Genomic DNA, 44,176 nt, shown 5'->3' with positions numbered 1-44,176 from the left:
AGGTGCATGAAAAAAGCCAACAGCTGACGCTGTTGGCTTAGTAGAAATACTGTCAACGTATTTTAGGACGAGACATTAGGAAGCGTGTTGCACCATGTGTGGCACTGTTTTGGTTCATCCTCGCTTAACTCCTTCTTAAGTCAGTTCCTTCTTGTATACGCCTAGCGGTCGTTCTCTTTACCATCAAAATAAAAATAATATTACGCTCGATATTCGTTTTTAGACACTCGAGCTCCCCCCCCCCCCAAATAATTATGCGTCATCCATGATTTTTCATTTTTGTATATTTTGAATCTACCATCGTTTGAACTGGATATGCTTCTTCTATATTGATTAATTTAAGTAGAATTCTAATGAAATTATCCACTCTCAATAGATAAAAAACACTGGTTTATTGTGTGATAAATGAGGGTGATTCAGATCTGATTTGGCTTTTATTATTTTTGAGAATTTTATATTTATATGTGTTTGGTTGTATTTGTTAATAAGTGTGCAAAGTCTCACTTTTTTGTAAGTCTTTGATTTTAATGGGTGTGATGTTCTTTGGTCTTGGTTTTTTGAGTTTTTACCTCAAACACCAATAATTTCCTTAATGGATTGGCCATATTCCATCCTATGTCATATATATAATTAACTTAATCAATCAAAATAAGATCGCCATCACTTATTTGGATTATTGTACTACAAATAAAGTTTGAGATTTCCTATAGTCCTCGTAACAAAATACAACGGACAAAGGATACACGATGGAACTCAACACGATTATTGTCGGCATTTATTTCCTATTCTTGATTGCGATAGGTTGGATGTTTAGAACATTTACAAGTACCACCAGTGACTACTTCCGCGGGGGCGGTAACATGTTGTGGTGGATGGTTGGTGCAACCGCCTTTATGACCCAGTTTAGTGCATGGACATTCACCGGTGCGGCAGGTAAAGCGTATAACGATGGTTTTGCAGTCGCGGTCATCTTCGTAGCTAACGCATTTGGTTACTTCATGAACTTCGCATACTTTGCTCCAAAGTTCCGTCAACTACGTGTAGTAACGGTAATCGAAGCAATTCGTATGCGTTTCGGTGCGACTAACGAACAAGTCTTCACTTGGTCTTCAATGCCAAACAGTGTTGTTTCTGCCGGTGTATGGTTAAACGCACTAGCAATCATCGCATCTGGTATCTTCGGTTTCGACATGACAGCAACTATCTGGATTACCGGTTTGGTTGTATTGGCAATGTCTGTAACGGGTGGCTCATGGGCGGTAATCGCATCTGACTTTATGCAGATGGTTATCATCATGGCAGTAACCGTGACATGTGCTGTTGTTGCTGTTGTTCAAGGTGGCGGTGTTGGTGAAATCGTGAATAACTTCCCAGTAGCGGAAGGCGGGTCTTTCCTTTCTGGTAACAACATTAACTACTTAAGCATCTTCAGCATTTGGGCATTCTTCATCTTCGTGAAGCAGTTCTCTATTACTAACAACATGCTTAACTCTTACCGTTACCTAGCGGCTAAAGACTCAAAGAACGCGAAGAAAGCGGCGCTACTAGCGTGTGTGCTAATGCTTTGTGGTGTATTTATCTGGTTCATGCCTTCTTGGTACATTGCAGGTCAAGGTGTCGACCTAGCGGCAGCTTACCCAGATGCAGGTAAGAAAGCGGGTGACTTTGCCTACCTATACTTCGTACAAGAGTACATGCCAGCAGGTATGGTTGGCCTTCTAGTTGCGGCGATGTTTGCAGCGACAATGTCTTCAATGGATTCTGGCCTAAACCGTAACTCAGGTATCTTTGTTAAGAACTTCTATGAACCAATCGTTCGTAAGGGTGCGGCTAGCGAAAAAGAACTAGTAACGGTTTCTAAGATTACTTCTGCCGTGTTTGGTATTGCTATCATCCTTATTGCACAGTTCATCAACTCGCTTAAAGGTTTGAGCCTGTTCGATACAATGATGTATGTAGGCGCACTGATCGGCTTCCCAATGACAATTCCTGCATTCCTTGGCTTCTTTATTAAGAAGACACCGGACTGGGCTGGTTGGGGTACGCTAGTAGTTGGTGGTTTTGTTTCTTACTACGTAGGTTTCGTTGTTAACGCTGAAATGGTGTCTTCAATCTTCGGTCTGGAAGAGCTAACAAGCCGTGAATGGTCTGATGTTAAGGTAGCTATCGGTCTGATTGCTCACATTACGCTGACAGGTGGTTTCTTCATCCTATCAACTCTGTTCTACAAGCCATTAACTGAGAAGCGTCAAGCAGACGTTGATAAGTTCTTCGGCAATCTGTCTACTCCATTAGTTGCGGAGTCAGCAGAACAGAAAGTACTGGATAACAAACAGCGTGAAATGCTTGGTAAACTGATTGCGGTAGCGGGTGTCGGTATCATGCTAATGGCTCTACTTACTAACCCAATGTGGGGACGTCTAGTCTTTATCCTTTGTGGTGTGATTGTTGGTGGTGTTGGTGTGCTATTGGTTAAAGCGGTCGATGACGGCGGTAAGCAAGCGAAAGCAGTAACCGAAAGCTAATATAGAGAAAACGTTTATAATAGAATGCGACGACTCGAAAGGGCGTCGCATTTTTTGTTCTGCGAAACGGAAAAACTGTCAGGTGGAAGATATCTGACCTAAATCACGAAAACTGTACAAAATGGTTCAATCGAACCGAAATAGATTCAATTGTCCTACAATAAGACGTATATTATTGCTAATTCCTTTCAATCAACTTGAAAAATAAGTGAGTTAGAATGAGCGACCAAAAATCTCTTGATGCAATCAGGAAGATGAAGCTGGAGAATGATACTTCAGCAGGTAATCTTGTAGACCTACTCCCTATCGAAGTTCAAACACGTGACTTCGACCTATCATTCCTAGACAACTTGAGCGAAGCACGTCCACGTCTTCTTGTTCAAGCAGATCAGTTAGAAGAATTCAAAGCGAAAGTGAAAGCTGATGAAGCTCACTGCATGTTTGATGATTTCTACAATAACTCGACAGTTAAGTTCCTTGAGACTGCTCCTTTCGAAGAGCCTCAAGCGTACCCAGCTGAGACGGTAGGTAAGGCTTCTCTATGGCGTCCTTACTGGCGTCAAATGTACGTTGATTGCCAAATGGCACTGAACGCGACACGTAACCTAGCAATTGCTGGTGTTGTGAAAGAAGACGAAGCGCTAATTGCTAAAGCAAAAGCTTGGACTCTAAAACTGTCTACGTACGATCCAGAAGGCGTGACTTCTCGTGGCTATAACGATGAAGCAGCTTTCCGTGTTATCGCGGCTATGGCTTGGGGTTACGACTGGCTACACGGCTACTTCACAGATGAAGAACGTCAGCAAGTTCAAGATGCTTTGATTGAGCGTCTAGACGAAATCATGCACCACCTGAAAGTGACGGTTGATCTATTGAACAACCCACTGAACAGCCACGGTGTTCGTTCTATCTCTTCTGCTATCATCCCAACGTGTATCGCGCTTTACCACGATCACCCGAAAGCAGGCGAGTACATCGCATACGCACTAGAATACTACGCAGTACACTACCCACCATGGGGCGGTGTAGACGGCGGTTGGGCTGAAGGTCCTGACTACTGGAATACACAAACTGCATTCCTAGGCGAAGCATTCGATCTATTGAAAGCATACTGTGGCGTAGACATGTTCAACAAAACATTCTACGAAAACACAGGTGATTTCCCGCTTTACTGCATGCCTGTTCACTCTAAGCGCGCGAGCTTCTGTGACCAGTCTTCAATCGGTGATTTCCCGGGCCTGAAACTGGCTTACAACATCAAGCATTACGCAGGTGTTAACCAGAAGCCTGAGTATGTTTGGTACTACAACCAACTGAAAGGCCGTGATACTGAAGCACACACCAAGTTCTACAACTTCGGTTGGTGGGACTTCGGCTACGACGATCTTCGTTTTAACTTCCTTTGGGATGCACCTGAAGAGAAGGCACCATCGAATGATCCACTGTTGAAAGTATTCCCAATCACAGGTTGGGCTGCATTCCACAACAAGATGACTGAGCGTGATAACCATATTCACATGGTATTCAAATGTTCTCCGTTTGGCTCAATCAGCCACTCTCACGGTGACCAAAACGCATTCACCTTGCATGCATTCGGTGAAACGCTAGCGTCAATCACTGGTTACTACGGTGGTTTCGGTGTTGATATGCACACGAAATGGCGTCGTCAAACGTTCTCTAAGAACCTTCCACTATTTGGCGGTAAAGGTCAGTACGGCGAGAACAAGAACACAGGCTACGAAAACCACCAAGATCGCTTCTGTATCGAAGCGGGCGGCAACATCTCTGACTTCGACACTGAATCTGATGTGAAGATGGTTGAAGGCGATGCAACAGCGTCTTACAAGTACTTCGTTCCTGAAATTGAATCTTACAAGCGTAAGGTCTGGTTTGTTCAAGGTAAAGTATTCGTAATGCAAGACAAGGCAACGCTTTCTGAAGAGAAAGACATGACTTGGCTAATGCACACAACTTTCGCAAACGAAGTGGCAGACAAGTCTTTCACTATCCGTGGCGAAGTTGCGCACCTAGACGTAAACTTCATCAACGAATCTGCTGATAACATCACGTCAGTTAAGAACGTTGAAGGTTTTGGCGAAGTTGACCCATACGAGTTCAAAGATCTTGAAATCCACCGTCACGTTGAAGTGGAATTCAAGCCATCGAAAGAGCACAACATCCTGACGCTTCTTGTTCCTAATAAGAACGAAGGCGAGCAAGTTGAAGTGTCTCACAAGCTTGAAGGCAACACGCTAATGCTAAATGTTGACGGTGAAACGGTTTCAATCGAACTGTAATTCGCTGAAGTAACAGAAGCTAGATATTAAAAACTCCGAGTGAAAGCTCGGAGTTTTTTTGTTTTGTTAGCTAGCAAGTTGGATACTCAGTTAAATTGTATTAGTTGGCAAAGTTGGGAACCCCATCAGGTTGAAACGAAACTAATTGGCCGAGAAATCAATTGCTTCTCGATGCCAAGTCAGTAGTTCGAGGGCTAAACCTGGAAGTTGATACACACAAAGACTGGGTATGTATTTAGCCACTATGCTTAATGAAATGTGCATGAGTCATATACGAGACTCGCATGTATCGCTTTGTTAGAAGAATAGGGCGCCAATCCCTTTTACCTAAAAACTGATATGACTTACTTCTGCGTGAACAGTCTAATCACTGGCTGAGTAGGGGAATAGTGAACTATACATAGGTAATGGCGTAGCTTGTGCTTACTAATCGTATGACATTTAACGTATGTTATTTCATCAATAGACGGTTTTTAAAGTGGCAAATAGTTCCTGTAAGTACAAAGCGTGACCCATATTTTCTCGTAAAGTGAACCCCCGTCACAACTTACGTCTAACCATTAAATCAATGCCCTAAAACTATTGCGTAACGAGAAAGACGTAGTTATTATAATGAGCATATAATCATACAATACTATATTTGGAGTTTGAACATGACTAAACCTGTAATCGGTTTCATTGGCCTAGGTCTTATGGGCGGCAACATGGTTGAAAACCTGCAAAAGCGCGGCTACCACGTAAACGTAATGGATCTAAGCGCTGAAGCTGTTGCTCGCGTTACAGATCGCGGCAACGCAACTGCATTCACTTCTGCTAAAGAACTAGCTGCTGCAAGTGATATCGTTCAGTTTTGTCTTACAACTTCTGCTGTTGTTGAAAAAATCGTTTACGGCGAAGATGGCGTTCTAGCAGGCATCAAAGAAGGCGCAGTACTAGTAGACTTCGGTACTTCTATCCCTGCTTCTACTAAGCAAATCGGCGCAGCTCTTGCTGAAAAAGGCGCGGGCATGATCGACGCACCTCTAGGTCGTACTCCTGCACACGCTAAAGATGGTCTTCTGAACATCATGGCTGCTGGCGACATGGAAACTTTCAACAAAGTTAAACCTGTTCTTGAAGAGCAAGGCGAAAACGTATTCCACCTAGGTGCTCTAGGTTCTGGTCACGTGACTAAGCTTGTAAACAACTTCATGGGTATGACAACTGTTGCGACTATGTCTCAAGCTTTCGCTGTTGCTCAACGCGCTGGTGTTGATGGCCAACAACTGTTTGACATCATGTCTGCAGGTCCATCTAACTCTCCGTTCATGCAATTCTGTAAGTTCTACGCAGTAGACGGCGAAGAGAAGCTAGGCTTCTCTGTTGCTAACGCAAACAAAGACCTTGGTTACTTCCTTGCTCTTTGTGAAGAGCTAGGTACTGAGTCTCTAATCGCTCAAGGTACTGCAACAAGCCTACAAGCTGCTGTTGATGCAGGCATGGGTAACAACGATGTACCAGTAATCTTCGACTACTTCGCTAAACTAGAGAAGTAATCGACGTACGACCTCGCTAGGGTATTGCCTGTCATTTTAGGCGGCGATACCTCAGCGAGGTTCGTTTTTATCTGCCATACCCAAACCTTTGTTCCCTCGTTAAAATCTTCTACTTCTACTTCTACTTCTACTTCTACTTCTACTTCAATTTCCTCAGCTACATCTACTCAAAACTCTGTTTGACTATTTTACTGCCTCAATTCCTATTTTTTCTATATCTATTTGTAAATTCAAAGCCTTCTAGCACCCACTCGTTCACTTACTTTTCTACGTAAACTTAAAACCAGTGCACTTACAGGGTTGTTGGTGATGACTTAACACCGCTCGTGTATCGGGCCTGAAAAGAAAGTAAAAAAAAAGCCCACACAGCTGGTGACTGTATGGGCATGTTCGGACGAGCCGTCTGGAAAAACAAATGATCAATAGCAAGTGAAAAAACGAATAACGAGCTCCCCCGACAGTTTCTACGTTAAACGCGTTCAATGACCTTAAAGCGGCTGCTTCAATTATCACTTTGAATTGAACAAAAGCATCCAAAAAGAACTTAAGTTATGATTCAAATACACCATAACTTAAGGCTTATTGTATTACAAATAAATTTTAAGATTGAATGCCTTTAGTGAATGGTTAGTTGGTAGAAGTGTGAGTTAAGACTCATTTTTTTACTCGACTGGACGAGGTGAAGAAGAAGAGTTTCCGAAAAGGTGTTATCGGAGAAATGATGAGCTAATTATCCAAAAATCGATCTATTTGAATGCGTTATGCGTCAATGTTTAACTTCGAACAAAATCCAAATTCATAAATGATACCTATGTCACAGGGCTGTTTTAGCCAGTTTTAATATATCAAGATCGCTCACAGAATGCCTGGTCATTTAAACATACAATATTAATTAAATTGATGGTTGTGACGATGGATCGGCATGAACAAGTTTCGCTTTCCGTATCTTCGAAAATGTAAAAAATGACCATTTCATTCGGATGAAAATAATAGACATAGGTTGATATGGATGATGAGTTTTATGAATTCAAAATTGTCTCTAGGGTTTAAAGGAAAATTGATTTTAATGGTAGCGATTGTCAGTTCCAGTGCTTTGGCATTTACGAACTGGTTTACGCTTAACTTGGCCACTGAACAGGTAAACCAAACGATTTATAACGAGATTGATCACTCGCTTACGATAGAAATTAATCAAATAGAAAATACCGTTCAGCGCACCATCGATACCGTTAACTCTGTTGCACAAGAGTTCATGAAATCCCCATACCAAGTGCCGAATGAAGCACTGATGCATTATGCTGCAAAGCTCGGTGGCATTGACAAGATTGTGGTGGGTTTTGACGACGGCCGTTCTTATACTTCTCGCCCTTCAGAGTCTTTTCCTAACGGCGTTGGGATAAAAGAAAAGTACAATCCAACCACTCGACCTTGGTATCAACAAGCTAAATTGAAATCAGGCTTATCTTTTAGTGATCTGTTTTTCACTAAGAGTACTCAAGTGCCTATGATCGGTGTGACTTACTCATACCAAGATCGTGTCATCATGGCCGATATACGTTTTGACGATTTGGAAACTCAGCTTGAACAGCTGGACAGCATCTACGAAGCCAAAGGCATTATCATCGACGAGAAGGGGATGGTGGTCGCTTCAACAATCGAAAACGTACTTCCGCAAAGCAATATATCTTCTGCAGACACTCAGATGAAACTCAATAGTGCCATTGAACAGCCTGATCAATTCATTGAGGGTGTGATTGATGGCAACCAGAGAATTTTGATGGCCAAGAAAGTGGATATTGGCAGCCAGAAAGAGTGGTACATGATCTCCAGTATTGACCCTGAACTCGCGCTCAATCAGTTGAATGGCGTGATGTCGAGTGCGCGCATTCTTATTGTGGCTTGTGTGCTTGGCTCGGTGATATTGATGATTTTACTGCTGAATCGCTTCTACCGCCCAATCGTGTCACTGCGCAAAATCGTTCACGATCTATCTCAAGGTAACGGAGACCTGACTCAAAGGCTTGCTGAGAAGGGGAATGATGACTTAGGGCATATCGCCAAAGACATCAACTTGTTCATTATCGGCTTACAAGAGATGGTTAAGGACGTCAAATTTAAGAACTCGGATCTCGATAGTAAGGTACTGAGTATTCGTGAAGGTTGTAAAGAAACCAGCGATGTACTGAAAGTTCACACTGATGAAACGGTTCAAGTGGTCTCTGCGATTAACGGCTTGTCTGAAGCATCAAACGAAGTCGAGAAGAGTTCTCAGTCGGCGGCAGAAGCTGCAAGAGAGGCCGCTGTGTTCAGTGATGAGACGAAACAGATTAACACCGTGACGGAAACCTATATCAGTGATCTTGAGAAGCAAGTCTGCACCACTTCTGATGACATTCGCTCAATGGCCAATGAAACGCAGAGCATCCAGTCTATCGTGTCTGTGATTGGCGGAATTGCGGAACAAACTAATTTGTTGGCATTGAATGCGTCAATTGAAGCGGCGAGAGCGGGTGAGCATGGTCGAGGTTTCGCGGTGGTTGCTGATGAAGTCCGTGCGTTAGCCAACCGAACTCAAATCAGTACTTCTGAAATTGATGAAGCGCTGTCTGGCTTGCAGTCTAAATCAGATGGTTTGGTTAAATCGATTGAGTTGACCAAAAGCAACTGTGAAATGACGCGCGCTCAAGTGGTTCAAGCGGTAAATATGTTGGCGAAGCTAACAGAACAGATGGAAACGGTGAGTCGTTTTAACAATGACATTTCGGGTTCGTCTGTTGAGCAAAACGCTTTAATTCAAAGCATCGCTAAGAACATGCATAAGATTGAAAGCTTTGTTGAGGAGCTTAATAAGTTAAGCCAAGATCAGTTGACTGAATCAGCAGAAATCAAAACACTTAACGGTAGCGTTAGTGAGTTGATGAGCAGCTTTAAAGTTTAAATTGTTTTCTAATACGTTATAAAATCAATGCCTTAATTTTGGTTTTAGGTTTGAAAGCCACTCAATAACTATCGAGTTTAGAGTGGCCTTTCTGCGTTGTTCTTGAGTCTAACTCTACGTAATATCCGTTCATTTCACTTCATTTGCCGCACCTCACATTCTGATAAATAGATAATTGACATAAAATAGTACAAATATACATTATCACTCTACTCTTATGGATAAGTGAGATAAATGTGAATAAGCCAATCTTCATCGTAGTACTCGCTTCGCTTACGTATGGCTGCGGTGGAAGCAGTTCCAGTGACTCAAGTGACAGTAGTGACCCTTCTGATAGCAATAACCCAGGAACGTCTTATGGTGTTGTTGCTCCCTATGATATTGCCAAATATCAAAACATTCTTTCCAGCTCAGATCTTCAGGTCTCTGATCCTAATGGAGAAGAGGGCAATAAAACCTCTGAAGTCAAAGATGGTAACTTCGATGGTTATGTCAGTGATTATTTTTATGCTGATGAAGAGACGGAAAATCTTATCTTCAAAATGGCAAACTACAAGATGCGATCTGAAGTTCGTGAGGGAGAAAACTTCGATATCAATGAAGCTGGCGTAAGACGCAGTCTACATGCGGAAATAAGCCTACCTGATATTGAGCATGCCATGGCGAGTTCTCCCGCTGATCATGATGAAGTGACCGTACTACAGATCCACAACAAAGGCACAGACGAGAGTGGTACGGGTTATATCCCTCATCCGCTATTGCGTGTGGTTTGGGAGCAAGAACGAGATGGCCTCACAGGTCACTACTGGGCAGTCATGAAAAATAATGCCATTGACTGTAGCAGTGCCGCTGACTCTTCAGATTGTTATGCCACTTCATATAATCGCTACGATTTGGGAGAGGCGGATCTCGATAGCTTCACCAAGTTTGATCTTTCTGTTTATGAAAACACCCTTTCGATCAAAGTGAACGATGAAGTTAAAGTCGACGAAGACATTACCTACTGGCAGCACCTACTGAGTTACTTTAAAGCGGGTATCTATAATCAATTTGAAAATGGTGAAGCCACGGCTCACTTTCAGGCACTGCGATACACCACCACACAGGCCAACGGCTCAAACGATTGGGATATTAGCGATTGGAAGTTGACTATTCCTGCGAGCAAAGACACTTGGTATGGAAGTGGCGGTGACAGTGCTGCTGAACTAGAACCTGAGCGATGCGAATCGAGCAAAGACCTTCTTGCCAATGACAGTGATGTCTACGACAGCGATATTGGTCTATCTTATTTCAATACCGATGAAGGAAGAATGCACTTTAGAGCTGATATGGGTTATGGCACTAGTACACAAAACTCTAACTATATTCGTTCTGAGTTAAGGGAATTGTATCAAAGCAGTACTCAACCGGACTGCAGCACCGGCGATGAAGATACAAGTTGGTATTTGAACGACACACGAACCAATAAAACTAACCATCAGCTCACCGCCACCTTGCGAGTTGAAGATTACCCGAACATCAACAATCAAGATCCAAAAGTGGTACTTGGACAAATCCATGGTTGGAAGATCAATCAAGCATTGGTGAAACTGTTATGGGAAGGCGAGAGTAAGCCAGTAAGAGTGATACTGAACTCTGATTTTGAGCGCAACAACCAAGACTGTAATCATTGTGACCCGTTCAGTGTCGAGTTAGGTACTTATTCGGCAAGCGAAGAGTGGCGATATACGATTCGTGCCAATCAAAACGGTATCTACTTGGCGACTCATGATTTAGATGGAACCAACACCGTTTCTCATTTAATCCCTTGGGGACAAGATTACACAGATAAAGATGGGGACACGGTTTCGTTAACATCAGATTGGACATCGACAGACATCGCTTTCTATTTCAAAGCGGGCATCTATCCACAGTTTAAGCCTGATAGCGACTATGCGGGTGAAGTGTTTGATGTGAGCTTTAGTTCTCTTAGAGCTGAACATTATTGAATTAGCTAACGTTTGAGTAACAACAATGACTGCTTTAAAGACCATATTGATTCCTAACAATGTGGTCTTTTTTTTAACTGCTGCGACACTTTTGAATGATGTGTTCTGAACGACAAATGCTCTGCTCGAGTGATGCAAATTCTCACCATTACCGCTCGGTTTTTTCGCCCTTGATAGCCCATTTCGCATTCTAAATTTTTATATATTGTCTTTTATCAATAGGAAGTGTGATCCAGTTAAAGTATGGAAAAAGCGGAAAGTGTTCCCAGTCTCATTTATTCAACGAAGTATTTTATTTGTATTATAAGATTACGTAATATTTTTATGTTGTCGCAAATACTGAGAGAGGAATTGCCTTATAGCTCGTGTTTGCCAATTTTGTTTTCACTTACAAACGCTGCCTTTGTAATATAATAATGGATTAAATATGAAACAAATCACTCTAAAAACCTTACTCGCTTCTTCTATTCTACTTGCGGTTGGTTGTGCGAGCACGAGCACGCCTACTGCTGATTTTCCAAATAATAAAGAAACTGGTGAAGCGCTTCTAACGCCAGTTGCTGTTACCGCTAGTAGCCATGATGGCAACGGCCCTGATCGTCTCGTTGACCAAGACCTAACAACACGTTGGTCATCTGCGGGTGACGGTGAGTGGGCAACGCTAGACTATGGTTCAGTGCAAGAATTTGATGCCGTTCAAGCATCTTTCAGCAAAGGTAACGAGCGCCAATCTAAATTTGATACTCAAGTGAGTGTCGATGGCGAAAACTGGACAACCGTGCTTGAAAACCAACTGAGCTCAGGTAAAGCGATTGGACTAGAGCGTTTCCAATTCGAGCCAGCAGTGCAAGCGCGCTACGTAAGATACGTTGGTCACGGTAACACCAAAAACGGTTGGAACAGTGTAACGGGATTAGCTGCGGTTAACTGTAGCATTAATGCTTGTCCCGCTAGCCATATCATTACTTCAGATGTAGTAGCTGCAGAAGCGGCAATGATCGCTGAAATGAAAGCAGTGGAAAAAGCACGTAAAGATGCGCGCAAAGATCTTCGTTCTGGTAACTTTGGTGTAGCAGCGGTTTACCCTTGTGAGACCTCAGTTGAATGTGACACGCGCAGTGCATTACCAGTTCCGACAGGCCTGCCAGCGACACCAGTTGCAGGTAACGCGCCAAGCGAAAACTTTGACATGACGCATTGGTACTTATCTCAACCGTTCGACCATGACAAAAATGGTAAGCCTGATGACGTTTCTGAATGGAACCTTGCTAACGGTTACCAACACCCAGAGATCTTTTACACAGCTGACGATGGCGGTCTAGTCTTCAAGTCTTACGTGAAAGGTGTTCGTACCTCTAAAAACACTAAGTACGCACGTACAGAGCTTCGTGAAATGATGCGTCGTGGTGACCAATCTATTAGCACTAAAGGTGTTAACAAGAACAACTGGGTATTCTCAAGCGCACCTGAATCTGACTTAGAAGCAGCTGCTGGTATTGATGGCGTTTTAGAAGCAACGTTGAAAATCGATCACGCAACAACGACAGGTAATGCGAACGAAGTAGGCCGCTTTATCATTGGTCAGATTCACGATCAAAACGATGAACCAATTCGTTTGTACTACCGTAAACTGCCAAACCAAGCAACGGGTGCGGTTTACTTCGCACACGAAAGCCAAGATGCAACTAAAGAGGACTTCTACCCTCTAGTGGGCGACATGACTGCTGAAGTGGGTGACGATGGTATCGCACTTGGCGAAGTGTTCAGCTACCGTATTGACGTTAAAGGCAACACGATGACTGTAACGCTAATGCGTGAAGGCAAAGACGACGTTGTACAAGTGGTTGATATGAGCAACAGCGGTTACGACGTAGGCGGCAAGTACATGTACTTCAAAGCAGGTGTTTACAACCAAAACATCAGCGGCGACCTAGACGATTACTCACAAGCGACTTTCTACCAACTAGACGTATCGCACGATCAATACAAAAAGTAATCTGGTCGAATAACACTTAATATTAAAGCTATCGCAATAGCCTCCAGCTTCAGGGTTTGGAGGCTTTTTTGTGCTTGTTATTTGGATCTCTCAATCAGTTAACGGGACGAAAGATATAAGGAAAGGACAGATGGGTGAGTTTATTTGTGTTTCTAATATCTGGTTTGCAAATCTTAACCAAATGTAAGACGCAATAATGTATTAGGAGTTATTGTTGTCTCCAGTTACTTTCGTTACAGAGGCTACATAAATGTTTCTTAATTTATGAATAGTGTTGGCATCAAAAGTTACTACCTTAGCGATGTTCATCACTAAGAAAATATCTACTATTCTTAGCTTTGTGGACTTTGAGGAACCAAATGACAAATAGACTCTCAGTGACTTTAACTCTTGATTATAAGTGAATGGGGATTTGGGTTATCAAATGCTACTACGCTTTAACTGACTGTTAATGATTATTCAGCTTTGTGTGTGGTCAACTGAGAGTGTGTAGAATATACATCAGTTGACGCCTTGGGCTTGCTGCCTCTAGATAGTGGTATATTTTTATTGAAGAAAAAAAAGACCGGCAAGCCGGTCTTTTAAATTTTATTTCATAATGTTAGCTTAATTTGGGTTGAATAAACTAGAAGTAACATTATCGAAATAAGCCTTATTAGCGTTTCCGCTGTTATCCCCAGTATATAGATTCAATTGCGATGGTATTACCGTATTGTCTAAACCTGTACTAGATTGAGCTATATCTTCTGCGATAAGTAGGCCATTAATGTAAACGTTTACTAATGCGTCGTTGCCATCAACACCAGTAGCGCCTTCCCATTTAACCATTATGGTATGCCATGTATCGTTGGCATAACTTCCTAATGAAAAATCAGATGAACCGTTCTCATAATAGATCTTTCCGTTGGACTCACGGATCTCAAAAAAACGGTTCGCGTTATCTTTTCCATTACCAATTGAGATATAGGTTGATTTTGTGTTTGCATCAAATATATATGCGTCAACAGTTATAGAACCAGATTCTGCACCTGCAGTAAACTCTCTAATAGCAAATGGTTTGGAACCTGTATTTAAATCTTCTAGATATAAAGACTGCGAGTTAGCATCAGTTGGGTTTAAACTAACGATAGCCGAAGTGGTACCTTTCTCGTCATCTTTTATATTTGCAGTAGTCCATTGGCTTGATTCATCGCTAATAGTATTACTAACAGTATAACTTTCAAAATCATCAGTGACTTCGCCTGGATTTGGCTCAGGATCCGGGTCAGGTTCTGGCTCTGGCTCGGTACTACCTCCGTCAACAACAACAGTCGCTTCCGCAGTATTGTTGTTATACGGATTGCCTGACAAAAGTTGCCCATTCGGATAGTTATTAAAGTTATCTTCAAATACTAACTCGTCAGTAGTCGTGTCATTTGAATAAACTTTAAAGTTATCAGCGTTCAATTCGTAATGTGTTGTATTGGAAGTATCACCAAGCTTTAATGATACGATAGTCACGGCAGTTTTGTCGAAAGCTTCAAAGCCGTTGCCGCTATTGTCGTATACGGTGTCATTGACCTTGAATGTGTAGTAGCCGCTGGCCCAACTGACTTCAACCGCGAGATCCTCGCCTAACGTGTAAGTGCCTACAGGTTCCTCAGCAATTTGAGGCTTACCACTACTATCGGTAACTGTAGAACGGTAGAAAATTTCTCCAGCGTTAAAAATAACCTCGCCGTGTAGGTTCGTATTAGATGTACCTGAAGCGTAGAGGCTAATATAAGCGTTGTTACCTGAGCCGTTTTCTGGTTGTACCGTGTCTTCATCGACTTGATAGATCAAATCAACGGTCACTTTTCCTGATTCAATACTGTCTACGGTTGCACCAGTGCTGCTGTCGGACAGCTTTAAACGCAACTCACCGACATCATCTTTTACACCGCCATTGTTTGTATCTAAAATCTGAACATATCCGTTGATACCACTCGCTTCATTGGCCTGACTGATCGCATCTTGTACGCTGTCGGTAGAGGCTTGATCAGAACCTGAGTAATTGATACCGGTAGATTCATCAGAAATACTCAGTACACCTGAGTCATCAAATGAAAAAACACCATCTAATATTTCAAGAGTCGATGATCCTGTTTCATAATAAGTAAAAGAAACAGTGCCAGCTTCTTCATCATAATTATTGGTAGAAGCACTTGCATCTTTAATGGTGTATGTACCTAAGTCGTCGTCGTCGTCATAGTACTTATGATTACCGTCTTCTTGGAAAACATACACATTTGGAAGATCTGCGTTTGATGACGCGGATATTGAAGCGGAGTTACCATCACTGATTTGCCAGTAACCCGTAGTTAATGCTGAAGGTTGGCTACCTGGATCAGTAGAACCATCGGTCGGAATAGGTAAACCATCACTGTTACAACCGAATAATAAACCTGTTGAAAGAGCGACAGCTGTGGCGACTTTAGAAATCTGCATAAAATATTCTCTTTATGATATTAAATCCATATGTAAATCACATAAGAAATAGATAATGAATAGTCGTTAAATATTTATTAGGATGAAGCTAATTCTGATTAGAACATCCTATTATTTAAAATAAAGTAATTAAAATATGCCCAAATAAATTACAAGAGGAGAGGGCTATTTTATATTCTGACTATTTTATTATTAGAATGAGTAAGCAATACCAACACGGTATTTAGCTTCACGATCTTTTGAAGATGAACTGATATCAGAAGACCAGATTTCAGCAAAAGGTTTCCAAGAACCGAACTTGTAGTTTACTTTTAAGCCAGCATCCCATTCCCAGTCATCACTATTATAAAGAAGTACGTTATCCAAAGATTTTACATAGTTTGCTTCGTAAGAAAGGCCAAGCTTAGGTAGAGATTCAATTTTGTAAGAACCCGTCAGTGTAACTTTAGACTTTTGAGCTGATTCTAAACGTTCGCCAGTTTCAGAATCTTTGTCACCAAATTGTGTGTGGTTACGGAAGTCAGCATATTCATGACGGTAACGAATAGCAGTTGTTAAACCCATGTCTGCTTTATAGCCAACGCGAAACTGAGGTTTAAACGTAACCTTTTTCATCTTCCAGTCGCCATCGTTAGCATTAGGCTCATCCCAATCCCAAGCAATAGGCATACCCATTTGTAGATACCAATTATTGTCTATTTTGTATGTCGCAGTGTTATCGATCTCCATACCATAGATGTACCAATTGCCATCGTAAAAACTCTGGCTGTTTGCTGATTTAACAGAACCTGAATCTTCATCATAGTAAGAGTCATCACCGTGGAACTTAAGTTCTAGACCAGTAGAGTGCTTCCACTTGTCTGACAGCTTAAAGCTTTCACCTAGCTTAACTCGGTGTTGATGGCGAGCGTCTACGTGAGCCGTATCACCATTAGTCTTTGTATAATCCGTCGCAGCACGATACTCGTAACGATAATCAAGAGATGCACCAGCAGCTGTGCCCGCTAAAAGAGTACATGCAACAGCTGTAGCAATTTTTGTAACAGAATTCATACCTTTGTCTCACTATTATTTTTTTATTTTGGATACATCCAATGTACCCCTGACTCACAAACCAATACCTTACATGGTATTAAATTAATGTATGACAAATATGGTATTTATTCCTAGGGTAGATTTCTGTGAGATCTATCAAAAGTTCCGACTAATGGCCTATTTATATAGCTAAATGTTATGAATATCTCAATTTAAGGCTTACCAATCAAATCAATCATGACTCAGTTCTCATATTAACAAACCTTGTAAGCTCAGTTGGTTGTATGTGTTAAAATAATACAAATATAAGAATATTCCCACGCTTTCATATCGATGTTCTAGTTGTTGTGGTTTAAACATAACGGGGCATGTTGAGGGATTATAGATATAAACCACCGTCAAATGTTTAGTAAACGTTAAAAGATGGCGAAATGTAAATTCTATTTATTGGTTGGTTTATTTAAGTCGAAGAGAAAATATTTAGTACTAATTCGTGTTCAAAAGTAGTTTCTGTGCTGAGAGTGTACTCAGTATCTGTTAACAATAAAGGATGAGTCATGTTTAAGAAAAACATATTAGCAGTGGCGTTATTAGCGACTGTGCCAATGGTTACTTTCGCAAATAACGGTGTTTCTTACCCCGTACCTGCCGATAAATTCGATATGCATAATTGGAAAATAACCATACCTTCAGATATTAATGAAGATGGTCGTGTTGATGAAATAGAAGGGGTAGCTATGATGAGCTACTCACACAGTGATTTCTTCCATCTTGACAAAGACGGCAACCTTGTATTTGAAGTGCAGAACCAAGCGATTACGACGAAAAATTCGAAAAACGCGCGTTCTGAGTTACGCCAGATGCCACGTGGTGCTGACTTCTCTATCGATACGGCTGACAAAGGTAATCAATGGGCATTGTCTAGCCATCCATCAGCAAGCGAGTACAGTGCTGTTGGCGGCACACTAGAAGCGACACTAAAAGTGAATCACGTTGCGATTAACGCTAAGTACCCAGAGAAGTACCCAGCTCACTCGGTGGTTGTTGGTCAGATTCACGCTAAAAAACATAATGAGCTAATCAAAGCTGGAACTGGTTACGGGCATGGTAATGAACCACTAAAGATCTTCTATAAGAAGTTTCCTGGCCAAGAAATGGGTTCAGTATTCTGGAACTATGAGCGTAATCTAGAGAAGAAAGATCCTAACCGTGCCGACATCGCTTACCCTGTTTGGGGTAACACCTGGGAAAACCCAGCGGAACCGGGCGAAGCGGGCATTGCTCTTGGTGAAGAGTTTAGTTACAAAGTGGAAGTGAAAGGCACCATGATGTACCTAACGTTTGAAACAGAACGTCACGATACGGTTAAGTATGAAATCGATCTGAGCAAAGGTATTGATGAGCTTGACTCACCAACGGGTTATGCTGAAGATGATTTCTATTACAAAGCGGGCGCATACGGCCAATGTAGCGTGAGCGATTCTCACCCTGTATGGGGGCCAGGTTGTGGCGGTACTGGCGATTTCGCTGTCGATAAAAAGAATGGCGACTACAACAGTGTGACTTTCTCAGCGCTTAAGTTGAACGGTAAATAGTACATAGCCAGTAGGCTAGCTCGACACTGTCCTTAAGGAATGTTTTCGAAGACCACTTAACCAAATGTTGAGTGGTCTTTTTGTTTTCTATGAGATTTAAGATGAGCTGGGTATCAGCGAGAGTGTATTGAAGCATACCAATGAAAGGTGCAGTCGAAACAATACAACCTTGTCAAAAGACAAGGTTGTAACCAGAAAGCGTAGAAAGATTTTAGGACGGCAACTCGATATCGAGTTTAGTCATACATCAACTCTTTAGCTTTGTCGGCATCAAACTCTTTTAGAGACTTTCGAGCTAAGTGACGGAATGGGAAAGCTTTAACGACTTCTTCGAATGGTTGGATAGCAAAGGCCCAAAAGATAGAGCCATCTAAACCAAAGATGATCAATGCACACAATGGAATTGAAATTACCCATTGACCAGTAAAGTTGATTTTGAAGACTGCGGTCGTTTTTCCTAGTGCTCTTAATACATTCCCATGAACCGTGTTGTAGCCACGAACAATTGGCAAGAAGATGTAGAGTGGGGCGATAACGGCCAATGCTTGATAGGTAGACTCATCCAAGTTCGGGTAAATGTCACCAATGACCAGACTTAATCCTGCGAACAAGAGTGCACAAACGAAAGAAATGACGACTGCAATATCGATACTGGTATCGACGTTTTTGACTAGGTCATCCATCTTTTTGGAGCCAATCGCTTGGCTGATAGTAATCGCGGAAGAGTGAGCCCAAGCGGTAATAAATTGAGAGACAGCCCTGATCCAAGGCATCACCAAAGTAATCGCTACGTAAGCGTTGATGTTAAGTTGCGAATACAACAATTGATATATCGTTGCACCAATCAAAAGCATGGTCACGTTCGCTGCTACGGGGAATATTTCGATAAAGTGACGGCGAACGTTGGTAAAGAATTCAGATCGCTGAGCGTCTAATTTGAGTGAAATCGCTGAGCTTAAATGCACGCACAAAACCAAATACAGCAAGCGGATCGTTATTGCAATAATGCTGCCTAATGCGGCACCTTGTACACCAATGCCTTCAAAATTAGAGAAGCCATGAATCAGCACATACGAGAGTACAGCATTGATAGGCAGTTCAATTAAGTAACCTTTGAATGGGACTTTAGTTCTGCCTAGCGCATTAAATAAAGCAATGATCACCTGCGTTAACGCGGTAAAAATAACGATGTATTTCGAGATGTCTAGATAGCGGCTGATTTCTAAGTGAAGGGAAGCGTCGTCTGTTAATGCTTGAATCAAGGGTTGTTCGAAAAAAGTAAGTAGAAGCCAAAACAGGGTTGCTACGCCAAGGTTGATAAATAACCCTGCCCAAAATGCTTTAGATAATGACGCGGCGATGCCAGAGCCCACTGCGCGGCTTAATACTAACTGAGTACCGTTTGCCAGCGCCATTTGAATTCCCAGTACAAAGGCAACGATAGTCGTCGCAATCCCCATTGCAGCTAAAGGGATTTCACCAAGAGGAGAAACCAGCAACGTGTCGATCATCAACATCGACTGCATCAAGATACCGTTTAAGGCGAGGGGCCAGGCGAGAGAGAAATTTTTCCTTACGTACGATTGCGAAGACACAAACAACACCTTATGTGTATAACCGTAAGCTTTCTCTGAGGTGACGGAGTAGAGCGTTTAAAGAAGAAAACACTACGGTATTTGATGGTTAAAAAATGGGTGTTAAAACAAGACTGACTTGTGTCTTTGAAACACAAGTCAGTTTGGTTAATCTCGGTTATGCGATGGCTAATTCAACCCGAGAGAGTTTTTGATTCTCATCGTCTAGCAGGACTTGAGAAGCAATTCGAGCTTGCTTGGCATCGCCTGACATTATCGCGTCGTAAATCGCTTTGTGTTCTTCTAAACAGAAGCGACCGCCTTCAGCGGAGTGGTCGATAAACTGCTTGAAGATAGTCGACAGAATGTTCGCGAACGGAATGTAAAACTGATTACCTGTCGATAAGAAAATCGTTTGGTGAAACAGGTGATCGTTGGTCGTCCACTCTTCATAATCGAAGCTATTTGCCGCGATGGTCATCTTCTGGAAAAGAATCGAAAGCTCTTTGCGTTGCTCAACGGTTGCATTAGTTGCAGCGAGTGCACACGCTTCCGGGTCAATCGCTTTTCTTAAGCCTAAGAATTGAGACAAGAACGGCTTGGTATCTTCTAAATCTTGAATCCAGTACAGCAATTGCGGGTCTAAGAAGTGCCACTGTGTTCTCGGTTTGATACGAGTGCCCACTTTTGGCTTCGACTCGATTAAACCTTTTGCCGAAAGTAGCTTGGTTGATTCTCGAAGGGCAGTTCTGCTTACTCCAAAGATATCGCACAGCTCCATTTCGCTGGGTAACTTTTGATTTTCTTCTAACTCGCCTGACAAGATCTTGCGAGCAATTTGTCTCGCCACTTGAACATGAATTCGGCGGCTTGAATCTTCCACCAATGTAAATATTGACATTTAAACCACCTGAAATTGAAACTTTGAAAACACTAAAAACCAGACGAATCTGGCGTTTAGTGTCAGTGTATACGTCGAATTTAGTGTGAGGTTTTCCCTCATCTACTCTGGTCTGTTGACCTTATATAGTGTGGCGAACTTAAATCGCTGAGTGAGCTTATAAAAACCAGCTAACTAAGGCGTTATTTGTCCGCCATTAACATCTAGGATTTGACCTGTGATGTAACCGCTGCAAGCGTGCGATGCAAAGAAAGCAAATGAAGGGGCAACTTCATCAATATTGCCAAAGCGTCCCATTGGAATGTTGTTAGCAATGGTCGCTTTCAAATCGTCGCTTTTACCATCGTGAAATGCGGTGTCGATAGTGCCCGGAGAAACAATGTTGAAACGGATATTGTCTTGCGCGAACTCTTTCACCCAATTACGGTGAATGTCGTGTAACCAAGCTTTAGATGCGGCATAGATGCCTGCACCAACACCACCGCCTTCGCGAGCGGCAATAGAGCCCGTGCTAATCACACACGATGTTTGCCCGGACTCAGCAGCAGAGGCGCGTAAGTGCGGGATAGAGAACTTAGTTGTCATCAGCGCAGAGCGAACATTAAGATTCATTACGCGCTCATAAAACTCATCATCGATATTTTCTAGATTGGCGCGACCACCAAGGCCACCGGCGTTGTTAATCAACACGTCCATGCCACCAAAATGATCAGTAAACTCTTTGACTAACCTTTCGCACTCTAATGTGTCCATTAGGTTTGCAGGGAAAAAAGCAACATCGCCACCCAATGCGGTAAGTTCAGATAGAACGTCATCGACTTTTGGGCTGAAAGCACGACTGTTGATGCCGATTTTTGCGCCGTATTTTGCAAAGACACGTGCGGTAGCTAAACCCATACCGGCAGTAGAGCCAGTAATTAGAATGCGTTTGCCTTTTAAATCGTTAAACATCAGAGCCGCCTATATTGTAGATTATTTACACCAATAAATCATACAATAACACTTGCTATATTCAAGGGTGTTCATCTAAAAACGGGTTATTACCGACATAAATAGTGAGAGTAAGGGTGGTTTTGTGAGTTCACGCATACATTGAAATTGTAAATGAGAACTATTTGTATGAATTAATGGGTTGAATTGGTTTTATAAACCTAAAGATGAGCAGGTTTGTGAAATATTGCTCCAGCCTTTATTGGTAGTGACCTCACGTTATTCTGATGCTGTGTTGGTGAAGATATAAATCAGTGCTATAGTCCGGGTTAAATAATACATATCTAATAAGTAAGTAGACACATGGCTGGCTCTTTCAATTCTATTTCAGGCTCTAAGCGAAGCCTTCATGTGCAAGTTGCACGTGAAATCGCTCGTGGTATTTTGTCGGGCAATTTGCCTCAAGGTTCTATTATCCCTGGTGAAATGGCTCTGTGTGAGCAATTTGGTATCAGTAGAACAGCATTAAGAGAAGCGGTTAAGCTTCTGACTTCAAAAGGTCTATTAGAATCTCGTCCTAAGATTGGTACTCGCGTTGTTAACCGTGCATTCTGGAACTTCTTAGATCCACAATTGATCGAATGGATGGACGGTTTGGCCGATACAGACCAATTCTGTCATCAGTTTTTGGGTTTACGCCGCGCAATTGAACCAGAAGCGTGTGCTTTAGCTGCTCAGTTCGCGAGTGCAGAACAACGTATTGAGCTGTCTAGTATTTTCCAACAAATGGTAGAAATCTCTAGCGAAGAAACGCTTGATCAAGAACGTTGGCTAGATATTGATATGAAATTCCATAGCCTGATCTTCAATGCGACAGGTAACGACTTCTATCTTCCATTTGGTAACATCTTAACGACCATGTTTGTTAACTTTATTTCTCACTCTTCTGAAGAGGGAAGTACTTGTATTAACGAACACCGCCAGATTTATGAAGCAATCATGGCAGGTAATAGTGACAAAGCTCGTCACGCGTCAGCAAGTCACCTGTTAGAAACAAATCACAGATTACCAGCCGCTAGCTAATTGTTTTCACTGTTATTTTAGCTTTGACCGTTTTGCATTATCGACGAGAGGTCATTCTCGTAAAACTAGGGTAGTCAAAGTTAAAATTACGGTTGTACAGAAGCTAACTTCAGCAGTGACCTCTAAAAAGCACGTTTCATACGTGCTTTTTTTTGCATCCAAATTTGATGAAAACCTGACTGGTGTCCAATATTTAATCTATTATTTGCTGTTTCGTTAAAAGCACTAGTAACCAGTATTTTAAGTTATATAATAATACTAATTAAATTATTGTGAGTGTGATTATGCCCCAGTCTCTACTGCCAAATATTCTTCAATTCATAGGTCAAATCGACCCATTCGATAAGATCCCTAAACAAGCACTTCGCGAACTTGCCTCTAACGTTCAAATTACTTATCTCGGCAAGGGAGATGTGGTTGATTTGTGTGAGTCGGGGAAGGAAAAATCGCTCTATATCATTCGAACGGGCTCTATGGAGCAACGAAAATCTGATGGTGTGCTTCGTGCTCGCCTAGGCAGTGAAGATTTGTTCGGCTTTACGTTCTTAGATTCTGAAGTCAACGATGAAAAAGGCTACAGAGCTGTCGCAATAGAAAACACCTTACTTTATGTGATTCCACACTCGGCACTTCAAACGCTTTTCAAAGCCTTTCCAAGTTGCGCAGAACACTTTGCTTCACAGGCGCAGGTTCGCTTGAAGTCGGCACTGGATGTGGTTTGGTCAAATAAAGAGAAAGGCCTATTTATTCGTAAAGTCGAAGAAGTAGCAAGCGGGCAGGTTGCGATTGTTAAGTCTGAGCAAACCATCCAGTCGGTTGCGGTTGAAATGCTTCATCAACGCTCACCTTGTGCCGTGATCTATGAAGGTGAAACCATTGTTGGTCTGATCACCGACCGAGACATGACGAAGCGAGTGATCGCCCACGGCGTGAGTACTGATAGTTTGATCTCTGAGGTAATGACGCACTCTCCACTTACAGTAAAACCGGATGATTTAGTGCTGCATGCGGCGTCAATCATGATGCAATTCAATATCCGTAACTTGCCCGTTGTGAAAGAGAATAAGGTTGTAGGTCTTCTTACTACATCTCATTTGGTTCAAAACCACCGTGTTCAAGCGATATTCTTGATCGAGAAAATCAAATACGCAGGCAGCGTGAAAACCATGTCTTCGTTCACCTCAGAGCGCCAAGCTATTTTTGAAGCGCTGGTGGAAGGTAAAGTAGCGCCTGAAACCGTCGGCAAGGTAATGACCATGATTATGGATGCCTACACCCGCCGATTGATTCAGATAGCGATTGATAAGTTAGGCCCACCACCGTGTGATTTCTCTTGGATCGTAGCCGGATCGCATGCGCGTAATGAAGTGCACATGCTATCGGACCAAGACAGCGCGATTGTTCTGGCTGATGATGCAACCGACAGTGACCGTATTTACTTCAAACACTTAGCGATGATGGTGACCAACGGCTTAGCAAGCTGCCACTACCCATTATGTCCAGGTAAATTCATGGCCGCGACGCCAAAATGGTGTCAGCCACTCAGCGTTTGGAAGCATTACTACAAGAAGTGGGTGGCTAACCCAGAGTATGAACGCTTGCTTAACATCAGTGTGTTCCTAGAAATTCGTACTATCTACGGCAACAGTGAGTTCGAAGGTATTCTTCGCGATGAGCTGCATAGCAATATTCGCGGTAACCGTGAGTTTTTAAGCACGCTAGTGAAAGACGCGGTCAATACCAACCCGCCACTTGGCATCTTCAATAGCTTAGTGCTAGAGAAGTCAGGTGAGAATAAGAAAACGCTGAACGTGAAGAAGTACGCGATCAACTTGATTATCGACTTAGCGCGTATTTATGGCCTTGCTGTGGAGTGCGACTTGTCGGCGACTGATGAACGTTTCGCTGCTGCTAATGAAAAAGGCATGCTGAGCGACGATGCATTCAAGAACATTCTGGGTGCTTACCAGTTCATTCTCTCTTTCCGTTTTGGTCATCAACTTGAAGCGCTGAAGAACGGGGATGTGCCTGACAACAACATCAACCCAGATAGCTTTGGTAGCTTTGAGCGTAAACACTTGAAAGATGCCTTTAGGATCATTGCTGACCTTCAAGAAGCGGCGAAAATTCGTTTCGGAGCACGTTAATGAAGCTATGTTCAACAAATAAATGTTTAAAACGAATGCTAAACTATTTTCACCCGCTTGAGCGAATTAAACGTAAACGTAAGCAATATTTGGGAACGGTTAAGTTGCCAGAGGCGTTACATGATCTCGTAGAGCAGCCTTGTCCTGAAATGACGGACTTGGCCAAAGACAGCGAATACATCATTTTAGATCTCGAAACCACGGGCTTAGACAGCGAGCAAGACCTTATCTTATCTATGGGGTGGGTCGATGTGGTTAAAGGGAGAATCGACTTAGCGTCAGCCAAGCATATTTATCTGAATAATGATTCTCAGATCAACGCTGAAACCGCTGTTATCAACCATATTACGCCGCAAATGTTGGAAGAGGGCGCGTCTATTCATGATGCGATGCTGACATTTTTCGAAGCAGCAAAAGGCAAGATCATTGTCGCGCACGCTTGTGTGGTCGAAGAGAAGTTCATTAGCCAATACCTTCTTCGCTGCTACGGTTTACGAGCGATTCCTCTGCTCTGGCTTGATACCTTGTGTATTGAGAAAAGCATGGAGAAAGCGATCAGCAATCATGAAGAAGTCGATTTAACTCTGGCAGGGACGCGAGCAAGGTATGGGCTTCCTGAGTACAACAGCCACAATGCATTAGCCGATGCCGTTTCGACAGCGGAATTGTTTTTGGCTCAGCAGAAGCGAGTTGTGCCTAACGATAATGTGACCGTTGCCTTTCTCTATCGGATTAGTCACTAGGAAAAAGAGCTGCAAGTGCGCGGCTCTTATTTTGCTGATTTTAAAGGAAAAAAAGCCAGCGATTAAGCTGGCTTTTGTTTAGGTCTTAGAAAATTAGGACAGTAATTATTTTAGATCATTCATATAGCTATCGATTAGAAGCTGTAAGTTAGACCAACACGGCTACGCAGTTCACGAGTCGCTTTAGTTGATGAAGTGCTCACATCACCAAACTCTACATATGGTGCCCATTGACCCATAATATGGCGAATGCTTGCGTTTAACTCGTAGTTAGTATCATCGTTGTCGTAGATATCGTAGCCATCAGCTTTGTAGTAGTTACCTTCAAAACCAAAGCGCCAGTTGTCCATTGAGTAGTTAACGTTTGCCGTTAGACGGTGACGACGTTGGTTTTCAATGTTTTTCTCAACACCGACAATTTCACCATCACCGTCGATCTCGTACTCAGTTGTGCTAGTGTTCTGTCTCATATCGTAACGGTAACGAGCACTTAGGCTTAGGCCATCAACGCTATCCACTTTGTATGTTGCACGAACTTGAGGCTTGTATGTAACGCCAGATTCACGACCTTCAATTGGCATACCGTAAGTCATTGTCCAGTTATCGTTTAGTACATGACGGTAATTTAGACCAAGCTCCCAACCATTGTTCTTCAAATCTTCCATGAATTTACCGTCTTCTCCCTTGAATTTCGCCTCGATATCTACAAGGAAGTTGCCAATGCTATCGCCAAGTTTTACACGAGTAGCGTGTTGATCTGTATGACTCTTGTATTCGTGTCTCATATCGAAAGACGCAGCAGATACAGAGCCAGCAGCGAGTACAGATGCCACAGCAATCACGATTTTAGTTTTATTCATGGTATTAGTTCCATATTTATAGGTTGAGTATTGGCCATAATTACAAGCCAAATAGAGTAGTTCTTGTCTTCAATGCATTTTGTTATTGAAATTATTTCTTGGTTATTTCAAATTTGTTTTGCATTTAAATAATACAAATATGCTAACGATTTGAAGGCGCATAATCTGTGAATTTGATCGTGTTGTTGGGACAAAACCACTATTTACAAAGGGTTACAAAGTTAGAGTTTGCTAGTAAGTTTATGATTTTTAGTGTTTTATTTGGATGTTGATAATGGTTTTGAAGAGTTTTGTTCGTCAATAAATGTGCGCTACAGCAAAAAATTGAACCTTTAGATATCATTTTTATTTGTAATACATTATTATTTACTAACTTTCTGTAGCAACACATAACTTTGCTGTGTTGATTGGATGCACTGACGGTGTGAAGCCGAATAAGTAAGAATGGTTTTGAAGCTAAATGGATTAAATCCAATCGCTTTAAGAACATGAGGCATTTACTTGAGGTGATTCAAAGCTCAATCAAAGAAGGTTTGAAATGTAGTAGGCAAGGCAGTGACATAGCCTGCTATATGAGTACGAACTTGATAGGAATGAACAGGGTTCGAATAGTTACCCGTTGTTCTCATCAGCGACAAAGAAGAAATCGTTGAAGTGCTTGCGAAAGCATTTTGATTATTGCTCCCAACTATTCTAATTATAACTTCTGCTTTCGTTTAGAAAGGTAGGAGATGGTAGTCGAAGATCTGCCCTTGCGCTCATGTTGATACAGGCAACATGAGCGTTTTTTTATCTGAAATTTGAGCAGAGAGTCGTTTGAGGCTTAATAAGCGTGTAAACCACGGCTTAATAGCTAGGCTTTTAGGTTGATGACAGCACGTTCAAGTGAGTCTGTTTGCTCTACGACTGAAGTTGCAGAAGCTGCGTTTTTTGAAGCACTTTTCACATTGGTCATTGTCAGCTGTTTGATGGCATCTACATTTTCGATGATCTCTGATGTGACCTCACTTTGCTCCTTCATGGCATTGGATACCTCTAAACTGTTATTTAGAATGGTTTCCATATCTGCGATAACCGATGTGATTCTAGAATGTGCCTTCTCACAAGAGTCGACACTGGTATTCCCTTTCTCACAACAATTTTGAATCGTGTTAACCACCATTTGGGTTTGGTCTTGAACCCCTTGAATAATGGTTGAGATCTCTTCGGTTGAAAGTTGTGTTCTGCCTGCCAAGGTTCTTACCTCATCCGCAACAACCGCAAAACCACGACCTTGTTCTCCAGCGCGCGCTGCTTCAATGGCGGCATTCAAAGCGAGTAGGTTGGTTTGTTCAGCAATGTCTTTAATCACCTCTAGCACGGTATTGATCTTCTCGGAATGAACAGAAAGACGATTCACTTCTTCACTCGCGCTCACGAGATCGGTTGAAAGAGTATTGATTGTGTCTCTGGTGAAGGCTACATCGTTCAGGCCATCATTCGCGGTGGCGAAACTGGTTTGCGCATTTGATGACGCGTTTTCACTGTTGTTGGCCACATTTTGGATATTGCTGCCCATCTGGTTTATCGCGGTCGCAATATTTTCTGTTTGTTGTTGCTGCTTATTCAACGCGCCTTCCACTTCGATACCGTCGTGTTGCAACTGGTTAGAAATGTTGCCCAGTTCCTGAATCGACCCCTGCACTTGACCAACAAGTTGGCGAATGTCTTCTAATACGGTGTTAAACGACTTGGCAATCTCAGCAATTTCATCTGAGCCGCTGTCTTCCGCTGTGACGGTAAAGTCACGTTGTTGGGAGACGAGCAACATAGTTGCGTTTAATGAGGCTATCTTCTTTGCAACACGCGATGAGATCCCAAAAGATAAGGCCATCAGTAATACCGTGACGGCAAGTACTGAGCTCACAATAAACGTGGTAATGGTTTGTTGAATCGATTCGACCTGTTGTTCTAAACGGACTTCAACGCCGGTGAATATAGAGATGATATCTTCAAACAGCATTTTCATTTCTGATTTCAGTTCACTGACCTTTTCCGGGTTGCGGTCTATCGCGTCTACCATTAAGGAAAAGTCTTTGTTGTATTGCTTCACTTCTCGATTGAGCTTATCTAGCTCAGGCACCGCTATGTCTGACTCTTCAAGTAAAACAGAGAAGCTATTCATCAACTGTTGGAAGTGTGAATACTCTTTGGCGAATTCAGGCTTGAGGGTTTTGTCGTGACTGATCAAAAACTCTAGTTCTGTTCGATTCAGTTGAAGCATAGAAACTTCAAGCGACTTCACCTTGATCAAGGTTTTCTCTAATTTGATCAGCTTTAGATTGGCGATTTCAGTAAATGAAACGACAACCAATAAAGAGACAATGGATAAACAAGCAAGGCTAAAAAGGGAGGTTTTAATTTTCATAGGCGGGCACCAAAGCAAAACAATATGACTCAACAACGTATTTGGAATCGTGTTTCTCTTATTTGCGTGTAGATAGCTTACGAGGTCGGTAATTGAGATCTGACTCGCAACGGAAACGTTTGCTTACAGTATTTTATGGAAAGGTTATGCGCAAGTTAAATATTTATTATTTTCAATGACTATTGGTGATTGTTTTATCACTAGATAGAGTGCTGTAAATAACAGTGAAGGGAGATAGGCAAAGTTGGAAGGAAGTGACGAGGGAAGAGGTCGTGAAAAGAGCAAGTGAAAAAGCCACGAACATTCACGCTTAATCACATGAATGTTCGTTTCTCTTCTCTTGTCTCTTAGTTGCAGACGTGCAGCTGCAAACTTTAACAGCAGGCGTTTAGCTATATCAAAGAGCTCAGTGAGAGCCGTTCTTGAGGCTTAGCTTTCTGTAGGCATCCACACCTGTTTAGAGGTGACTTTGTGGTCTTTAAAGGTCAGTTCTTCAACCTTGTCACCGTTAGTATTCCAGCGAGTAAGTTTTCCGTTCGCGACTTCACCTTCATCAAACTTCGCTTGGCTGGCCTTGTTACCGTTCGGGTAGTAGTCCGTTACCAATCCATCTTTTTGTCCGTCGCTGTATTCAGCTGTCAGGCTTTGTTCCCCGTTGGGATACCAGCGAGAGGCGGTGCCTGATAGTTCATTGTCTTTATAATTGAGTTCTGCTTTTTTCTGTCCGTTTGGATACCAGGTTTCAGCTTTGCCTTGCAGTTCACCTTTTACGTAATTCACTTTAGAAGCGACTTGGCCATTCGGATACCAGTTCGTTTCTAGCCCAAGTTCTAAGCCATCGGCAAACTGAGCTTGGGTCGCGACTTGGCCGTTATCGAACTTCTCTTCAAATTGACCAGTGAAGGGTTTTGAATGGTTTACTTGGTAAGCCACGCCTTTACGCATCTGTAAGTAGTCAACAGCATCTTCACGTGGTGTTGCTGCATAGCTCATAGAAGATACCGTACTAAGAGCAATTAAGATTGGAACGTATTTCTTCATAATGACACCTTTTTATTGGACGGGGAAAGTGTAACGGGTGTGTTAAAAGCATTTCACTTCCGTGTATCCCTGTCAGTATCTAATAGTGGTTTTCAAGTTTTCATTATTGGCTGCCTAATATAGGGAACTTTTAAAAGCAAATTCTCAATCTTATTTGTACTACAAATGCGTTGGTTTGATTCATTTTTATAAATTATATCTAACGATATTTTTGCTGATCTTCTTTAAGCTTTGATCGTCACGAATAATAGTTTTTAACGATGAATCTTCGATTTTTAGAGACTTTGTTCATGTTTTTCGGGGTTTTGGTCGAAATTTAGTGCGGATAACTGCACTGACTTGAGGAATTGCGCTCCTAGGTGGTGCAACTTTGAACTCGATCACTTGTATGATTAATTGACTGTCAGACTGTAAGATCACTGTCACGCATTTAGATTATTGTAGTACAAATATGCTTGCCATCTATCTATAGTGACCTCAACAAAAAAACATAAATAAAAGGTCTAACGATGGAACTCAATACCCTGATAGTTGGCATCTACTTCCTATTCTTAATTGCGATAGGGTGGATGTTCCGAACGTTTACAAGTACGACAAGTGATTACTTCCGTGGGGGAGGTAATATGCTGTGGTGGATGGTAGGTGCAACCGCATTTATGACCCAGTTCAGTGCTTGGACATTTACTGGTGCAGCTGGTAAAGCCTTCACCGATGGTTTTGCCGTAGCGATTATCTTCATCGCGAACGCATTCGGTTACCTAATGAACTACCTTTACTTCGCTCCGAAGTTCCGCCAACTGCGCGTTGTGACGGTAATTGAAGCGATTCGTATGCGTTTTGGTAAGGTGAATGAGCAAGTATTTACTTGGTCTGGCATGCCAAACAGCGTTATCTCTGCAGGTATCTGGTTGAATGGCCTTGCGATCATCGCATCGGGTATCTTCGGCTTTGATATGACAACGACGATTGTCCTAACGGGTCTGGTTGTACTGGTGATGTCAGTAACGGGCGGCTCTTGGGCGGTAATCGCATCTGACTTTATGCAGATGGTTATCATCATGGCGGTAACGGTGACGTGTGCAGTGGTTGCTATTTACCACGGTGGCGGCGTTACGCAGATCGTTAACGACTTCCCAACAGATTCATTCATTACGGGTGATAACCTGAACTACATGAGCATCTTCAGCATCTGGGCTGTGTTCATCTTCTTAAAGCAGTTCAGCATTACCAACAACATGCTTAACTCTTACCGTTACCTTGCTGCGAAAGACTCAAACAACGCACGTAAAGCGGCACTGCTTGCCTGTGTACTAATGACGCTTGGTCCAATCATCTGGTTCATGCCTTCTTGGTTCATGGCTGGTCAAGGTGTTGATTTAGCAGCAGCTTACCCAGAAGCTGGCAGCAAAGCCGCTGACTTCGCTTACCTTTACTTTGTTCAAGAATACATGCCTGCAGGTATGGTTGGTCTTCTGATTGCCGCTATGTTTGCTGCGACTATGTCTTCAATGGATTCAGGTCTAAACCGTAACTCAGGTATCTTCGTTAAGAACTTCTACGAGCCGATTCTTCGCCCTAAAGCGACAGAGAAAGAGCTAATGGTTGTTTCTAAGCTAACGTCTACTTTCTTCGGCATCGCGATCATCTTGGTTGCTCTGTTCATCAACTCTCTTAAAGGTCTGAGCCTTTTCGACACCATGATGTACGTGGGCGCATTGATCGGCTTCCCAATGACAATTCCAGCATTCTGTGGCTTCTTCATCCGTAAAACACCGGATTGGGCAGGTTGGGGTACGCTAGTTGTAGGTGGTGTAGTTTCTTACTTCGTTGGTTTCGTTATCACAGCGGACATGATTCAAAACTGGTTCGGTCTAAATGAACTAACAGGTCGTGAGTGGGCTGACCTGAAAGTGGCTATCGGCCTTATCGGTCACATCGTATTTACTGCTGGCTTCTTTGTTCTTTCAACACTGTTCTACAAGCCTCTTGCTGAGCACCGTGAGAAAGACGTAGACAAGTTCTTCAACAACCTAGCGACACCATTGGTTGCTGAAAGTAACGAGCAGAAGAAACTGGATAACAAGCAACGTCGTATGTTGGGTTCACTTATCGCAGTTGCGGGGGTGGGCGTAATGACAATGTTCGTACTGCCTAACCCAATGTGGGGACGCATGGTATTCGTTCTGTGTGGCTTGATTGTGTTCTCTGTTGGTCTGTTACTTGTTAAAGCAGTCGATGACAAAGTCGAGCAACAAGACGAAGTAACTCCAGCCGAAGGCTAATCTAATTCGCATCCTAAATAACATCACGGCCACCTTAACGGGTGGTCGTCATTTTTATAATCCAAACTTTAATGTGAGATGTACGATGAACAAAAAACTATTATCGGTAAGCATTATTAGCGCGTTCACGCTTGCTTTTGCAACTGGGTGTACAACACAAGAGAAAACAGCACCCGTAGTCAGTGTCGCTGAACAAGCTACGCCAGCTATTAGCGAAATCGACCGTAGTTACCTATTGAGCAGTGACCGCTTAACTGAGGTCGATGGCGACACTTTAGCCGTTGCTTCAGAAGAACAAGTGGCTGCGCTTAAAGCACAATTTGAAAACCTAAAAGATGGCGATGAATTGGTTATCCCTGCCGGTAAATACGCGAACTTAGGTCAAGTAACGATTACGGCGAATGACATCTCTATCAAGGCAGAGCGAGCAGGTTCTGCGTGGATCACGGGCTTGATTCAGTTTGAACTGAAAGGCGATGACATCACGCTTGATGGCTTGGTATTTACTGAAGGCGGCCCTAACGAACGCTTTGGTGCAGTTCGTATGATGGGTAATGGCAATACGCTTCAAAACTCAACATTCTACTACTTCAACCACGATTACACGTACGAGCCAGACGAGCGTCGTTCTGAGTATCCAAAGTACCTTTGGGTTTCTCTATGGGGTAAAGACGGCAAAGTCATCAACAACCGTTTCGAAGGTAAGCAAAAACGCGGCACTTTGATTGGTGTACAAAAAGATGACACAGCTGACAACCACCTGATCGCAAATAACATCTTCATGGATCAAAAGCCTAACCAGTTCAACGAATTCGACATCAAAGAAGCGATTCGTTACAACGGCAACAGCTGGGAAGCGATCCGTATTGGTGATTCTAAATCTTCACAGTGGGATTCAAGTTCTAAGTTCGTGAACAACCTAATGATCGATATGGATGGTGAGCGTGAGCTTATCTCGATTAAGTCGGGCGACAACACGATCTCAGGCAATACGATTTTCCAAAGCACGGCGCTTATTTCACTGCGTCACGGAAAAGGCAACACGGTTGAGAACAACATGATTCTAGGTAATGGAAAGCGCCTAACGGGCGGCGTCCGTATCTACGATGAAGATCATGTGATTCGTAACAACTACATTGCAAACACTCGAGGCCGCGATGGCTTGATTGAAGGCAATGCTGACCTACGTGGCGGTATTGTTATTAACACGGGCATCATCGACGTAGCGAATGGTGAGCAGCTAGATCAATCGGTGAAGGGCAAAGAGCTGAACAAGCAATGGACGCCGAAAAACATCACCATCGAGAACAACTCTCTAGTCGACACTGAGTGGGGCATTGTTTACGGCAACCAAAGCCACCGTGTAAGTTTGTTTGACAACGCAGAAGTGGAAGGCATTTATGCGGGCGTTGATGTGGCGTTCAAACACAACGTGGTCGATAACTCGCTGTCACCTGAGTTTGTAAGTGTACGTGCAACGCAAGATTTCCCATTAGTTGGCGCAACCTACACAGACGAAACTTACGTAGGTCAAGTAACGGATTCTGAACTGATCGAAGGCTACTCGGTAGAATTACCAAAAGTCGTTGTAGAAAATGGCATTAACGCTTACCAAGGTGAAGGCGCAGACGTGTCTAAACTTGCGGTCGTGACGGCTGAAACAGCGGGTCCGGACTACGTGCTTGAGAATACGACTAAGTAAGTTATTGGTTATTGCTTAATGGCTTAATGGTTTGAGCTATCAAGTCAATTCACGATACTGTCCTGACTATTAACACTTAAAAAGCCTCAACAGATAATGTCTGTTGAGGCTTTCTCGATCTTAGATCGTGACCATCTCAATCTTACGTCGTGACTATTTTAATCTTACGTCGAGACTACTGTGATTTATACTTATGCAGCAGATCCCAAGGGATATGACATAAGTGGTGATCTTCAGGGAAGTGACTTAAGTGGTGCTGGTGGATGTCGTCGCTGGCAACATAATTGGTCAATGGCAACACCTCAACAGCGATACGGTCGGCATCATCTCTTGAAGAAATATAGTGCTTAGCTTCGGTTAAGTGTTCTGCGTTAGTGCTGTAAACGCCTGTGCGGTATTTCTCTCCGATATCAACACCTTGTTTATTGACGCTATAAGGGTCAATAATCTCAAACAAATGTTCCATCAGAATCGTGACTGATGTGATACTTGGATCAAATTCAATTTGTACGCACTCTGCGTAGCCATCGTAATCGTTTTGTGTGCCGTTGCTTTGAGTCGTCTTGTTCTCTGTTGGCTGGGCGCTTCCATTTGCACGGCCTGCTTCTGTGCTGATAACACCAGGAACGTACTTAATAAATTCTTGTACACCCCACAAGCAACCGCCAGCTAAATAAATTTGTTCCATACTTCTCTTTGAGCTCTCTGTGTTTGTTGATGTTCGTTAGGTACCCGAATCAATACGATGATACCCGCACGTATAAAAAAGCGTCTATAAAAAATGAGCGCGCAAATAAAAACAAGCGTTTAGGCATTGTAAACCTGTGCGACTGAACAAACATAAGTTTAATATGATTTGTGATTATATAAGTCAGTATTGCTTTGTCATCAACTCGAATCTCAACATCAAGTGAGCGTTACTCTAAACATGTTTGATCAAATAAAAGACTTCATTAATCCGAGCAAGAACCCAGACTTGACTCAGGCTCATGAATATCAGCGCAAGCATCTTCCTACATTGTGGCTGTTGGGCAAAACGGGGGCGGGCAAGTCATCGTTTATTCAAGCGGTGACTGGTGACTCTTCTGTAGAAGTGGGTAATGGTTTTGCGCCTTGTACCATGACGGCGATGTCGTATGAGTTTCCACAAGACAAACCGGTGATGCGCTTTCTCGATACCAGAGGACTAAGCGAAGCGAATTACGATGCGAAAGAGGATCTGGAAGAGATTGGTCAGGCAGGTAATGCGTTAGTCGTTGTGATGAAAGCCGACGAGCCTGAACAATCCGCCGTGCTTACTGCTCTAAAACAGATTAAGAAACAGAAGAAGATTAAACACTTGCTGCTGGTTCATACGGCGGTGTTGTCTTACAGTGAACCAGATCGAACAAGGCAAATTCAATTCAACACTAACCAAGTAGAGAAGACTTGGGGTAAAGAGTTTGAATCGGTAGCAGTCGATTTTGAAGTCGATGACTCGAGCAATAACAGTGGTTCAATTTACAACTATGACATCTTGTTAGAAAAGCTGACCAGTATTCTTCCGGTGATCGGAATGATGGTGCAAGACAAAGAGCATTCCACGCAAGAAGAAGCTAACTTTGATCAAGTAGAAAACGAAGTGCTTTGGTATGCAGGAAGTGCCGCGGCGAGCGATTTGATTCCGGGTGTTGGTTTGGTATCGGTACCTGCGATTCAAGCCAAAATGCTTCATAGCTTGGCGAATCAATATGGGGTCGAATGGAACAAGAGAGTCTTCAGTGAGTTGATAGGCACTCTGGGAAGCAGCTTTGCTTTGCAATACGGAATGAAGCTGGGCACTCGACAGTTGATAAAGCTGATTCCAGTTTATGGTCAAACGGTAGGCGCGGTGGCTGCAGCGGCAATGAGTTTCGGCACCTCTTATGGTTTAGGTCGCGCGGCTTGTTTTTACTTCTATCATAAGAACAAAGGCGAAGAAGTGTCTGAACAAGAGATGCAGAAGATCTACAAAGAATCCCTGAAAAAAGGAAAGGCGGCGTCGGGCTATGAAGAAAATTAGAAACCTATTTCGATTACTGGCGGTGCTATCGAGTGGCCGCTGGGGCATTGCCCTGATTTCGGCGATCTTCCCAAGCATTATCATGATGGGTTTTGGTGTCTTCTTGGCGGTCAAATACGGTTACCTACTCGAAATGTCGATTGCCATTGCCGTGAGTACCTTGGTGTTCACCATTCCTCTGTTTATTTCTAGTCGTTCTTCACGCGATTCTTCACGCCGATCTTCAAGTACGGAGCCCTTCTCAAACAAAGAAAGCGATGACCTTGGTGAGGATGCTTCTGAGTCTGAATCACAGCATAAAAAAGCTGATATCAACGATGCATTGGTTAAGGCTTCGGCTGATTGGTCTCAAAAAGAACTGTTGATCTGGAATGATTCAAAACATCATGTACGCCAACAATTAATGGTCGACATAGAGTGGGGTAACCTAGACCAAACCGGTTTAGAGGTACTTGAATTCGTTGCGAAAAAGTTTGATAAGAAATCACTCGATTTCTCGATTCCTGAAGGATTAAAGCTGTTCGAAGAGGTAAGCCGACGATACAAATTGGTCGTGCGAGAGCATATACCCGGCATTGAATATCTCAAGGTTTCTTACATCAAAGCGGGCTACGAAGCTTATGACAAATATGGCGAGCTAGGGCAGAAGATCGTTAAGGCCGCTATTTGGGGGAATCACCTTAAAAACCTCTATTTGAACCCACTAAAAGTGATTTCCGATTTGGGTCGAGAACAAGCGACCGCATCGATGACAAGAGGTGTGGTTGATGACATGCAATACGCCGCTAAACAAGCCTTGTTAGATGAAGTCGCTGCGGTGGCGATTGACCTCTATAGCGGACGTTTCAGTATTGAAGATGAAGCTCTGCAAGCGTCTGATGTTTCTGAACTCGACGAACAACGCTTTGCTCCAGAGTTAGAACCCGTGCGAATCGTGCTGGTGGGGCAAACCAGTTCTGGTAAATCTTCACTTATTAATGCACTCAAGCAAGAGTTGGTTGCAGAAGTGGATGTGCTGCCATCAACCGACACTTCAACGGTGTACAACGCGTTTGTCGACGACAATGATGTTCGCGTGGTTGATCTTCAAGGGCTTGATGGCAATCCTAAAACCGAAGCCTTAATACTCAAAGAGATGACCCAAGCCGATGTGGTGCTATGGGTGCTTAAAGCCAATCAGTCTGCGCGTGATTTGGATAAGCAGTTGAAAGATAGATTTGATGCTTTCTATGACGATCCGAAGAACATCTCACGTAAGAAGCCGATAGTTGTCTCGGTTGTTAATCAGGTAGACCGACTAAAGCCTGTAGACGACTGGCAGCCGCCGTATGACTTAGAGAATCCAACATCGACCAAAGCAAAGATCATTGCTCAAGCGCTTGAATATAATCAAACACTGCTGCTGCCGGACATTGCTTTGCCGCTGGCGATTGCGCCTGAAAAGGTACAGTTTGGTTTAGATACTTTAAGGCAGACGTTGATTGAGCGTATCGCAGACGCAAATAACGTGCAGAGAAACCGCCAACGCTTCGAAGCCATGAAAAGAGGCACGTCGGTTAAAGGCCAACTGAATAAAGCAGTCAAAGTGGGTAAGAAGGTGGCACCCAGCGCATTGAAAGCGGCGACACCAAAACTGGCTGAAATGGCCATCAAGCAAGCCGTGAAGAAGAAGTAAGTCATTCACTGCGAATACGGTTCTGGTGAGGTTTGAGACTCATCAGAACTTATCTTTTCTAGATCGGCGAGTTTTAGAGCTTAGCTTTTTAGCTCTCTAGAAGATGGCTTTTTTAGAAAACAGCTATCTTCGCCCCTTATTAGAGATGTATTGAGTGTAAAAGAGATTCGATATTATTAAGGTTCTCTCTGAACTAGTTTAATAGTATATAAACAGCTGTGATTCACAGTTTATATAACACGCTATCGTATTTAATTACCATTCTAAATATTGATCACATTTATACTTTTCTAAGCTTTATTTATAAAACAATTGCACTATATTTAAATTTCGGATCATCTTGATTTCAACGTAGGGATATATTGTGAACATGTATCTGAAATGGCAATCAACAACTTGGCTAACCTTGTTAGCTTGGTATACCTTAGATCACCAGCTCTCGTTCCACCTTTCTTCAGAGTAGTACCCTCTAGGCGTCACGCGCCAGCAAAGCAGTGAGCTTTGTATACCTATCAGCAGTTTTGATAACCTTGAACGTATGAATGTCGCACTTATTATTCCGTGTAGGGCATTCGTTTTTTGTCGTTCTCGCTAATTATCTTAGCCTCTGTTTAGGTTTGATTAATAAATCATTATTTAACTTGTTTGTTTTCACTGTTAATTTTCTGTGTGTCTTTATACGGAACTATTAATTTAATGGTGAGGATTCGTGACATCTAAAGAAAATAGATTTCGACCTGATCGGAATGTATTGAAAGGTATTATTATGGAAAACTTCAAACATCTACCAGAACCGTTTCGTATTCGCGTTGTCGAGCCAGTAAAAAGAACAACTCGCGCCTATCGTGAACAAGCCATTGTTGAAGCGGGCATGAACCCATTTTTGCTCGACAGTGATGATGTGTTTATCGACTTACTGACAGACAGCGGAACAGGATCTATTACTCAGCGTATGCAAGCCGCGATGTTAATGGGTGATGAAGCTTACAGTGGTAGCCGCAGTTACTACGCATTGTCGAATGCGGTTAAGGATATTTTCGGTTACGAGTTGACGATTCCAACCCACCAAGGACGCGGCGCAGAGCAGATCTACATTCCGGTTCTTATTAAGAAGCGTGAAATGGAGAAAGGGCTCGACCGAAGCAAAATGGTCGCGCTGTCGAACTACTTCTTCGATACAACACAAGGTCACACCCAAGTGAATTGCTGTGTGGCGAAGAACGTTTATACCAAAGAAGCGTTCGATACCTCGGTGAACGCGGATTTCAAAGGCAACTTCGATGTGGTGAAGCTGGAAGAAGCGATCTTAGAAGCGGGCGCAGCCAATGTTCCTTATATTGTGAGCACCATTACTTGTAACTCTGCTGGTGGACAGCCAGTGTCTATCGCCAATCTAAAAGCCGTTTATGAAATCGCTCAGAAGTACGATATTCCTGTGATCATGGACTCGGCACGCTACGCTGAAAATGCCTACTTCATTCAACAACGAGAAGTGGGTTATCAAGATTGGACAATCGAACAGATCACGCGTGAGTCTTACAAATACGCGGATGGCTTAGCCATGTCTGCCAAGAAAGATGCCATGGTACAAATGGGCGGCTTGTTGTGCTTTAAAGACGACGCTTTCATGGATGTGTACACAGAGTGTCGAACCTTGTGTGTCGTGCAAGAGGGCTTCCCAACCTATGGTGGCTTAGAAGGTGGCGCGATGGAACGCCTTGCGGTTGGCCTTTATGACGGCATGCGTCAAGACTGGTTGGAATATCGTATTGGTCAGGTTCAGTACTTAGTCGATGGCTTAGAAGCGATAGGTATTGTGTGCCAACAAGCGGGTGGTCATGCTGCGTTTGTCGATGCGGGTAAACTGCTTCCACACATTCCATCAGGTCAGTTCCCAGCACATGCTTTGGCCTGCGAGTTGTACAAAGTCGCGGGAATCAGAGCGGTTGAGATTGGGTCTTTGCTGCAAGGTCGCGATCCTGCCACGGGCGAGCAACATCCATGCCCTGCAGAGTTGTTGCGCCTTACTATTCCTCGCGCGACCTACACACAAACACACATGGACTTCATCATCGAAGCATTCGAAAAAGTGAAAGAGAATGCCGGGCAAGTGAAAGGGCTCGATTTTACCTATGAACCGCCGGTGTTAAGACACTTTACTGCACGCTTGAAAGAGGTTGAAACCGTTGAAAAACAGACAGAAAAAAAGAATGAACAAACGCTCGAAGAAGCATTTTAAAATAAAAACATAAGCGAATAGTCACTAGAAATATAATCAAAGGCTCCCTCGGGAGCCTTTTCTTTTTTTGGATGGCAGGAGAGTTAGGCAGTTAAGCCTTCAACCCGTTAAAAGCTGAACTACGCTTGTTTGTTTTTCAGGGTAGATTTCAACATTTGGAATAACCACTGATTCAAAGGTGCGTCTTTTTGCGAGCGGCGGCAGCTCATCACATAGCTCACATCTATGGTCAGCTTTTCTGGCAAGTCCATACTGCGACAGCCTTCTGGTACGCTGCCACTGAGAGTGATACCAAAATAGTCGGATTTGAATATAACATCATGAATCATCGCAGGGTGGTCGACTTCGACTCGTGGGTTTACGTGAAAACCGATATTTCTAAGACGCTCAAGTACCGGATATTTATTGTCATTCCATCCTGGTGTTTTAAATAGAGCGATTGGATAATTGACGAGTGACTCAAAGTCTTTCGCAGGGTGATCGTCTCTCACGAAGAAAACCACTTTCCCTTCCCCGAACGCCTTTTGAGAAATCGACTGTGGCAAGGTTTCATCAAAGTAGTGAACTGCAATGGATTCCTCACCATCGATGAGCTTGTTCCTAGCATTGCTTCCCCACCTAAGAAATGAATAGCGAGCATGGGGTGCCGCTTTAGTCAGAGCAAATAAGAGTTTCGAACCAAAGCGTTCCCAGAACAGGGTATTTGCGTAGATTTTGATATTGCCTTGGTAAGTCTCTGGCGAAAATACTTGATGCTTTATGGCTTCGATACTGCTGAGGATCTGCTCAAAATTTTCGATGTTGGCTTCAACAAAAGTCGTGGGTTCAAACCCGTTTTTGGTTTGAATGAACAGTGGATCGTCGAGCTGCAATTTTAACTTCGATAGGTTCTTGCTGATCGCCCCAGAGGTTTTTCCTAGCGACTCCGCCACCAGTCCAACATTGCGAAGTTCATACATACGCTTGATGACGAGGATATTTTGAATATCTAGATTGATGTCCACATTTTCTCCAAATGATTCCTTTTATAGGCAGCAATCTCTGTGCGGTTGGCGTACAGAAATTATGTGACTCTAATATCATAGTGGTAGTGCAAAACGGATAAGACAGCACAGCGTCAGAACTTCGCTAATCCCTTGATTTTCCATTTGGTAAATCTTGCTTTTCCTCGAATGGTTCGTGTTCGATTGCTAAAGTTACTTCAACAAAAACACAGATACCAAACGAACAAAGAATTAGAAATACAACGAGGTGATGTATGAACAAGTTAATCGCACTTGGATTGATGGCTTTATCTATGAACACGGCTTTCGCGGCTGACGGTACTTATGCGAGTACTCTCGATATGACGAGAAGCGAAGGTAATCAAGTAAAGGCTGAGCGTGTTGAATCTGAGCCAGTACTTGAAGGAAGAAATGACGCCACTAACGGCGGAATAAAATTCCACAAGAGCGTTGATCAAGACCAGACGATCCAGCTTACAGGTCGTCGTGATTAACGTATAAACGTGCTTATCATTGTCATGAGAAATGCTGCGCCCTTGGGTGCAGCATTTTTGTTTGGGGATTTGGGTTATTTTATAAACTCTGGTGCTCTAGCCTTGGCATGTTGTGTAACGTGTGGCATTTTGTTCTCCTCTAACTTAAGAGCGCGACTCGGTGCTGGTTAAGCATGACAAACGAGCAAGCGAACGATTCGAAAAGGGATAGGAATGACTCGAAAAGAAACGGGAATGATTCGTCATATTTTACTGATTAAGTTTAAAGAAAACGCAGAGGCTTCAGAGGTTCAAAAACTAAAGATGTTGTTTGAAGCGATGCCAAACAAGGTTGAAGGGGTAACTGCAGTCGAGTGGGGGCTAAATGACAGTCCTGAAAACAAGAACCAAGGTTATACCCATTCGGTGTTAATGACGTTCGCCGATGAAGAAGGCCGTCAGAATTACCTTCCACACCCAGAGCATGACGCGCTGAAAGATGTGTTTCGTCCGCTTTTAGAAGACATCATTGTGTTTGATTACTCCCTGTAATTAGGTTCTGAGTAGATCTCTTGTGCTTTACTTAGCTTCAATAATGAAGAGTTAGGGCCTAGCGATTAAGCCCTAACTCAATAAGAAACGACTTACTCTGTAGGCGAAATCGTGACTGGTGCAAACGATGCGACAGCATTTCCGCCTGCGCCCGGACGATCTACATAAGGCGTGTTCTGCATTAAGGTGTAGTACACATCCACGAAGTCATCATCATTCACTAATACCCCATCAGGAATCACATCGATAATCTTGCCAGTGATCTGAGGGATGATCGCGTAACCCTGAACTTCTGGATCAGGAATCATCTTCAGTATCTCTTCTGCGGCTTGCACCAAGAGTTTTGCCAGCGCTTTATAGTCTGTTCCATCATCGTGCTCCATTAAGATCATATCTGCAGCGCCCCAGCGATAGCGAGGCCAGAAGATAACGGTCTGATTTGGGTAGTAAGTCTGTTTGTCGTAATCCAGATAAGGCATCTCAACGAGGTCTATTTGTGGCTCTAAACGACTTGAATCGACACCCGTCACGATAGCGTAGATTTCCGCTTTGCCAGAGATCCAAGGTTCTTGGTCAACAGCCAAACGGATTTTGGTTAATTGCGTGGTATTCAACGGCTCAGGTTCCGACAAGGTCATCGAGCGATTAGCTTTTGTAGCAAAGGTCTGTTTTAGAGCCTTGTTGCTGCTTTTGCTAGCATCGGCATTGATCTGCGTTGTGGTGCCTAGCTTCTGCATCTCAGCCTGCATTGCCATTAAGCCGGCTTTGAGCTCTTCCGCACCATTGCTATCAACCACAAACACTGGCACGTCTGGCATTTGGTACACGTCTAATTGATGAACTTGTCCGTACACGTCATACGCTTCAATGTACTGCCAATTCGAGTCATCGCCCGATGGTTCAAATGCAAATAGCGGTTTTTCGCCGTTCTTCCAAGCTTCAATCATCGCTTCATCAGCCATGCGAATTTCTAACACGGAGTCGCTGAAGTTATTGATCCCTTTCATCTTGCGATAACCAAGATCCGCTTTCTGCATCTTACTTGAAAATGAAGAGTAGGGCTGAGAAGAGCTCAGTTTGTCTATTGGTGCGGATAAACTCTTTTGTGAAATTTGAGCCTTCAAAGAAAGCTCAAGATCGGCATAACGCTCGCTGATTTGTAACGCCAAAGATTGCTTTTGCGCTGCGCTACTTTCTGCAATACCTAATGAATCAGTTGTCTCAATATTTTGCGCAAAAGACTGGAAGCCAACCACTGTCGTTGCAAGCACCATACTGATAGAAATAGATGGTCTCATAAATAATCCTTATTTTAATTTTTATCATTAATAGAGCATTTGCCCTATAAGGATTAACCTATCAGCAACGTGAATGTGTTCAAAAGTTAGGCAGTCATTTTTACCTCGTTGTGCAGCACAGGATCTCAATTTAAACAATTTATAAAATATTAAAATAGTGCTGGCTTGATATATCTGAATTTATAAACCAATCAATAACTTAATGATGAAATTATTAACTGCTGAGTGGTATTTGGCCTATTTGGGGATTTATTAGAGACTGCGAAGAGTGACTTCTGATGGCGCTTTTAGAGGGGGAGATCTATAGGAACACCCTATATCTACTATAGCCACTGCGTTATTTCGGACTTGATGGTTTCCGGTATAATTCGCTTCCCTTGATAAAAAGTAACGAATCAATGCAACGCCTAAACGGTCCACAACGCTCACCAGATTGCTCTGAACATCAAACGCACTTTACACATCAACGTACTCTGTCCAACAACGTAGATTGCAATCGTACAACGTTAAGAAATGTTCCTTTACGTTGAATCGCTTCTAGCCCGATAGCTCACATGCAACACCTAGCATTATTGAGGGTTTTGGTTTAAACGCATTAGGAATAATGAATATGACGAATTTTAATGGCGCTTCACGTTTATCGAAGGTGTTGGTTTTTCTTTCACTTATTTCCAAATCGACTCTTGGTTTTGAAATACCCGACAACGCGCTCGAATCCTATGTGGGTGACTTCTCTGCGTTGCGTGAAAAAGGCGTTGTGCGTGTCTTAGTGTCTGGTGATATGGGGTTCTATCATATTGAAAATGGTAAGCCGAAAGGGATCCTTGCTGAGCAGATTTATTACTT

The 44,176-nt window shown here is 42.9% G+C and carries 29 protein-coding genes (1 of these 29 only partly in view); 18 read left to right on the top strand and 11 right to left on the bottom strand.

The features are described 5' to 3' along the window. The first annotated feature begins 746 nt into the window (after positions 1 to 746). The 6 genes from MSG36_RS15810 (at position 747) to MSG36_RS15785 (ending at position 13,279) form a co-directional block, all read left to right on the top strand. On the top strand, positions 747 to 2,525 hold the full coding sequence (locus tag MSG36_RS15810; RefSeq protein ID WP_048613949.1) for a transporter: 1,779 nt from the start codon (positions 747 to 749) through the stop codon (positions 2,523 to 2,525). A gap of 218 nt (positions 2,526 to 2,743) precedes the next feature. Further along, positions 2,744 to 4,822, top strand: coding sequence for a DUF4962 domain-containing protein (locus tag MSG36_RS15805; protein WP_048616501.1), 2,079 nt, complete (start codon positions 2,744 to 2,746; stop codon positions 4,820 to 4,822). Between the two features lie 653 nt (positions 4,823 to 5,475). Beyond that, positions 5,476 to 6,357 (top strand): NAD(P)-dependent oxidoreductase, encoded by an 882-nt coding sequence (locus MSG36_RS15800; RefSeq protein ID WP_048607064.1) that lies wholly within the window; start codon positions 5,476 to 5,478, stop codon positions 6,355 to 6,357. Positions 6,358 to 7,423: 1,066 nt separating this feature from the next. Continuing rightward, entirely contained in the window at positions 7,424 to 9,295 is a 1,872-nt protein-coding gene (locus MSG36_RS15795; RefSeq protein ID WP_248368710.1) for a methyl-accepting chemotaxis protein, read from the top strand. 236 nt (positions 9,296 to 9,531) lie between these two features. Continuing rightward, positions 9,532 to 11,283 (top strand): polysaccharide lyase family 7 protein, encoded by a 1,752-nt coding sequence (locus MSG36_RS15790; protein ID WP_248368704.1) that lies wholly within the window; start codon positions 9,532 to 9,534, stop codon positions 11,281 to 11,283. A 427-nt stretch (positions 11,284 to 11,710) separates the two neighbouring features. After that, positions 11,711 to 13,279, top strand: a complete 1,569-nt coding sequence (locus MSG36_RS15785) for a polysaccharide lyase family 7 protein (RefSeq protein WP_248368703.1) — start codon at positions 11,711 to 11,713, stop codon at positions 13,277 to 13,279. 606 nt (positions 13,280 to 13,885) lie between these two features. Here MSG36_RS15785 and MSG36_RS23910 read toward each other — a convergent pair. Both MSG36_RS23910 and MSG36_RS15775 read right to left on the bottom strand, forming a co-directional pair. Further along, positions 13,886 to 15,748 carry a hypothetical protein gene (locus MSG36_RS23910; RefSeq protein ID WP_348983454.1) on the bottom strand — a complete coding sequence of 621 codons (1,863 nt, stop codon included), beginning with the start codon at positions 15,746 to 15,748 and terminating at the stop codon, positions 13,886 to 13,888. Positions 15,749 to 15,940: 192 nt separating this feature from the next. Then, a complete protein-coding gene (locus tag MSG36_RS15775; RefSeq protein ID WP_248368700.1) occupies positions 15,941 to 16,801 on the bottom strand; it encodes an oligogalacturonate-specific porin KdgM family protein in 861 nt (286 codons plus the stop codon). Positions 16,802 to 17,340: 539 nt separating this feature from the next. Between MSG36_RS15775 and MSG36_RS15770 the strand changes: the two genes are divergently transcribed. After that, positions 17,341 to 18,378, top strand: coding sequence for a polysaccharide lyase family 7 protein (locus MSG36_RS15770; protein ID WP_017061470.1), 1,038 nt, complete (start codon positions 17,341 to 17,343; stop codon positions 18,376 to 18,378). Positions 18,379 to 18,614: 236 nt separating this feature from the next. Here the strand turns inward: MSG36_RS15770 and MSG36_RS15765 are convergent, their stop codons facing one another. The 3 genes from MSG36_RS15765 to MSG36_RS15755 all read right to left on the bottom strand — a co-directional run bounded on the left by MSG36_RS15765 (position 18,615) and on the right by MSG36_RS15755 (position 21,804). Next, entirely contained in the window at positions 18,615 to 19,982 is a 1,368-nt protein-coding gene (locus tag MSG36_RS15765) for an MATE family efflux transporter (RefSeq protein WP_081322222.1), read from the bottom strand. Between the two features lie 148 nt (positions 19,983 to 20,130). Beyond that, positions 20,131 to 20,853 (bottom strand): FadR/GntR family transcriptional regulator, encoded by a 723-nt coding sequence (locus MSG36_RS15760; protein WP_048616485.1) that lies wholly within the window; start codon positions 20,851 to 20,853, stop codon positions 20,131 to 20,133. 174 nt (positions 20,854 to 21,027) lie between these two features. After that, positions 21,028 to 21,804 (bottom strand): SDR family NAD(P)-dependent oxidoreductase, encoded by a 777-nt coding sequence (locus MSG36_RS15755; RefSeq protein ID WP_048607046.1) that lies wholly within the window; start codon positions 21,802 to 21,804, stop codon positions 21,028 to 21,030. A 342-nt stretch (positions 21,805 to 22,146) separates the two neighbouring features. On the opposite strand from MSG36_RS15755, the gene MSG36_RS15750 reads away from it, so the two are divergent. The 3 genes from MSG36_RS15750 to MSG36_RS15740 all read left to right on the top strand — a co-directional run bounded on the left by MSG36_RS15750 (position 22,147) and on the right by MSG36_RS15740 (position 25,756). After that, complete coding sequence (locus MSG36_RS15750) at positions 22,147 to 22,866, top strand: FadR/GntR family transcriptional regulator (protein ID WP_017069960.1); 720 nt, start codon at positions 22,147 to 22,149, stop codon at positions 22,864 to 22,866. A 284-nt stretch (positions 22,867 to 23,150) separates the two neighbouring features. After that, positions 23,151 to 25,013, top strand: a complete 1,863-nt coding sequence (locus tag MSG36_RS15745) for a DUF294 nucleotidyltransferase-like domain-containing protein (RefSeq protein WP_017069961.1) — start codon at positions 23,151 to 23,153, stop codon at positions 25,011 to 25,013. Beyond that, positions 25,013 to 25,756, top strand: a complete 744-nt coding sequence (locus tag MSG36_RS15740) for a 3'-5' exonuclease (protein WP_248368697.1) — start codon at positions 25,013 to 25,015, stop codon at positions 25,754 to 25,756. The genes MSG36_RS15745 and MSG36_RS15740 overlap by 1 nt, the downstream gene beginning before the upstream one ends. A gap of 134 nt (positions 25,757 to 25,890) precedes the next feature. Here MSG36_RS15740 and MSG36_RS15735 read toward each other — a convergent pair whose 3' ends face one another. From MSG36_RS15735 to MSG36_RS15725, 3 genes are all read right to left on the bottom strand, one after another. Then, the gene (locus MSG36_RS15735) at positions 25,891 to 26,616 is read right to left on the bottom strand and encodes an oligogalacturonate-specific porin KdgM family protein (protein WP_052878547.1); all 726 of its coding nucleotides are present in this window, start codon (positions 26,614 to 26,616) and stop codon (positions 25,891 to 25,893) included. An 853-nt stretch (positions 26,617 to 27,469) separates the two neighbouring features. Continuing rightward, positions 27,470 to 29,023, bottom strand: coding sequence for a methyl-accepting chemotaxis protein (locus MSG36_RS15730; protein WP_248368695.1), 1,554 nt, complete (start codon positions 29,021 to 29,023; stop codon positions 27,470 to 27,472). A 429-nt stretch (positions 29,024 to 29,452) separates the two neighbouring features. Beyond that, positions 29,453 to 30,064 carry a toxin-antitoxin system YwqK family antitoxin gene (locus tag MSG36_RS15725; protein WP_017061462.1) on the bottom strand — a complete coding sequence of 204 codons (612 nt, stop codon included), beginning with the start codon at positions 30,062 to 30,064 and terminating at the stop codon, positions 29,453 to 29,455. A gap of 509 nt (positions 30,065 to 30,573) precedes the next feature. On the opposite strand from MSG36_RS15725, the gene MSG36_RS15720 reads away from it, so the two are divergent. Together MSG36_RS15720 and MSG36_RS15715 are read left to right on the top strand one after the other, a co-directional pair. Then, positions 30,574 to 32,346 carry a transporter gene (locus MSG36_RS15720; RefSeq protein WP_032555190.1) on the top strand — a complete coding sequence of 591 codons (1,773 nt, stop codon included), beginning with the start codon at positions 30,574 to 30,576 and terminating at the stop codon, positions 32,344 to 32,346. An 85-nt stretch (positions 32,347 to 32,431) separates the two neighbouring features. Beyond that, positions 32,432 to 34,048: a polysaccharide lyase 6 family protein gene (locus MSG36_RS15715; protein WP_248368693.1), complete on the top strand. Its 1,617-nt coding sequence runs from the start codon at positions 32,432 to 32,434 to the stop codon at positions 34,046 to 34,048. Positions 34,049 to 34,223: 175 nt separating this feature from the next. On the opposite strand, the gene MSG36_RS15710 is transcribed toward MSG36_RS15715, so the two are convergent. Continuing rightward, positions 34,224 to 34,736 (bottom strand): peptide-methionine (S)-S-oxide reductase, encoded by a 513-nt coding sequence (locus MSG36_RS15710; RefSeq protein WP_102579483.1) that lies wholly within the window; start codon positions 34,734 to 34,736, stop codon positions 34,224 to 34,226. A gap of 240 nt (positions 34,737 to 34,976) precedes the next feature. Between MSG36_RS15710 and MSG36_RS15705 the strand changes: the two genes are divergently transcribed. The 3 genes from MSG36_RS15705 (at position 34,977) to tnaA (ending at position 40,003) form a co-directional block, all read left to right on the top strand. Then, positions 34,977 to 36,089: a GTPase gene (locus MSG36_RS15705; protein WP_248368691.1), complete on the top strand. Its 1,113-nt coding sequence runs from the start codon at positions 34,977 to 34,979 to the stop codon at positions 36,087 to 36,089. Further along, positions 36,076 to 37,764 (top strand): GTPase, encoded by a 1,689-nt coding sequence (locus tag MSG36_RS15700; RefSeq protein WP_248368689.1) that lies wholly within the window; start codon positions 36,076 to 36,078, stop codon positions 37,762 to 37,764. Before MSG36_RS15705 ends, MSG36_RS15700 begins: the two co-directional genes overlap by 14 nt. 766 nt (positions 37,765 to 38,530) lie before the next feature. Next, positions 38,531 to 40,003, top strand: coding sequence for a tryptophanase (gene tnaA / locus MSG36_RS15695; RefSeq protein WP_248368687.1), 1,473 nt, complete (start codon positions 38,531 to 38,533; stop codon positions 40,001 to 40,003). 119 nt (positions 40,004 to 40,122) lie between these two features. Here tnaA and MSG36_RS15690 read toward each other — a convergent pair whose 3' ends face one another. Continuing rightward, positions 40,123 to 41,007, bottom strand: a complete 885-nt coding sequence (locus tag MSG36_RS15690) for a LysR family transcriptional regulator (RefSeq protein ID WP_248368685.1) — start codon at positions 41,005 to 41,007, stop codon at positions 40,123 to 40,125. 254 nt (positions 41,008 to 41,261) lie between these two features. Here MSG36_RS15690 and MSG36_RS15685 point away from each other — a divergent pair, with 254 nt between their 5' ends. Both MSG36_RS15685 and MSG36_RS15680 read left to right on the top strand, forming a co-directional pair. After that, the gene (locus MSG36_RS15685; protein WP_050621184.1) at positions 41,262 to 41,501 is read left to right on the top strand and encodes a hypothetical protein; all 240 of its coding nucleotides are present in this window, start codon (positions 41,262 to 41,264) and stop codon (positions 41,499 to 41,501) included. A gap of 213 nt (positions 41,502 to 41,714) precedes the next feature. After that, positions 41,715 to 42,032 (top strand): Dabb family protein, encoded by a 318-nt coding sequence (locus tag MSG36_RS15680; RefSeq protein WP_081090259.1) that lies wholly within the window; start codon positions 41,715 to 41,717, stop codon positions 42,030 to 42,032. Positions 42,033 to 42,124: 92 nt separating this feature from the next. Here the strand turns inward: MSG36_RS15680 and MSG36_RS15675 are convergent, their stop codons facing one another. After that, a complete protein-coding gene (locus MSG36_RS15675) occupies positions 42,125 to 43,330 on the bottom strand; it encodes a DUF3103 domain-containing protein (protein ID WP_248368683.1) in 1,206 nt (401 codons plus the stop codon). Positions 43,331 to 43,940: 610 nt separating this feature from the next. On the opposite strand from MSG36_RS15675, the gene MSG36_RS15670 reads away from it, so the two are divergent. Further along, positions 43,941 to 44,176, top strand: partial view of a transporter substrate-binding domain-containing protein gene (locus MSG36_RS15670; protein ID WP_282452237.1) — the 5' end (the start) only. 1,234 nt of this gene lie beyond the right edge of the window; 236 of the gene's 1,470 nt are visible here — the first part of the coding sequence; its start codon is at positions 43,941 to 43,943; its stop codon lies beyond the right edge, outside the window.

Source organism: Vibrio sp. 1CM8B (assembly GCF_023161685.1).
In the GTDB taxonomy this organism is placed as follows: domain Bacteria; phylum Pseudomonadota; class Gammaproteobacteria; order Enterobacterales; family Vibrionaceae; genus Vibrio; species Vibrio coralliirubri.
The sequence above is the reverse complement of the archived record's forward strand: the minus strand, read 5'-3'. Positions and strand labels throughout refer to the sequence as shown.

Bases quoted from the DNA above. Each gene is read 5' to 3' on its own strand.
- MSG36_RS23910 (WP_348983454.1), bottom strand. From the start codon at position 15,748: ATGCAGATTTCTAAAGTCGCCACAGCTGTCGCTCTTTCAACAGGTTTA.
- MSG36_RS15745 (WP_017069961.1), top strand. From the start codon at position 23,151: ATGCCCCAGTCTCTACTGCCAAATATTCTTCAATTCATAGGTCAAATC.
- MSG36_RS15750 (WP_017069960.1), top strand. From the start codon at position 22,147: ATGGCTGGCTCTTTCAATTCTATTTCAGGCTCTAAGCGAAGCCTTCAT.
- MSG36_RS15740 (WP_248368697.1), top strand. From the start codon at position 25,013: ATGAAGCTATGTTCAACAAATAAATGTTTAAAACGAATGCTAAACTAT.
- MSG36_RS15755 (WP_048607046.1), bottom strand. From the start codon at position 21,804: ATGTTTAACGATTTAAAAGGCAAACGCATTCTAATTACTGGCTCTACT.
- MSG36_RS15725 (WP_017061462.1), bottom strand. From the start codon at position 30,064: ATGAAGAAATACGTTCCAATCTTAATTGCTCTTAGTACGGTATCTTCT.
- MSG36_RS15805 (WP_048616501.1), top strand. From the start codon at position 2,744: ATGAGCGACCAAAAATCTCTTGATGCAATCAGGAAGATGAAGCTGGAG.
- MSG36_RS15795 (WP_248368710.1), top strand. From the start codon at position 7,424: ATGGTAGCGATTGTCAGTTCCAGTGCTTTGGCATTTACGAACTGGTTT.
- MSG36_RS15715 (WP_248368693.1), top strand. From the start codon at position 32,432: ATGAACAAAAAACTATTATCGGTAAGCATTATTAGCGCGTTCACGCTT.
- MSG36_RS15730 (WP_248368695.1), bottom strand. From the start codon at position 29,023: ATGAAAATTAAAACCTCCCTTTTTAGCCTTGCTTGTTTATCCATTGTC.
- MSG36_RS15685 (WP_050621184.1), top strand. From the start codon at position 41,262: ATGAACAAGTTAATCGCACTTGGATTGATGGCTTTATCTATGAACACG.
- MSG36_RS15785 (WP_248368703.1), top strand. From the start codon at position 11,711: ATGAAACAAATCACTCTAAAAACCTTACTCGCTTCTTCTATTCTACTT.
- MSG36_RS15800 (WP_048607064.1), top strand. From the start codon at position 5,476: ATGACTAAACCTGTAATCGGTTTCATTGGCCTAGGTCTTATGGGCGGC.
- MSG36_RS15760 (WP_048616485.1), bottom strand. From the start codon at position 20,853: ATGTCAATATTTACATTGGTGGAAGATTCAAGCCGCCGAATTCATGTT.
- MSG36_RS15710 (WP_102579483.1), bottom strand. From the start codon at position 34,736: ATGGAACAAATTTATTTAGCTGGCGGTTGCTTGTGGGGTGTACAAGAA.
- tnaA (WP_248368687.1), top strand. From the start codon at position 38,531: ATGGAAAACTTCAAACATCTACCAGAACCGTTTCGTATTCGCGTTGTC.
- MSG36_RS15775 (WP_248368700.1), bottom strand. From the start codon at position 16,801: ATGAATTCTGTTACAAAAATTGCTACAGCTGTTGCATGTACTCTTTTA.
- MSG36_RS15700 (WP_248368689.1), top strand. From the start codon at position 36,076: ATGAAGAAAATTAGAAACCTATTTCGATTACTGGCGGTGCTATCGAGT.
- MSG36_RS15675 (WP_248368683.1), bottom strand. From the start codon at position 43,330: ATGAGACCATCTATTTCTATCAGTATGGTGCTTGCAACGACAGTGGTT.
- MSG36_RS15770 (WP_017061470.1), top strand. From the start codon at position 17,341: ATGTTTAAGAAAAACATATTAGCAGTGGCGTTATTAGCGACTGTGCCA.
- MSG36_RS15705 (WP_248368691.1), top strand. From the start codon at position 34,977: ATGTTTGATCAAATAAAAGACTTCATTAATCCGAGCAAGAACCCAGAC.
- MSG36_RS15735 (WP_052878547.1), bottom strand. From the start codon at position 26,616: ATGAATAAAACTAAAATCGTGATTGCTGTGGCATCTGTACTCGCTGCT.
- MSG36_RS15720 (WP_032555190.1), top strand. From the start codon at position 30,574: ATGGAACTCAATACCCTGATAGTTGGCATCTACTTCCTATTCTTAATT.
- MSG36_RS15810 (WP_048613949.1), top strand. From the start codon at position 747: ATGGAACTCAACACGATTATTGTCGGCATTTATTTCCTATTCTTGATT.
- MSG36_RS15680 (WP_081090259.1), top strand. From the start codon at position 41,715: ATGACTCGAAAAGAAACGGGAATGATTCGTCATATTTTACTGATTAAG.